This is a genomic window from Geodermatophilus siccatus, assembly GCF_900103785.1.
In the GTDB taxonomy this organism is placed as follows: Bacteria; Actinomycetota; Actinomycetes; order Mycobacteriales; family Geodermatophilaceae; genus Geodermatophilus; species Geodermatophilus siccatus.
The window spans coordinates 112,380-158,952 of the sequence record NZ_FNHE01000013.1; the positions used below are offsets into that span (position 1 = coordinate 112,380).

Consider the following 46,573-nt stretch of genomic DNA (forward strand, 5'->3'; position numbering starts at 1 on the left):
CTCTGGGTACCAGACATCTGTCGGGACGGCGCCGTGTCGTCCCTGCCCCCATCCAGTGATCCGGAGGGCCCCGATGGCTCCGCAGACCCGGAAGGCCGCGATCGTCGGCGGCAACCGCATCCCCTTCGCCCGCGCGAACTCCGCGTACGCGCAGGCGTCCAACCAGGACATGCTCACCGCGACGCTGGACGGGCTGGTCGCCCGCTTCGGGCTGCAGGGTCGGCAGCTGGGCGAGGTCGTCGCCGGGGCGGTCCTCAAGCACTCCCGTGACTTCAACCTGACCCGCGAGGCGGTGCTCGGCTCGCGGCTCTCGGCCGCCACCCCCGCCTACGACGTGCAGCAGGCCTGCGGCACCGGGCTCGAGGCCGCGATCCTCGTCGCCAACAAGATCGCGCTGGGGCAGATCGAGTCCGGCATCGCCGGCGGCGTCGACACCACGTCCGACGCCCCCTTGGCCATCCACGACGAGATGCGCCGCGTCCTGATCGCGCTCAGCAGCGCCAGGACGCTCCGGCAGCGGCTCGAGGCCCTCGCCGGCGTGCGACCCGGGATGTTCGTGCCCGAGGCCCCGCGCAACGCCGAGCCGCGCACCGGCCTGTCGATGGGGGAGCACCAGGCGATCACCGCCAGGCAGTGGGGGATCAGCCGCGAGGACCAGGACGAGCTGGCCGTCCGCTCGCACCGGAACCTCGCCGCCGCCTACGACCGCGGCTTCTTCGACGACCTGGTCACCCCCTACCTGGGCCTGGCCCGTGACGAGAACCTGCGGCCGGACACCTCGGTGGAGAAGCTCGCGGAGCTCGAGCCGGTCTTCGGCACGGGCGACCCCGACGCCACCATGACCGCGGGCAACTCGACGCCGCTGTCCGACGGCGCCTCCGCGGTCCTGCTGGCCTCCGACGAGTGGGCCGCGTCCCGCGGGCTCCCCGTGCTCGCCCACCTGGTCGACGCCCAGACCGCCGCCGTCGACCACGTGCACGGCGGCGAGGGCCTGCTGATGGCCCCGGCGTACGCCGTCCCGGTGCTGCTGGCCCGCAACGGCCTGACGCTGCAGGACTTCGACTACTACGAGGTCCACGAGGCGTTCGCCTCGACGGTGCTCGCCACGCTGGCGGCCTGGGAGGACCCGGCGTTCTGCAAGGAGCGGCTCGGCCTGGACGCCCCGCTGGGCGCCATCGACCGGTCGAGGCTCAACGTCAACGGCTCGTCGCTGGCGGCCGGCCACCCGTTCGCCGCGACCGGCGGGCGGATCGTCGCCTCGCTGGCCAAGCAGCTGCACGAGGCGGGTCCCGGAAAGCGCGGCCTGATCTCCGTCTGCGCGGCCGGCGGCCAGGGCGTCGTCGCCGTCCTCGAGTCCTGAAGGAGTACCCGTGGGTGACTGGTACCGCGACTTCGCCAACTCCGGCGTCGGGTCGACCCTGGTCGAGCAGCTCGGCCTGCCCCGCCCGGCCGTGCTGCGCCGCCACGAGCCGGGCGCACCGCTGCTGACCGGCCCGGCCGTCGTCGGCACCGCCGGCGAGGGCCGGCTGCACGAGACCGTGATCCGCGTGCTCGAGGACGCCGGCGTCCCCGTGCAGCCGCCGGCGGCCACCGACGGCGAGCGGCTGGGCGCCGTGCTGCTCGACGCCACCGGCGTGACCTCCCCGGCCGACCTGGCCGCGGTCCACGAGTTCCTCGCCCCGGCGCTCAGGCGGCTCGGCCCCTCCGGCCGGGTGCTGGTGCTGGCCGGACCGCCGTCGGACGCCGGCTCGCCGGCGCAGGCCGCCGCCCGGCAGGCACTGGAGGGCCTGGTCCGCTCGGTCGCCAAGGAGCTGCGCAACGGCGCGACGGCGAACCTGCTGGTCGTGCCGGCCGGCGCGGAGGCCGCCGTGCCCGGCCCGGTCCGCTTCTTCCTCTCCGGCCGCTCGGCCTACGTCGACGGCCAGGTGGTCCCCCTGACGGCCACCGACGTCCCGGCGGGCGAGGACGCGGAGCGCCCGCTGGCCGGGAAGGTCGCCGTCGTCACCGGGGCCGCGCGCGGCATCGGCGCGTCCATCGCTCGAGTGATGGCCCGCGACGGCGCCTCCGTGGTCGGCGTCGACGTCCCCGCCGCCGGCCAGTCGCTGGCCGAGGTGGCCAACGAGATCGGCGGGACGGCGTTCCAGCTCGACATCACCGCGCCCGACGCCGCGCAGCGGCTGATCGCCCACCTGCGGGAGCGGCACGGCGGGGTGGACATCGTCGTCCACAACGCCGGCATCACCCGCGACAAGCTGCTGGTGAACATGGACGCCGCCCGCTGGAACCCGGTGATGGCGGTCAACCTGCAGGCGCAGCTCGACACCACCCAGGCGCTGCTCGACGCCGACGGTCTGCTGCGGACCGGCGCCCGGGTGGTCTGCGTGAGCTCGCAGTCGGGCATCGCCGGCAACCGCGGCCAGACGAACTACGCGGCGTCCAAGGCCGGCGTCATCGGCATGGTGCGGGCGTGGGCGCCGGCGTTCGCCGAGCGCGGCGCGACGATCAACGCGGTCGCGCCGGGGTTCATCGTCACCGAGATGACGGCGACGATGCCGTTCGGCACCCGCGAGGTCGGCTCCCGGATCAACTCGCTGCAGCAGGGCGGCCTGCCGGTGGACGTCGCGGAGACGATCGCCTGGCTGTCCCAGCCCAGCGCCGCCGGCGTCAACGGCCAGGTCGTGCGGGTGTGCGGCCAGTCCTTCCTGGGGGCGTGATGGCCCGCACCGTGTTGGAGGCCGCGCCGTCGATGCCGGCGCTGTTCGCGCGGGCCGTGGCCACCGCACGCGGCCGCGGCGGCGACCTGCCCGACACCCGGCTGGCCCGCACCGGCGTCCGCGTGGAGGCCGCCGACCTGGCCGCCTACGACCGGGTCTGCGGTTTCCCGCTGGCCGATCCGCTCCCCGCCACGTACCCGCACGTGCTGACGTTCCCGCTGCAGCTGGCGCTCATGAGCGACCGGGCGTTCCCGCTCGCCCTGCCGGGCCTGGTGCACGTGCGCAACCGGGTCGACGTGCTGCGGCCGGTCCGGGTCGACGAGGCGCTCGACCTCGAGGTGTGGGCCGAGCGGTTCGCCCGGCACCCACGCGGGGTGACGGTCGACCTGTGCGCGTCGGTCTCGACCGGCGGCGCCGAGGTGTGGCGCTCGCGGTCGACGTACCTGGCCCGCGGCGCGGAGGCGCCGGAGGGCGCGCCGCGGTCCGACCTCTCGCTGTCGGTCGGGGACCTGCCGCGTCCCGTCGCCACCTGGCGGGTACCCGACGACGCCGGACGCCGCTACGCGCGGGTCTCCGGCGACGTGAACCCGATCCACCTCTCCGGGCTGACCGCCAAGGCCTTCGGCTTCAAGCGGGCGATCGCGCACGGCATGTGGGTGGAGGCGCGGGCGCTCGCCGCACTGACGGGGCGGCTGCCCGACGCGATGGCGGTCGACGTGGTGTTCCGGAAGCCGCTGTACCTGCCCTCGACGGTCACCCTCGCGACCGCTCCGGTGGACGGAGGCGGCTGGGACCTCGCCGTCCGCAACGCGAGCACCGGCGCCGACCACCTGCTGGGGACCGTTCGGCCGCTCTGATCCCGCCACTCCCGCGCGATCATGGCGCCGGGACCACGCCCGGAGCTGCCCCGGTGGTCGCGGCGCCATGATCGTTCCGGGGACGGCGGCGCGGCCCGTCCACGCGTCGATGCCAGTGTGACGGCTGGTGCGACTGCGCCTGACGACCGCGTCACCTCCCGCGACAGGCGGACGAGATCGGCCGTGACCCGCGCGGAAGGTGATCTTGTCGGGGTGCGCCCGGGAAGCCGGGCGACGTGCCCGGCGCCCCGGGTCCTCCGATGGGAGTGCGACGTGCGTACCGCGTCACCCGCCCGTCGCGCCGTCGGCCTGCTGGCCGTCGGAGCGATCGGCATGTCCACAGTGGTCCTGGGCGCAGGTGCGGCCCAGGCCACCCCCACACTCGAGCCGTTCGCGGGCACGGTCAGCGGCGATCCCGGCGGCCAGGACACCCGCATCACCGTCCCCGCCGGCTACTGCGCCATCGACTGGGACCTCCGCGGCGCCCAGGGCGGGGCGTCCGACGGCACGCCGGGCGGCCTCGCCGGTCGCCTGCAGGGGACCACCTGGGTCCGCGAGGGCGACCAGTACCTGCTCCAGCCCGGCGAGGTGGGCGGTTCCGCCGACCAGCCGACCGGCGGACGCAGTGGGTCGACGACCAGCGAGTCGATCACCTTCGGGCCCGTGACGACCGGTGAGCCCGGCGACTCCGGCGAGCTCGTGCGGACGAGTGGTGGGGGTGGTGCCTCCGCTGTCCGCCACGGCGGCACCGCGGAGGGTCTGGTGCTGATGCTGGCGTACGGCGGCGACGGCGCCTCCAGCCAGGGCTGGGGACCGCTCCCCGAGGGCGGTGGACGCGGCTACAACGTCTTCGGCGGGGGGACGCACGCCGCCGCGGGGGAGGCCCTCGAGTCCGAGTGGACCGCCGGGGGAGCGGGCAGCATCGGCTACGAGGGCGTCCCCTGCGAGTACAGCCCCGAGCCGCCCGTCATCCAGCACGCGCTGCCCACCGGCGCGGACGCCATCACCGTCCGGTTCTGGGCGCCGAACGACGAGCGGGAACTCGACGCCCGGGCGGACGTGACCGGCTACGAGATCACCCTGGACGGCGGCACGACGTGGCGCCCGATCACCCCCACCCGGACCGACCAGACCCCCGCGCTGACCGTCACCGTGACCGGGCTCGACCAGGGCACGTACCCCGTGGCCGTCCGCGCGACCAGCAGCATCGGCCCGAGCGCGGCGAGCACGGTGTTCCCCGCGCGCGTCGTCCGGCCGCTCGGGACCCCGACCGGCGTGACGGCGAGCGTCGGCACCTCCTCGATCCGGGTCGCCTTCGAGCACCCGGCCGATGACTCCGGGATCCTCGGGTACACGGCCAGCGCCTTCCCGGACGCCGAGTGGGAGGACATCCAGGACACGTGGCCCACCGCCGGTGCCGTCTGGTGCGACGCCCAGGCCGACGAGAACGGCTGCCTGATCGGCGTGCCCGCCGGCTACAGCTACTCGGTCGTCGTCTACGCCCGGGGTGAGGACGGCTACATCGGCGCCGACACCGCGCCGATCGTCACCGAGGTCGTCCCCGGCCCGCAGCAGCCCGCCGCGGCCCCGGCCGGCGACGGCCCGCTGAGCACGGAGGACGGTCGGATCGACCAGGTCACCCCGGGTGAGGAGGTGGTCCTGACCGGGAGCGGCTTCCTGCCGTTCTCCACGGTCGTCCTGACCATGTACTCGACCCCGACGCCGCTGGGGACGGCGGTCGTCGGGGCCGACGGGACCTTCACGGCCACCGTGACGATCCCCTCCGGGGTCGCCGCCGGGACGCACGCGCTGGTCGCCTCCGGGATCGACGACTCGGGCGCCCCCTACGCCCTCCGGATGGACGTCACCCTCACCGGCGCCACCGCCGGCCCGGCCGGGACGTCCGGCTCGACCGGCACCACCGTGCCCACCGAGGCGTCCACCCCCGGCTCGGCCGGCTCCACCGGCTCCGGCGAGGCCGGCGCCCTGGCGTTCACCGGGGCGTCGGTCGTGGTGCCGGGCGTCGCCGGCCTGGTCACGCTCGTGGCCGGCGGTGCCCTGGTCCTGCTGGGACGACGGCGCGCGGCGCGCTGACCAGCCGATGACGACGGGGTCGTCCCGGTGCTCTCGGGAGCACCCGGGCGACCCCGTCGTCCGTACGCGGGGCTGCGGGGCGGTGGGTTCTCCGGTGAGGTGGGTCCGTGGAGCACACGGACCCGACCGAGCACCCCCGGCCGCTGCTGCGCCGTCCCTGGACCTCGCTCGACGGCGAGTGGGAGTTCGCCCCCGATCCCGACCGCGCCGGCACCGTCGGCGGCATCGCGTTCGACCGCACCATCCGGGTGCCCTACGCCCCGGAGACCCCGGCCAGCGGCGTGCACTGGACCGGCCGGCTCGACCGCGCCTGGTACCGCCGCCGGCTGCCCGGGCGAGCCGGCGACCGGCGCACCGTCCTGCACCTCGGCGCCGTCGACCGCCTCTGCGACGTGTGGGTCGGTGGCGCGCACGTCGCCTCCCACGAGGGCGGCTACACGCCGTTCAGCGTCGACGTCACCGACCACCTGGGGGACGACGGCGCCGAGCTGGTGGTCCGCGCCGACGACGACCCGCTGGACCTCGAGGCGCCGCGCGGCAAGCAGGACTGGCGCGACGAGCCGCATGACATCTGGTACCCGCGCACGACCGGCATCTGGCGCACCGTCTGGCTGGAGCAGGTGGCGCCGCGCCACATCGCCGACGTCCAGTGGCGCGGGGACCCGCGCCGGATGCTGGTCGACGTCCGCGTGCAGCTCGCCGCCCCCCTCTCCGGTGCGCGGCTGCACCTGCGGCTGCGCGCCGGCGACCGGCTGCTGGTGGACGACGCGGTGCGGGTGGACGGCGCCGTCGTGGAGCGCACCGTCCAGGTGGGGGACGGCGGCGTCGACGACCGCAACGGGCTCGTGTGGTGGCCCCGCCCCGACCCGGTGCTGCTCGACGCCGAGCTGGCGCTGGTCGCCGACGACGGCGAGGTGCTCGACGAGGTCGAGAGCTACACCGCGCTGCGCTCGGTCGGGGTCGGCGACGGGCGGCTGCTGGTCAACGGCCGGCCGACGCCGATGCGGCTGGTGCTCGACCAGGGCTACTGGCCCGACACCGGCGCCACCCCGCCCGACGTCGCGGCGCTGCGGCGCGACCTCGAGCTCACCAGGGCGCTCGGCTTCACCGGGGCCCGCAAGCACCAGAAGACCGAGGACCCGCGGTACCTCGCCCTCGCCGACCGGATGGGCCTGGTGGTGTGGACGGAGATGCCCTCGGCGTACCGGCCCGGCCCGACGGCCGGCGCCCGGCTGCTGCGGGAGTGGGCCGACGTGGTGGTCGCCCACCGCGGGTACCCGAGCGTGGTGGCCTGGGTGCCGCTCAACGAGTCGTGGGGCGTGCAGGAGGCGGAGGTCGACGAGCGGCAGCGCGGGCTGATCCGGGCGCTGACGGCGACGGCGGACGCGCTCGACGGCACCCGCCCGGTCTCGGCCAACGACGGCTGGGAGACCCTCGGCGGCGACGTCCTGGGCGTCCACGACTACGCGCAGGACCCCGCGGTGCTCGGCGAGCGCTACGCCACGGCCGAGGACCTCGAACGCGTGGCCACCGGGCGCCGTCCCGACGGGTACCTGGCCGACCTCGACCGCGCGGGCGTCGCCGGCCGGGCCGTCGTCCTCTCGGAGTTCGGCGGCGTGGCGCTGCGCTCCCCGGAGGACGAGGGCTGGGGCTACGCCGACGCCACCTCGCCGGAGGACCTGCTGGCCCGCTACCGCGCCCAGTGGGCCGCGGTGCACGGCAGCACCGCGCTCGCCGGCGCCTGCTGGACGCAGCTCAGCGACACGTACCAGGAGCGCAACGGGCTGCTGGGCGCCGACCGGGTGCCCAAGGTCGACGTCGAGGCGCTGCGCCGGGCCACCCTCGGCGAGGACTGAGCAGCGCGACGGTCGTCGTCCGACCGGCGCCTCCTCGAGTCGATCACGGGGTCGTTGCCCGTCGACACCCGGGAGGCGGCGTGTCCCGCGGCAACGACCCCATGATCATCGGGGGAGGAGGGTGGGGCGCGGTCACGTGGAGCGGGCGATCCCGTTCCGTCCGGGTCACGGACAGGCAACGATCACCGCCCCGACCTGCGAGCCGGGACGCTGCGGGCCAGGGTCGGGCACAGACCGCGACAGTCGAGCCGCCGGAGGTCCCCGTGCGCAGCAACCGACTCCTGCCCCTGCTCGCCGCCGGTGCCCTGGTGCTCGGCGCCTGCGGAGGTGGCGGGGAGAGCGTCGACACCGGAGCCGGGGGAGGCGGGAGCGGCGGTGGGGGCAACACGCTCGTCGCGGCGGTGTCCGCCCAGCCCGACCAGTTCGACCCGCACGTCACCACGGCCTACCCGAGCTTCCAGGTCCTGGAGAACGTGTACGACACCCTCGTGGTCCCGAACGCCGAGGACCTCACGATGGAGCCGAGCCTGGCCGAGAGCTGGGAGACCAGCGAGGACCAGCTGACCTGGACGTTCGCGCTGCGGGACGGCGTGACCTTCCACGACGGCAGCACGTTCGACTCGGCCGACGTCGTCTACTCCTACCGGCGGATCATCGACGAGCAGCTGAGCAACTCCACCCGGTTCCAGAACGTCGCCGCGGTCGAGGCGCCCGACCCGCAGACCGTGGTGATCCGGCTCAGCCAGCCCACACCGAACCTGCTGGAGCGGATCGGCGCCTTCAAGGGGATGGCGATCCTGCCGGAGAACGCCGCGGAGGACCTCGACCTCACCACCGAGGCCAACGGCACCGGGCCCTTCCGGTTGGAGAGCTCCGACGCCAGCGGCACCGTGCTGAGCGCCTACGAGGACCACTGGGGCGGGGCGCCGAGCGTCGAGGGGGTCGAGTTCCGCTACATCACCGAGCCGGCGGCGGCGCTGACCGCCCTGCAGAACGGCGAGGTGCAGTGGACCGACAACGTCCCGCCGCAGCAGATCGAGTCGCTGCAGGGCGACGACATCGTCGAGCTCCAGACGACGCCCAGCGTCGACTACTGGTACCTGTCCATGAACTACGCGCGGGCGCCGTTCGACAACCGCGACGTGCGGCGCGCCATCTCCTACGCCGTCGACCGCGAGGCGGTGGCCGAGGCGGCGCGGTTCGGCGCGGCCCAGCCCAACCAGACGGCGATCCCCGAGGACAGCTTCTTCTACTTCGACTACGCCCCGTTCCAGCCCGACCCCGACCAGGCCCGCCAGCTGCTGCAGCAGGCCGGCGTCCAGACGCCGCTGACCATGGGGCTGATGGTCACCGACCAGTTCCCCGAGACGGTCACCGCCGCGCAGGTGATCGCCAGCCAGCTCGAGCCGATCGGGATCACCGTGGAGATCGAGACCCTGGACCTCGCGACCTGGCTGGACCGGCAGGGCGCGGGCGACTTCGACGCCTTCATGCTGGGCTGGCTGGGCAACCTCGACCCGGCGGCCTACTACCAGGAGCAGCACCAGACCGACGGGCCGAACAACTACCAGGGCTACAGCAACCCGCAGGTCGACCAGCTGCTGCAGGCCGGGGCGACGGAGACCGACCAGGACGCCCGCAAGCAGATCTACGACCAGGCCGCGCAGATCATCGTCGACGACGTCTCCTACCTGTACCTCTACAACCCCGACGTGGTGCAGGCGTGGGCGCCCGGCTTGGCGGGCTACCAGATCCGGGCGGACAAGGCGATCAACTTCGAGTCCGTGGAGCTGCCCTGACCGGTTACCTCCTCCGCCGGGTCGGCCAGTCCCTCGTCGTCCTGGTGGGGGTGAGCGTCATCGTGTTCGGCCTGGTCCAGCTGGTGCCGGGCGACCCGATCCGGCTGGCCCTCGGCACGCGGTTCGACCAGGAGACCTACGACGCGCTCCTCGCACGGTCCGGCCTGGACCAGCCGCTGGTCACCCAGTACTTCGGCTGGGCGGGCCGGGCCCTCACCGGGGACCTCGGGGTGAGCTTCCGCAGCGGGGAGACGGTCACCTCGCTGATCGCCGAGCGGCTCCCCGCGACGCTCACCCTGGCGTTCGCCTCGATCCTGGTGGCGCTGCTCATCGCCGTCCCGCTGGGCACCCTGTCGGCGCTGCGGCCCCGGTCGGTCGTCGACCGGGTCGCCACGGTGCTCAGCCAGATCGGCATCTCCGTGCCGGAGTTCTGGATGGCGATCGTGCTCATCCTGGTCTTCGCCGGGACGCTGGGCTGGCTGCCCTCGGGCGGCTACGTCCCGCTCACGGAGGACCCGGGCGGCTGGGCGCAGCGGCTGCTGATGCCGGCGGTGGTCACCGGGGTGGTGTCCGGCTCGGTGATCACCCGGTTCGTGCGCTCCAGCGTCCTCGAGGCCCTCGGCGCCGACCACGTCCGGACGGCGCAGGCCAAGGGGCTGCCGGCGCGGCAGGTCTTCACCTGGCACGTGCTGCGCAACGCGCTGCTGCCCCTGGTCACCGTCACCGGCGTGCAGCTGGCCTACCTGCTGTCGGGAGTGGTGGTGGTGGAGATCGTCTTCTCCTGGCCGGGGCTCGGTCAGCTCGCCCTGCAGGCGGTCCAGGCCCGGGACTACCCGGTCCTCCAGGGGGCGATCCTGCTGTTCGCCGTGGTGTTCCTGCTGATCAACCTGGTGGTGGACCTGCTCTACACCGCCATCGACCCGCGGATCAGGCGATGACACGGACCAGGCGATGACACGGACCAGGCGATGACACACAGCCGAGGCCTGCTGCCATGACCGGCGCACCCCTCCCCGAGCCGGCGGTCTCCCCGACCGCCACCGAGGCCGGCGTCTCCTCGACGGCGCGGCCGCCGCGGCCGCGCTGGCGGCAGACGCTCGGCCTGCTCGCCCGCAACCCCACCGCGGCGGTGGCGGCGACGGTCCTGCTGCTGATCGTCCTCGTGGCCGTGTTCGACGAGGCCATCGCCCCCACCGGCCCCAACGAGATCGCGGTCCAGGACCGGCTGCAGCCGCCGAGCCTGGCGCACCCGTTCGGCACCGACGACCTCGGCCGGGACATCCTCAGCCGGGTGGTCCTGGGGGCGGCCGTGTCGCTGCGGGTGGGGTTCCTGGCGGTCGCCTTCGCACTGGTCGTCGGTGCCCTCATCGGCCTGCTGGCCGGCTACTACGGCCGCTGGGTGGACGACGTCCTGATGCGGTTGATGGACATCCTGTTCGCCTTCCCCGCGGTGCTGCTGGCGATCGCGGTGCTCGCCGTCCGGGGACCGGGGGCCGGCAACACCGCGCTGGCCATCGGCATCGTCTACATCCCCGTCTTCGCCCGGGTGACCCGCGCCAGCGTGCTCGGCGTCCGGGAGGAGGTGTACGTGCGGGCGTCGCGGTCGGTGGGGGCGTCGGACCTCCGGCTGCTCACCCGGCACGTGCTGCCCAACGCGGCGCCGCCGATCATCGTGCAGACCTCGATCAGCCTGGCCTTCGCCGTCCTGGCCGAGGCGGCGCTGTCCTTCCTCGGGCTGGGCACCCAGCCGCCGAACCCGTCGTGGGGGCTCATGCTGGCCGAGGGGCGCGGCTTCATCGACCTGGCCTGGTGGCTGGCCTTCTTCCCGGGGATGGCGATCTTCCTGACCGTGCTCTGCTTCAACCTGCTCGGCGACGGGCTGCGTGACGTCCTCGACCCGCGCCAGCGCACGCTGATGGCCGGGAGCGGCAGGTGAGCGGCTCTGCCGTCCCGCCGGCTCCGCCGGGCGGGAGCGGACCAGTGCAGCAGGTGAGTGCGCCGCTGCTGGAGGTCGAGGACCTCCGGGTGCGGCTGCGCACGCCGCGCGGTCCGGCCGAGGTCGTCAACGGGCTGAGCTACACCGTCGGGCGCGGCGAGACCGTCGCGGTGGTGGGGGAGTCCGGCAGCGGCAAGAGCGTCTCGGTCCTGGCCCTGCTCGGGCTGCTGCCCGCCCGCGTGGCCACGGTGACCGGCTCCGCGCGGCTGGACGGCGAGGACCTGCTCACCATGTCCCCCGAGCGGCTGCGCGAGGTGCGCGGCCCCGGCGTCGGCATGGTCTTCCAGGACCCGATGACCTCGCTCAACCCGGTCCTGACGATCGGCCGGCAACTGGTCGAGGGGATCCGCGCCCACGGCGAGGTGTCCAAGGCCGCGGCGCGGGAGCGGGCGGCCGGGCTGCTGGCCGAGGTGGGCCTGCCCGACCCGCAGCGCGCGCTGGACCGCTACCCGCACGAACTCTCCGGTGGCATGCGCCAGCGGGTGGTCATCGCGATCGCCCTCGCCAACAACCCCTCGCTGCTCATCGCCGACGAGGCGACCACGGCTCTCGACGTGACCGTGCAGGCGCAGATCCTCGACCTGGTGGCCGGGCTGCAGAGCGAGCACGGCACCGGGGTCATCTGGATCACCCACGACCTCGGCGTCGTCGCCGGGATCGCCGACCGCGTGCTGGTCATGTACGGCGGGCGCTGCGTGGAGGACGGCACGGTGGACGACGTCCTCGAGCGGCCGGCGCACCCGTACACGCGCGGCCTGCTCGGCGCGCTGCCCGACCTCGCCTCGGCGGACGACGGTGAGCTGGCGACCGTGCCCGGGGTGCCGCCCGCGCCCACCGACCTGCCGCCGGGCTGCGTGTTCTGGCCGCGCTGCCCGGTGCGGTCGGACCCGCGCTGCGCGACCGAGCAGCCGCCGCTGGCGGTGGTGGGCGCGTCCGGCGGGGGCCTGCCGCACCGGGCGGCGACGTGGTGCGAGGAGGGGTGATGGCCGACCGGAGGGTGACGGGCGAGCGAGCATCGCGGGGAGCGCCAGCGACCGAGGAGCGGAACGAGGCCGGAACCCGACCCATGGGTGACGTCCTGGTCTCCGCGCGCGGGCTGGAGGTGCACTTCCCGGTCCGCTCCGGCGGCGCGCTGCGGCGGACGACCGGCGTGCTGCGCGCGGTCGACGGCGTGGACCTCGACATCCGGCGCGGCGAGACGCTCGGGCTGGTCGGCGAGTCCGGCTGCGGGAAGTCGACGCTGGGCAACGCGCTGCTGCGGCTGGTGGAGCCGACCGGCGGGACGGTCACCTTCGACGGCACCGACGTCACCGGCCTGGACCGCCGGGCCATGCGGGCGCTGCGCCGGCGCGCCGGGATGGTCTTCCAGGACCCGTTCGCCTCGCTCGACCCGCGCCGGACCGTGCGGCAGACGGTGTCCGAGCCGCTGGAGGTGCACGGCCTGCGGTCGGGCCGGCGGGAGCGCGCCGCGCGGGTCGCCGAGCTGCTGGAGCTGGTCGGCCTGGACCCGGCGGTGGCCGACCGCTACCCGCACGAGTTCTCCGGCGGGCAGCGGCAGCGGGTCGGCATCGCCCGGGCGCTGGCCGGCGAGCCGGACTTCCTGGTCTGCGACGAGGCCATCGCCTCGCTGGACGTCAGCGTCCAGGCCCAGGTGCTCAACCTGCTGCGCCGGCTGCAGCGGCGGCTCGGGCTCACGCTGCTGTTCATCTCGCACGACCTGTCCGCCGTCCGGCACGTCTCCGACCGGATCGCGGTGATGTACCTGGGGCGGGTCGTCGAGGTGGGGCCGGCGGCGGCGGTCGGCTCGGACCCGAAGATGCCCTACACGCAGGCCCTGCTGTCGGCGGTGCCCGTGCCGCACCCGTCGCTGGAGCGGACCCGGCAGCGGATCGTGCTGCGCGGCGACGTCCCCTCGCCGGCGAACGTGCCCAGCGGCTGCCGGTTCCGCACCCGCTGCCCGTACGCCTTCGAGCCGTGTCCCGACGTCGACCCGGCGCTGCAGCCGGTCGGCGCGCCGGGGCAGCTCGCCGCCTGCCACCTGCACGGCGTCGTCGGCCGCCCGGTCGAGCGCGAGGAGGCCGTTCCCGCGCCCGCCGACTGACCGACGTCGTCCACCCCGCCCGGCCGCCACCGTCCCGCCCGGCTCCTCGGTCACGCGCCGCCGGGGACCCCTCTGCGAGTTGATCATGGGGTTGTTGCTCGACCGCACGCCGCGTCGAGCGTGTCCCGCAGCAACAACCCCATGATCACCGCGGAGGGGCCACGAGCGGAGGGGCCACGAGCGGAGGGCCGGGGGAGCGAAGGGGTGGGGACGTCGGCACGAGCTCGCCGCCGGCGGCGCCACGATCGCGCGGTGAGCACGGTGACGCCGGGGATGCTGCTGTTCACCGCCCCCCGGGACGACGGGACGCCGGTCGGCCGGCCTGTGGCTCGGGCTCAGCAGATGCGCGAGGACCTCGGCGGCTGACCCCCTGACCGGCTCGGACGAGGACCCGTTGTGCCAGGCTGGCCCGATGGTGGGGGTTGAGCAGAGGAGCGGCCGGCGCACCCAGGCGGTGCAGACCTACGCCGGCCACTCGGTGCACGCCGCGCCGGGTGTGCACGAGTACGCCGTCGAGCTGGCGCGGGCGGCGCTGCCGGACGGCGGCCGGGTGCTCGAGGTGGGCGCCGGGTGCGGTGCGCTCGCGGTGCGGCTGCGCGAGGCCGGCTTCGACGTCGTCCCCACCGACCTGGACCCGCCGCACGACTGGATCCACCGGCTCGACCTGGACGACCCGCAGTGGACCGACCAGACCCGCGGCCCGTTCGACATGGTGGTGTGCGTCGAGACGCTCGAGCACGTGGAGAACCCGCGGCAGGTGCTGCGCTCGATCCGCTCGCTGCTGCGGCCCGGCGACAAGCTGCTGGTCAGCACGCCGAACGTCACGCACCCGCACTCGCGGCTGAAGATGTTCCTCCGCGGCGCGCCGTTCATCTTCGGCCCCCGGCACTACCACGAGCCCGGGCACATCACGATCCTCCCGGACTGGATGCTGACCGAGCACGTCCGGCTGGCCGGCTTCGGCGACATCCAGGTCACGCGCGGTGGCGACACCTTCTACACCGGCCTGACCCGCGCGGCCTACCGCGTCGAGATGGCCCTGCTCGCGCTCCTCGGGCTGCGGCGGCGCGCGCAGCACGGCGAGGGCATCTGCACGTTCGTCACGGCCGTCGCCGTCTGACACGCCGACGGGGCGCGCCGCCGTCCGGGGGTCACCGACCGCCCCGGGACCGCCGCCACGCTGCGGCCGGTCGACATGTGGGTGCGTGGTGGAGCGGGTCACCGTGGTCGCTGGGGCGATTGGCAACGATTCGGCGTCGCAGGCGTCGGGGCACGTCGCGCGCGTCCCGGGGAAACGCGCTGCGAGACCTATGGTTTCCGCACCGCCGTCCGCATCGTCGACGGCGCACGGGAACCGTCGCCCTTCCCCGGTGGCGGCCCGTTGTCGGGGGAGGGTGGTGACCGGTGGGCATCGTGGGCACCCGGTTCAGCGAGGTGGTCCTGGGCGGCGTCGTCCGCCAGGGCTGGTGGCTGGTCGTCGAGGAGGAGGACGGCCCCGGGTTCGTCGTCGCCGGTCCGTTCGGGGACCGCGACGAGGCCGTGTGGGCCCTCGACGACCTCGAGGACGTCCCGGCCGACGCCCACCCCGTGTACGGCGTCCGCCGGGCCGACGGCCTGCTGCGCCGCCGCTCCTCCCCGCAGGACCGGGCCTGGTGGTCGTTCCTCGGCGAACAGGTCGACCGGCTGCCGGCGGGCTGGGACGCCGACATGGACGACGAGCACCCGCTGCCCGGCCTCGTCGTCGGGGTGGTCGCGGTGCTGGCCGAGGCGGGGCTGTTCCTCTACGACCCCACCGGTGCCGACGGCGAGCTCGGTGGCGTGTGCCTGACCCCCGAGGCGGCCCTCGACGGCGTCGTCGTGAGCTGGCGGCAGCACGACCGGATGAGCCTGGACCAGCTGCACGGCGCCGCTGCCGACGCGCTGGTGCAGCAGGTGATGAACCGGGCGCTGGCCGAGGTGCTCTCGGTGCGCGGCTTCGCGGTGGAGCCGCTCGGCGGAGCGTGCGTCGTCCGTGCGGGGGAACCCGCCGGGTAGCCGCTCCCGGGACCACCACGGACGGTAGGGGAGGCGGACCGGTCCGTACCGCCTGTCATCAATCGATCACGAACCATGGACACATGTGACGCCAGTCACCTAACGTCAGCGCGGGTTGTCCCAGAGTGACCCCGGTGGTTCCCCACCGGTGGTCGGCGACCCGGGTCCGACAACGGGAGACGGTCCTTGAAGAAGAGAGCTCTTCCCCTCGTCGTGGGTGCCGCGCTGGTCGTGGCGCTCCCGTCGACCGCGAACGCGGCACCACCACCGCAGGATCCCGACGCGGGTCCTGCCCGAGCGCACGACCTGCCCCACCCGCTCGGCGACAAGCAGCGCGAGCTGCGGGAGCAGGCCCTCGAGGAGGTCCTCCGGGGCGATGCCACGCCGCGCGGGGACAACGAGGTCGTCGAGGTCGCCAGGGGCCAGTTCGTGGAGCTGGCCCAGGAGGACAGCGACGCCATCTGGACCGTCCTCGGCGAGTTCAGCGACCTGCCGCACAACCGCATCCCGCAGCCGGACCGGACGGTGGACAACACCACGATCTGGACGTCGGACTTCTCGCAGCCCTACTTCGACCAGCTGCTCTACAGCTCCGAGGCCGGGGTCAACTCGGTCGCGAACTTCTACGAGGAGCTGTCCTCCGGCCGCTACACGGTGACCGGCGAGGTCGAGGACTGGGTGCGGGTCCCCGGGAACGGCGCCCAGTACGGCGGAGGTGAGGACGGCCGCAAGCCCTGGGCCTTCGTCAACGACTCCGTCAACGCCTGGTACCAGACGCAGCTCGACGCCGGGAGGTCGGCCGCGGAGATCGACGGGTACCTGTCGCAGTTCGACGTCTGGGACCGCTACGACCACGACGGCGACGGGAACTTCGACGAGGCCGACGGCTACATCGACCACTTCCAGGCCGTGCACGCAGGTGAGGGCGAGGAGGTCGGCGGCGGCGCGCTCGGGGCGGACGCCATCTGGTCGCACCGCTGGTACAACCAGACCACCCGCGTCGGTGACGGCGGCCCGACCCTCGCCGACGGCACCGAGAACAAGCTCGGCGGCACGCGGGTCGGCGGGTCGAGGTACTGGATCGGTGACTACACCGTCGAGCCGGAGAACGGCGGCGTCGGTGTGTTCGCGCACGAATTCGGCCACGACCTCGGCCTGCCCGACCTGTACGACACGTCCGGCAACAGCGGTGGTGCCGAGAACAGCACCGGCTTCTGGACGCTGATGTCCTCCGGCTCCTACGGCAACAGCGGCGAACCCGCCGACGGGATCGGCACCAGGCCCATCCACATGGGCGCGTGGGAGAAGCTGCAGCTGGGCTGGCTGGAGTACGAGGTCGTCGCGCCGGGCGCCCGGGCCAACACCAAGCTCGGCCCGTCGGCCGCGACCACCAGGCAGACGCAGGCGCTGGTCGTCGTCCTGCCCGACCGCGAGGTCACCACGGACATCGGCGACCCCTTCGAGGGCGAGGACTTCTGGTACTCGGGCTCGGGGAACGACCTGGACAACACGATGCTGACCCCCCTGGCCGCCGGCGCGACGACGCTGACCGCCCAGGTCAGGTACCAGATCGAGCAGGACTGGGACTACGCCTACGCCGTCTACTCGACCGACGGCGGCGCCACCTTCACCTCGCTGCCGACGAACCTGTCGACGACCACCGACCCCAACGGCCAGAACTCGGGCTTCGGCATCACCGGCAGCTCCGGCGGGGAGTGGGTCGGTCTCAGCGCCGACCTGACCGGCGTCCCGGCCGGGGCGCTCGTCGGCTTCCGGTACTGGACCGACGGCGCCACCGTCGAGCCGGGTCTGCAGGTGGACGCCGTCGCCATCGACGGCACCCCGGTGACGGACTGGACCCTCGACGGGTTCACCACCACCACGGGGACGACGACCGAGTCGTTCTTCAACGCCTACATCGCCGAGAACCGGACCTACACCGGGTACGACGCCGGCCTGCGCACCGGCCCGTACAACTTCGGCGACCCGACGCGTCCGGACTGGGCCGAGCGGCTGCCCTACCAGGACGGCCTGCTGATCAGCTACTGGAACACCCAGTACGCCGACAACAACGTCGGTGCCCACCCGGGCGCCGGGCTGGTCCTGCCGGTCGACGCGCACACCCGGCTGCTGTACGAGCCGACGGACGACGAGGGCACCGACCGGACCGACGGCGAGAGCTGGCGGCCGCGGATCCAGTCCCACGACTCGACCTTCGGGCGGCAACCGACGGACCGGATCACGCTGCACGACCCGGACACCGGGGTGGCCGGCAGCTACGGCGGGCTGCCCGCCGTGCCGACCTTCGACGACACGCAGGACTGGTACGTGGCACCGGGTGAGCAGCCCGACGCCGACGGCTGGACCGGCGTGGACGTCCCGAGGACGGGCACCCGGATCACCGTGGTGAGCACGAGCGCGCAGGACGGCTTCATGCAGGTGCGGGTGAACTGACCCGCAGCACCGCAGGCGGCCCCCCGGCGCTCGCCGGGGGGCCGCCCTGCGTCGGTGCGTCCGCCTGCCGCCTGCCGCCTGCCGCCGTTGACCATGGGGCTGGTGCAGGCGGACACGCCGCGACCGGGCGCGGCACGTGGCAACGACCCCATGGTCGACACGGAGCGGTCGCCGTCCCGACCGCGCACGTCCGGCTAGCGTGGCGCCGTGGCTGCCACCCCGTTCCGCCCGCCCTGGTTCGGCAACCGCGGCGTGCAGGTGCTGGCCGCCGGCGCGCTCGCCTACAGCCTGGTGCAGGTGGTGGTGCAGCTCGTCGACGCCGCCTGGGGTGAGGCGTTCCTCTACGCCGCCTGGAGCGTCCTGTTCGGCTACGTCCTGGTCGAGTCGCTCCGCTTCCGCCGCGAGCAGGACGCCGCCCGGGACGAGCCGGCGGATCAGGGCGACTGACCGCGGTCCGGCGTGGACGGGGCTCGGGCGCTGCCAGCGAGGGGATAGCCTCGACCCGCCAGGAGGGCTCGCCTAGTGGCCGATGGCGGCGGTCTTGAAAACCGCTATGGGGTGACACCCATCGTGGGTTCGAATCCCACGCCCTCCGCTCCGGGTCAGCTGCGGATGAGCAGCTCGCCGCCGTCCACGCGGAACGCGCGGTGCAGCTCGCGGAGGACCGCCCGACCGTCGACGTCGACTGCGCCCACGCCGCGGAGGTCGAGCACCACGCGGGCGTGGCCGGCGTCGCGGAGCCGGTCGGCCGTGCCCCGCACCAGGTCCGCGCCGCTCGAGGTCAGGTGGCCGCTCACCGTGATCAGTCCTGCCCGCCGGTCGACGACCTCGCTCAGCACCCCGATCACGCGACCGCCAGTGCGGGTCCGGCGGCCAGGACCCGCCACAGGCCGGTGCGGCGCAGCAGCTCCTCGGTGCGGGGGTCGGCGCCGCGCAGCACCACCGCGCCACCGCGGGCCCGGCAGATGCGGTGCGCCGACACCAGGACGGCGACGACGGCGTCCGGCAGGTGCTGCACCCGGGAGAGGTCGACCACCAGCGAGCGGGCCCCGGCGTGCAGCGTTCCGAGCAGCGCCCAGCGGACGTCGGCCAGGCCGCCGGCGAGCAGCCGGTCGTCGAGGTGGACCGTGCCGGTGTCGACCCGGCTCGGTGCGGGTGCCGTCGTCATCGCCGTCCTCCTCGTGGTGACTGATGGCTATCCTGCGCGCACGGTCTGACAGTTCCCTGGGCCTGACGTGGGAGTCCGCTGCCGCTCGCGTCACCCGCGCGGGGGAGGCCCGCTGGAGCCGCACCGCCGGGACGACGATGGAGGGGGCATGGGTTTCGCCGACTCGCTGCGTGCGCGGGAGCCACGCGCCTCGGCGCACTCGATCGTCCTGATCATGGGCGTCTCCACCGTCGTCCTGGCGCTGCTCACGACGTTCGGGCCCAACTCGGTCAGCAGCGCGACGCGGGCCGCCTCCTGGGCGGGGGTCGCCGCGCTCGCCGCGACGATCGTGCTGTGCGTCCTCGTCCCGGCCGAGCGGCTGGACCGCAGGGGCGCCTTCCCCCTCATCGGCGTGGGCGGCGTGCTGTTGACCTGCGTGCTCAACGTGCTGACCGTCGACCCCTCCGCCGGCGGTCAGGCGTTCCTCGCCTTCCCGGTGCTCTGGGCGGCGTCGCACCTGCGCTGGGCCGCTGTCGCCCTGGTGACGGGGGCGGCCGTGGTGGGCAACGGCGTCACCCAGCTGCTGCTCCAGCCCGTCGAGCCGGCGATGCACGACCAGCTCGTCATCGGGACCGTGCTCGTCGTGGCGTCCGTGATCCTGGTCCGGACCGCCTCGACGCAGGACCGCCTGGTCGCGGCGCTGCAGCAGCAGGCCGACGTCGACCCGCTCACCGGACTGGTCACCCGGCGGGTGCTGGACGACGCCCTGAGCGGAGCCCTCGAGCGGGACCCGACGGGCACCGGGACGGCGCTGGTGCTGCTGGACGTCGACTCGTTCAAGCTGATCAACGACGCGCACGGCCACCCCGTGGGGGACGACGCGCTGGTCCACCTCTCCGGCCTGGTCCGGCGTCAGGTGCGCGCCGGGGACGCCGTGGTCGGCCGCCTCGGGGGTGATGAGCTGGCGCTGCTGCTGCCCGGCTGCACCGCCGGGACCGCGGCCCGGCGCGCCCGGGAGCTGGTCGAGACGGTGCGGGCCTCGCCGTTGCCGCGCGCCGACGGCGACGCGCTGCCGCTGTCGATCAGCGTGGGGGTCGCCCACGCGCCGCTGCACGCCGCCTCCGTGCGAGAGCTCTACGCCGCCGCCGACGCGGCGCTGTACCAGGCCAAGCGGGCCGGCCGCGACCGCGTCGAGGTCGCCGTCAGTCCCGTCCCCGGACCAGCCGACGGGCTGCCGCGCCAACGGTCCGCCCCGTGAGCCGCCCCTCGGACAGGCCGAGGGCCACCACGTCGTCGAAGACCCGCTGGTCGGCGCCGGCCGCGCGGACCGCGGCGTCCACCAGCCGCGGCCAGCGGGAGAGCTCGGAGGCGAGCCGGGTGGCGCGCAGGTGCGCGCCGAGCCGCCGCCGCAGCGCCTCCCGGTACCGGGCGCCCGCGCCGGCCCCCGCGGACCACGCCGCACCCGCCAGCGCGCCGGAGAGGACGGCGTAGAAGATGCCCTCCCCGGTCAGCGGGTTGACCAGCGACGCGGCGTCGCCGGCCAGCAGCACCCGGCCGTCGGGCAGCCGCGGCCGGCCGGTGGACAGCGGCAGCCGGTGCGCGCGCAGTCCCTCCGGTGCCACGCCCGGCAGCAGCCGGTGCAGCCCCTCGACCAGCGCCGCGCGGGTGGCGCCACCGGACACCAGCTCGCCGTAGCCGACGTTGGCCCGCCCGTCGCCGAGCGGGAAGGACCAGGCGTAGGCCGGCCACCGCTGCTCGGTGGTCACCAGCACCTGGGTGGCGCCCTGGCCGGGCAGCGCGGGCGCGTAGCCGCGGATGGCCACGGCCAGCCGGTCCGGGCGGTGGGACCCCAGCCCGAGCGCCCGGCGGACGACGGACTCCGCGCCGTCCGCCCCGACGAGCACGCCCGCCCGCACGGTGCCGTCGACCGTGACGCCGTCCGCGTCGGCCGCCAGGGTGCGCACGGCGGACCGGCGGAACTCCGCCCCGGCTGCCCGTGCCGCCGCCAGCAGCCGGGCGTCGAACACCTCCCGGGGGACGACGGACGACGGCCGGTGCGTGTCGCGCTCGACGACCGCCCCGCCCGGCGAGCGCAGCGAGAGCCGGGGGACCGGCGGGTACCCGGCGGTCACCGCGGCCGGGTCGACGCCCAGGCCGGCCAGGACGTCGAGCGCCTCGGGGGCCACGCCGTCGCCGCACACCTTGTCGCGGGGGAAGTCGGCGCGGTCGAGCACCAGCACCGAGGCACCGCTGCGCCGGGCGGCCAGCGCCGCGGCCGACCCGGCCGGGCCGCCGCCCACGACGACGACGTCCCAGCGCTCCACCGGCCCGACGCTACGGCCCCCCGCGGGGGCCGACCCGGTCACGGCGGGGTCGGTGCCCACTTGCGGGCCGGGTGCTCGTAGCGCTCGACGAAGGCCAGCAGCTCCGCCACGCCGGTGACCACGCCCAGCGCGTCCAGCCGGCGGCCGTCGAGGTAGCCGTCGTCCACCATGCGGCGCAGCTGGGCCAGCAGCGGCTGCCAGAACCCGTCGACGTCCACCAGGACGGCCGGCTTGGCGTGCAGGCCGAGCATCCCCCAGGTCCAGGCCTCGAACAGCTCCTCGAGGGTGCCGGCCGCGCCGGGCAGCGCGACGAAGGCGTCGGCGAGCCCGGCCATCCGCGCCTTGCGCTCGTGCATGGAGGCGACCACCTCCAGCTGCGGCAGCCCGGGGTGCGCCAGCTCGTCGTCCACCAGGTGCTGGGGGATGACGCCGACGACGTCGCCGCCGGCGGCCAGGGCGGCGTCGGCGACCACACCCATCAGCCCAGCGCGCCCGCCGCCGTAGACGATGCCGACGCCCGCGCGGGCGAGCCCGGCGGCGAACTCGGCGACGGCGGACCGGTGGGACGGCGGCCCGCTCTGGGACCCGGTGAAGACGGCGACGCGCACGACGCCGAGCCTGTCACGGCGGCGCCGGCACCCCGGACGGGGTTCACTGGGAGCGTGTTCTCTCCGACCGACGGCTGGGTGACCTGCGCGCTCGACCACCGGCACTGGGGCCGGGTCGGTGCGGCGGGGCTGCTCGTGCACCGCGCCGGCGTCGACGGCCCGGAGCTGCTCCTGCAGCACCGGGCCCTCTGGTCGCACCACGGCGGCACGTGGGGGACGCCCGGCGGCGCGCTGCACGCCGGGGAGTCCCCGGAGCACGGCGCCCTCCGGGAGGTGCAGGAGGAGCTGGGGCTGCTGCCGGCGGACCTGGAGCTCGGTCCGTCCTCGGTCGACGACCACGGCGGCTGGTCGTACACGACCGTGCTGGCCCGCCCGCTGCGCGACATCGAGCCGCGCGACCTGGCGCTGGACGGCGAGAGCGACGGCGTGGCCTGGATCGCGCTCGGCGACCTGGCGTCGGTGCCGCTGCACCCGGGCTTCGAGGCGTCGCTGCACCGCCTGCACGACCTGCTCTCGGCCTGAGCCCCGGCGGTCTCCGGTCAGGCCGGGGTCACCGTCGCGGTGAGCGCGCGGTGGTCGCCGACCGGCAGCACGGTGGTCGCGCCGTCGCTCCCGCGCAGCCCGTCCCCGACGGCCAGCAGGTGGTCCAGCTGGGCCCGGGGAGCGGACGCCGGGTAGCTCGGCGCGCGCACGAGCGGGGCCGCCCGCAGCAGCCGGGCCGGCAGCGCGCCGGGCAGGTTGAGGTCGCCGGCCAGCACCACCGGGCCGGGCAGCCCGGCGATCCACCGGCGCAGCCGCAGCAGCTGGCGCACGGCGGTGTGCGGGGCGAACGACAGGTGCGTGGCGACGACGGTCAGCGAGCCCAGCCGGGCGGCCACGGCGGCCCGCGGCTCGTCGGGGAACCACCACCAGCGCACCCGACCGGTGCGCGGGTCGGGGCCCTGCACGGGCAGCCGAGCCCGGCCGGAGCCCAGGTCCAGCACCGACCACTCGAGCACCGGCAGCCGGCTGAGCAGCGCGATCCCGTAGAGCGGGCCGTCCGCCGGGGTGTGCGGGCCACGCAGCACCGGACCGGCCGGGGCCCAGCTGCGGAAGGGGTCCGGGGTGCCGGCCACCGTGGCCGCGGCCCGCCAGTCCGCCGCGCCGAGCCCGGCGGCCAGGGCGGCGGCCTGGTCGACGCGCTGGGAGCGGGGCTGCCCGGCGTCGACCTCCTGCACGGCGAGCACGTCGACGTCCAGGCCGGCGACCGCCTTCTCCAGGCCCGCGGCGTCGAGGACCGGGCCGCCCGGACTGCGGCCCGAGGCCACGTTCACGGTGCCGACTCGCACGGCGGGCTCCCCGGACACCCCGGCGACGCTACCCGCGGCAGGGGGGCGGAGCCGGTGCCGTTCCCGCCGAGGTGCCGCTGCGTACAGGGCCACTTACCCTGTGCTCGCCCCGTCCTCGACCCTGAGGGAGCCGGCCGGTGTCCTCCCGCCCGCGCCACCTCGCCGCCGGCACCGACCGCCCGCGGCGGACCCGGGCCGGCCTGCTCCCGGACGGGGTGCTCTCCCGGGTGCCCCTGGCGCTGTTCCTCCTCGCCGGCTGCCTCGCCGCCGCGGCCCTGGTGATGATCGCCGTCGCCCCCACCCCGACGAGCGGGGGCAGCGACCGCGACGCCTCCGCCGGCCCGACCCTCCGGCCCGGCGACCCCGACGAGGGCATCGGCTCGCCGACCCGGAGGACGCCGCAGCCCCCGGCCCCCGCCGCGACGCCGAGCCCGGTCGAGGCCGCCCCCGGCGGCGCACCGACGGTGGGCGATCCGGCACCCGGCCTCCCCGGGGCGGCCGACCCGGCGGTGCCGGGCGGGACCGCCCCCGTGGGCGACCGCCCGGCCGCCGTCCCGCCCGGCAGCGGTGCCGCGGCAGCGGGCTCGGGCACCGGCGGGACCCCGTCCGCCGGGGGGACGACGTCCCGGCAGGGGAGCGGCGGCACCGCGGCCGGCCGGCCGGCGGCTGGCGCGAGCGGGGACTCCGGCAGGGGATCGGGCGGGAGCTCGACGGGCGGCAGCTCGACAGGTGGTGGGTCGGCCGGTGGTGCCCCGGCACCTCAGCCGCCGCCGTCCACCCCCGCGCCGCCACCTCGGCCGCCCTCCCCGTGCGAGACGGTCGAGGGAGTGGAGGGCGGCCTCGGTGGCGTCGTCGGTGGGGTGACCGAGGGCGCGGGACGGGTGGTCGGCGGCCTCCTGCCGTGACCGGCCGGGCCCGGGGCTAGGTTCGGTCCATGACCGCGCGCGACGACGTCTCCGAGATCTTCGACAGCGCGGCGTGGCGGCCGGTCGAGGGCCTCGACCTCGCCGACATCACCTACCACCGGGCCGTGGACGCCGGGGTCGTGCGCATCGCCTTCGACCGGCCCGAGGTCCGCAACGCGTTCCGTCCGCAGACCGTCGACGAGCTGATCGCCGCGCTCGAGCACGCCCGGCTGTCCACCGACGTGGGCTGCGTGCTCCTCACCGGCAACGGGCCGAGCCCCAGGGACGGCGGCTGGGCGTTCTGCTCCGGCGGCGACCAGCGCGTCCGCGGCAGGTACGGCTACGAGCACGACAAGGGCCGCTCGAGCGGCCGGCTGCACGTCCTCGAGGCGCAGCGGCTGATCCGCTTCATGCCCAAGGTCGTCATCTGCGTCGTCCCAGGGTGGGCGGCCGGTGGCGGGCACAGCCTGCACGTCGTCTCGGACCTGACGCTGGCCAGCGCCGAGCACGCCCGGTTCAAGCAGACCGACGCCGACGTCGGCAGCTTCGACGGCGGCTTCGGCTCGGCCTACCTCGCCCGGCAGGTCGGCCAGAAGTACGCCCGCGAGATCTTCTTCCTCGGCGACGAGTACTCCGCCGAGGACGCGCACCGCATGGGCATGGTCAACCGCGTCGTCCCGCACGCCGAGCTGGAGCGGACCGCGCTGGACTGGGGGCGGCGGGTCGTCGCCAAGAGCCCGACCGCGCAGCGGATGCTGAAGTACTCGTTCAACCTCATCGACGACGGGCTGGTCGGCCAGCAGCTGTTCGCCGGCGAGACGACGCGGCTGGCCTACATGGCCGAGGAGGCCGTCGAGGGGCGGGACGCGTTCCTCGAGAAGCGGGACCCGGACTTCAGCCGTTTCCCCTGGCACGTGTAGCGGGAGGACCCCGTCCCCCTCATCCCTCGCACACTCGGGACGAGCCTCTGGACGGGGCCATCCCCAGGAGCCTGACCGTACGAAGGAGGACAGCATGATCGTCGAGGTGGTGGGCGGCGCCGACGAGCGGCCCGAGGTGCGGGTGGTCGACGTCGACGACCTGACCGGGGTGTACCTGGCCCTCGGCGCGGTGACCGACGAGGAGGCCGACCAGGCGCTGCGGGACGCCGGCCTCGGCCGGCTGGAGGACGCGCAGACCGGCGTGCTGGAGGTCGCGGCGCTGCGGGCGACGGCTGAGCCGCAGGCGGGCGGCGGCGACTGGGCGCAGCGGTGGGACGGCGTGGTCACGGAGGCGGCGGACGGAGGTCGCCTGGTGGACGACGGGGCTGGCCTGCAGGTCCGGGTCGAGAGCGCCGCGGGCGCCTGACGCGCAGGGGCGACGGGGTCGGGGACCCGGGTCCTTTCCGGAACGTGCGCCGCCGAAAAAGTCCGGAACTCTCCGGTGTCCTCGTTGTGGCGGTTCCAATTGCGCGCCACCATGACCCCGTGAACCGGATCCCCCTGGTCCCGGCGTGAGCGGCACCCCGGGGCGCCCGCTGAGCGCCGAACTGTCCGAGCAGCTGCTCTCCGTCGCGGTCGACATCCTGGCCGACGAGGGCTGGGGCAAGCTCAACAGCGACCGCGTCGCTGCGCGCGCCCATGCCGGCAAGGCCGGCATCTACCGGCGCTGGCCCACCATGGCCGCCATGGCGCGCTCGGCGGTGGGGCGCTTCACGCTCGTCCGGGTGCCGCCGGACCAGGGCTCGCTCCGCGACGACCTCGCCGCGCTCGTCGACCGGTGGCGTCGGCCCCTGGACCGCGAGGAGAGGGCGGCGGCCAGCCTGGTGGGCGCGGCCCGTCACGAGGAGGACCTGCGCGCCGGTCTGGAGGCCGCGCTGGTCCGCCCGCTCGCCGCGGCCGTGCAGATCATCGGCGCCCGGGAGGCCGAGCGGGGGCAGGAGGTCCCCGCCGCGCGGCTGGCGCTGCTGTCCTCGGTGATCGAGGCGTTCTGGTGGCAGCGCTTCACCTCCGCCCACGGCCCCATGAGCCGCGAGGAGGTGCAGCACGTGCTGGACGACGTGCTGCTGCCGGTGGTGGCCCCCGACGAGGAGCGGGCTCCCGTCTGAGGTCAGCCGGTGGGCCGCAGCCCCTTGCTCGCCGGTGGGGACATCGCCGTGCCCAGCCCGCTGAACACCTGGTCGGCGATCGAGCAGGCCCGGGTGACGCCCTGCTCGGTGTCACCGAGCAGGGCGGCCGCCGGGCCCGTGAGCAGCTGACGGTGCTGGACGATGAGCGTGCGGACGGCGGCCAGCCAGACCGCGGCGGTCACCGAGGCGGCCGTGTGGACGTCCTCCGGGACCGCAGGGGCGCCGCCCTCGGTCGTCCAGACCTCGTAGAGCGCGTCGCCGAGCCGGGCGGTCGCCTCGTGGTGCAGCTCGCGTTCGCGGGCACGCAGTGCGGGTGAGGCCTCCAGCGTGGCGTCGAACAGCCGGCCCTCGGAGGTCGTGAGCTGCCGGACGTGCAGGGCGACCCGGTCGACGAGGTAGGCGTGCAGGGCGTCGAGGGGGGCGGTGCCCACCGGACGGGACCGCACCGCCTCGGCCGCGCCGTCCACCCACGGCGTGTGCCCGTCGAAGAAGAGGTCCTCCTTCGTCGGGAAGTGGTTGAAGACGGTCTGGACGGCGACGTCCGCCGCGGCGGCGATGTCCGCGATGGTGACCGCCTCGAAGCCGCGCTCGGCGAACAGCCGCTGCGCGGTCTCCCGGATCAGTGTCCGGGTCTGCGCCTTCTTCCGGGCGCGCCGGTCCATGACGTCACTCACGGTGCCAGATTAACTCCGCTTCGTACATGCCTCGGTGTGCTCCCCCCCACCGGGCCATTGTGCGCTCGGACCGCTCGGCCAGCACGGCTCCTTCCTCCGCTTCCACCCGGATCGGTGGATCGACCACCTGGAGGGCGGCGGGACGTCGGCCACGGGGGTGTGCCGGCGGACCGACGCGTCGTCGTCCGCGGCCCGGGACCGCGCGGCCGGCGGGCCGGTGCGGACGACACCATGCTCCCACGGTGTCCCGGGTCGGCGCGTCGCACGGGCGCGCACGCCGGTCGCGCGGCCGACCTGCGGTTGCGCGCTCGGCGGGAGGGGCAGGACCCCGCCATGGGCGCACCGAGCACCGGCACCCCCGTCCGCGTCGGACTCGTCGGAGCCGGGGGTGTCGGTGCCCGCCACGCGCGGACGCTGGCCGGCCTCCCCGGCGTGGAGCTGGTCGGCGTGACCGACGCCGTCCCCGGCGCCGCCGGTGCGCTCGCCGGCGCGCTGGGCGTGCCGGTCGTCGAGGACGTCGACCGGCTGCTCGCCCAGCGGCTGGACGGCGTCTGGCTGTGCGTGCCGCCCTTCGCCCACGGCGAGCTGGAGCTGGCCGCCGTCGGTGCGGGCGTCCCCTTCTTCGTGGAGAAGCCGCTGGCCACCGGGGTCGCCGTCGCCGAGGAGGTGGCGCGCGCCGTGGCCGGGGCCGGGCTGCCCACCGCGACCGGCTACCACTGGCGGCACCTGGACACGGTCGCCGCCGCCCGCGCCGTCTGCGCCGCCCACCGGCCCCGGCTGGTCTGCGCGACCTGGTGGGACAAGGTGCCGCCGCCGGCCTGGTGGTCGCGGCGGGAGCACTCCGGCGGGCAGGTGGTCGAGCAGCTCACCCACGTGCTGGACCTGGCCCGCCTCCTGGCCGGTGAGGTGGCCGAGGTCCGCGCCGCGGCCGCGCCGTCCACCGCGGAGGGGCGCGACGTCGACGACGCGACCGCCGCGCTGCTCGCGTTCGAGTCCGGTGCCGTCGGCACGGTGACCGCCGCCTGCTCGCTGCCGGGCAAGCTGGCCGCGGGCCTCGACGTGGTGTGCGACGGCGCGGCCGTCGAGCTCACCGAGACCTCGCTGACCGTCACCACCGCCGACGGCGCGCACCGCAGCGAGCCCCGGGTCGACGGGCGCACCGCGGTCGACCGGGCGTTCGTCGACGTGCTGGCCGGCGGCGCGCCGGCCTCGGGGCTGGTCGACTACGCCGAGGCGCTGCGCACCCACCGGGTCGCGGTGGCGGTCGCCGAGTCGGCCCGCACCGGGGAGGCCGTCCGGCCCTGACTCAGCGCAGCGCACGTTGCCGGCCGCGGGACAGGAGCCGGCCGCGGGACCGGGTGGAGGCCCGCGCGCGGTCCAGCGTCGTGGCGTAGAGCCGCTCGTAGCCGTCGGCCATCACGGCCGGCGCGAAGCGGCGGCGGGCCTCGGCGGCGCAGGTCTCCGGGTCGATCTCGTCGAGCCGCCCCAGCGCTGCGGTGAACCCCGCCTCGTCGGTGGCGAGGAAGCCGGTGCGGCCGTCGTCCACCAGGGAGGGCAGGCAGCCGCGGGCCATGGCGACCACCGGCGTCCCGGCGGCCAGGGCCTCGCAGACGGCGGTGCCGCCGGGCTCCTCCCAGCGGATCGGGAACAGCACCGCGCGGGAGGTGCGCAGCAGGTCCTCCTTGGCCGCACCGCCGACGCTGCCGATCCAGCGCGCCGCTCCGCCGTCGAGGTGCGGGTCGACGTGCCGGAGGAACCACGTCACGTCGGGGTGCGAGCGGGCCGGGTGACCGGGGGTGGCGAGCGCCCTCTCCAGTGCCTCGCGGTCGGGCAGCCCGCCGACCGGGCCGGCGAGCACCAGGGGGACCCCGGCCGCCCGACAGGCGCGCAGTGCGGTGTCGATGCCCTTGGGCTCGCACAGCCGGGCCAGCACCAGGACGGAGTCGGAGCGGTCGGTCCGCGGCACGGGGGGTGGGCCGTCGACCGGTACCGACAGCGGGACGACGCCGACCACCTGCTCGCGCAACGCGGCCGGCGCCTGCGCCACCTGGGTGTCGGAGACGCCGGCGAACCAGACCCGGCCCCCGCCGTCGAAGGAGGCCCAGAAGTCGGCGTTGCGGCCGGTGTCCCAGTGCAGCGTGGCCAGCGTCGGCGGGGCGGCGTCCCCCAGGCCGGCGAGCAGCGCCGGGCCGACCACCTCCACGTGGCTGTGCACGAGGTCGAAGGGCTCACCGGCCAGCGCGTGCTCGGCGAGGGTCGCCAGCACCACCTGCTCGTGCGCGTGCGCGGTGCCGACCACCTGCGGGTACGGCCCGCCGAGCTGCTCGAACCGGCCGCTGGGGAAGGCGCTGACCAGCTCGTCGACCGGCAGCGTCGAGTCGCCGACCGAGGCCAGGACGACGGTGTGCCCCCGGGTGCGCAGCTCGGCGGTCAGCGTGGCGACGACGTTCTCCAGGCCGCCGTAGCCGGGCGGCGGCACCGGCAGCCACGGGCCGGCGTCCATCAGGATCTTCACGTCCGGCCCCACGGTCGGGCGTCGGCGGCGCGGACCGATCGCATCGGCGGGCGCTCCACCACCCCGACGTCCCAGCTGACGCCCTCGAGGCCGTCGGCGGTGCGCAGGAACTGCAGCAGCTCGCGCTCGGGCCGGCCCGTGTCGGGCCGGCGGGCCAGCGCGGTCTGCAGGATCTGCCCGGCCATCCGGCCGAGGGCCGCATCGGCCTGGTGGGTGTGCTGCCGCGTGCCGACGTCGACCTGGGCCAGCGCGTCCAGGCCGGCGAGGGCCACCAGGTCGACGAGCAGGCCGAGCTCGACGCCGTAGCCGGAGACGAACGGCACCTGCTCGAGCAGCTCGCGGCGGCCGGCGTACTCCCCGGACAGCGGCTGGACGAAGCCGGCCAGCTCGGGCCAGAAGGCGTTGAGCAGCGGCCGGGCGACGAGCTCGGTGACCCGGCCGCCGCCCGAGGGGACGATGCCGTCGGTGGTGGTCAACGGCCGGTCGTAGAGGGCCTTGACGTAGCCGACCGTGGGGTCGGTGAGCAGCGGGCCGAGCAGGCCGACGACGAACTGCGGGTCGAAGGCGATGAGGTCGGAGTCGACGAAGACCAGCAGGTCGCCGCTGGTCGCGGCCAGCCCCTTCCACAGTGCCTCGCCCTTGCCCGGCCGGCTGCCGTGCCGGGGGAGCACCGTGTCGACGGAGACGACGCGGGCGCCGGCCGCCGACGCGATCTCCGCCGTCCGGTCGCTGGAGCCGCTGTCGACGACGACCACCTCGTCGACCAGGGGGCAGCGCTCGACGAGCTCCTGGCGGATCGTCGCCACGATGCTGCCGACGGTGCGTTCCTCGTCGAGGGCCGGGAGCACGACGCTCACGGTGGCGCCGCGGGCCCCCTTGGCGGTGACGAGGTCGGCTGCCTGCCACGTGTCGGCGGTGTAGGTGCGGTGATGGAGCCAGCGTCGGACGTCAGGGCGCACGCGTCTCCTCCAGGCCGGGTGCCGACCTCGATGTCGGCACGGGGTCCCCGTCGGGCGACAGGATGCAGCAGAAACGGCAGTTCCGGGACGCCGTCCGCGTCCGGTCTCCGGTCCGCGGGTGCACCTGCTCCGGACGCTCACCCGCTGCTCCGCAGGGTGGCCGGCGGGTGAGCGTCCGGGGGTGGTGGAGCGGGCGTCAGCCGACGACGACGTCGCCCAGCAGCGCCCGGTACTCGGCCACCGTCGCCAGCGGCGGCCGCTCGTCGACCGCCACCGCCGTGCTGTGCGGCACGAACCCGGCGCCGTCGTGCCGGAACTGGGTGAGCAGCCCGCCGGCCTGCCCCCGCCCGGCCCGGGCGAGCACCGTCGACACGACCTGCCCCGCCATCCGGCCCAGCGCCTCCTGCCCCTGCGAGATGTGCCGGCGCACGCCGAGGTCCACCTGCGCCAGCCCGCCCAGCCCGACGAGCTGCAGCAGGTCGATCAGCAGCCCGACCTCCACGCCGTAACCCGACACGAACGGCACCCGCTCCAGCGCCGACCGCCGTCCGGCGTACTCACCGCCCAGCGGCTGCACGAACCCGGCCAGCTCCGGCCACAGCGCGTTGAGCAGCGGCCGCGCGGTCAGCTCGGTGACCCGCCCGCCGCCGGCCGGGACACTGGCGCCGGCCACGTCGAGGGGGCGGGTGTAGCAGCCCTTGACGTACTCGACCTGCGGGTCGGCGAGCAGCGGCCCGAGCAGGCCGGGCACGAAGTGCCGGACGTCGCCGAGCAGGTCGGCGTCGAGGAAGACGACGAGGTCGCCGGTGGTCGCGGCCAGCCCCTTCCACAGCGCCTCGCCCTTGCCCGGGCGGCTGCCGTGCCCCGGCAGCACGTCCGCCGCGGCGACGACGTCGACCCCGGCCGCGCGGGCCACCGCGGCGGTGGCATCGGTCGAGTCGGAGTCGACGACGAGCAGCTCGTCGACCAGCGGCACCCGCTGGACCCACTGCTCGTGCAGGTCGGCGACGAGTCCGCCGACGGTCGCCTCCTCGTCCCGGGCGGGGAGGACGACGCTGACCCGGTGCTGCCCGCGGCGCTTGGCACGCAGCAGCGCGTCGAGGTCGAGCGCGTCGAGGCAGGGGGCCGAGCTGGTGCGGGACTCGAACCAGGCGCGCGCGTCGGGTCGCATCAGCCCACTCTCGGTGAGGTGGTCACCGCGGCGCCACGAGGCGCGACGGAGTTCACGCGGACGTCACCGCCCGTGCGGCGGCCGGTCACACCGGGACGTCGGAGGAGCGCGGCGCCGTCGCGCTGAGTGCTCCGACGGCGCCGTCCCCGGTCGGTTCGGGGTGGCCCAGATCGGTGAGCCAACCGCGCAGGACCCGGTGCAGCGCCTCGGCGCCGACGACCTCACCCGGCGCCCGGAACGAGCGCGGGTGCAGCAGGAAGGCGTGCTGCTGCGGGCCGCCGAGCCCGCCGTGCGAGCCGACGTGCGGCTCAAACGCCGAGGCCTCGTCGGTGGCCGGGTCGTAGCGGCTGTTGACGACGACGTCCGGGCAGTGCGGGAACGTCGAGCCGCGGGCCACCAGGCCGGCGGCGTGCGGGCCGTAGGGGAGCAGCGGGTCCTCGCCGACCACCTCGCCCGTCGCCAGGCGGTGCAGCCCGTCGCGGCCGAGCACCACCGGGCCGTGCTCCTCGGAGTGCACGAGCAGGAACCCGACGCCGTCGTGGTCGACCAGGCCGGGCAGCAGCGCCGGCCAGTGCCGCTCGATCTCCTCCAGCGACACCCGGCCGGGGATGTCGGCGAAGGACACCATCGCGGTGTGGCCGGAGACGGCGACGACCACCCCCGGTGCCACCCGCGGCACCCGGCCCTCGCGGTCGGTGGGCAGCTCGTGCGCGTGCGGCACGCCCTCGGCACGCTCCACCCGCTCGCGCAGCCGGCGGGCGATCGGCCCGCCGCCCTCGGCCAGCGCCGCGCCGACCTGCCAGCCCTCGGTGAGCCGCCGGCTGTCCCGCGGGCCGGTGAGGTGCCCGGCCGGCAGCTCGCCGCGCCCGCCGCAGAGCCGGCCGACCAGCTGCTCGACGGTCTCGCCGAACCGGGTGGCGAAGGACTCACCCTGCGTCTGGCCGTGGTCGGAGAGGCAGACCAGGTGGTACTCGCGCGGCGCGAGCTGGGCGGCGCGGTGCAGCCGGCCGATCTGCTGGTCGATGCTGCGCAGCACGGCCAGGCTGTCGGCCCGCTCCAGTCCGCCGTGGTGGGCGGCCTCATCGTAGCCGAGGAAGTCCGCGTAGGCGACCGGCCGGCCGGCGAGCATGTCCTCCAGCAGCGCGAAGACCACGACGTCGCGGGAGATGACCGTCGTCCCCGGGCGGGCCAGCGGGTAGACGCCGCCGCGCGACACCCGTGGCCGGACGTCGTCCCGGCGCTCGCGGGCGGCGGCGACGAGCTCGCGGTACACGTCGACGAGGGAGCCCGCGAGGGTGCGCAGCGCGTTGCCCGGGTCGGCGAAGTAGGCGTAGTAGCCGGTGCCGGCGCGCTGCCGCCGCTGCCGCGCCCGCCGGCTGGTCGCGGGGACGACGTGCGCCAGCGAGCTCATCGTGAGGCTGACGTGCTCGGCGTCCCCCGTGAACAGGTTGCCGTGGCTGGCCCCGCCGCCGGAGAGCAGCCCGCGGCCGTCGGAGTGCGCCCGCTCGATCTCGGCGGCGTCGGTCGGCGACGAGACCCGGACGATCCGGTCGCGGTCCTTGTCGTACCAGCGGAAACCCGGGATGTCGGCGTTGGAGCCGTGCAGGATGCCGCAGACCGAGGCGCCGGTCTGCGAGCTCCAGTCGGTGTGCCAGGTGGTCAGCACGTGGCTGCCCGAGCGCAGCCAGGCGGCCAGGTTCGGCATCGAGCCGTCGCGGACGGCGCGGCGGGCGGTGTCGTACGAGAGCGCGTCGATCTGCAGGAACAGCACGCCGGGCGGGCACGGTTCGCCCTCCGCCGTCCCCCGGGCCCGGCGGCGCGCGCGGCGGAAGAACAGCTCGTCCTCGTCCAGGGCGAGCACGCTGCTGACCAGCCCCGACACCCCGGCCATGGCGACGCCCACGACGACCGCGGTGCGCAGGTCGGCGATGACGACGCCGGGCACGAGGAAGGACAGGCCGAGCACCGCGGCGCCCAGCAGCAGGAAGCTGCCCAGGCCGAGGGTGAAGAAGACCAGCGGCAGGGCGACCCGCATGACCAGCGGCCACACGACGCCGGTGAGCAGGCCGAGCAGCAGCGCGATCAGCGGCGGCTGCCACCACGACGGCATGGTGAACGCGCCGAGCCAGCGGTCCAGGACGACGAGCGCGGCGGTACTGGCCGCCCAGGTGAGGACGACGCGCGCCGGCGTGCGGCCCCGCTGCAGGACCCGCCCGGAGGGTGCGGTCATGCCGGGCCGCAGGTCGAGGGGTCGGGCTCGGGGTCGGGGGTGCGCCGGCGGTGCGAGCCGACCGCGTTGAGCACCGCACCCACGAGGAGCACCAGCACGGTGGCCAGCAGGACGGCGATCAGCGGCGAGTCGAAGATGCCGCCGCTGACCACGCCGAGGGCGGCGTAGGCGACCGCCCAGAGGAACGCGGCGAGCAGCGACGCCGGCAGCAGCCGCCGCCACGGGTAGGCCAGCGCGCCGGCGGCCAGCAGCACCGGGATGCGGCCTGCGGGCAGCAGCCGGCCGACGACGACGATCTGCCAGCCGTGCCGGCGGAACTGCTCGCGGACCTCCTCGATGCGCTCGGCGTGCTGGCCGCGGGCGACCCAGCGGACCGCCGCGGGCCCGCCGAACCGGCAGATCGCGAAGGTGACCAGGTCGCCGGCCCAGGCACCGAGCGTGGCCACCAGCACGACGAGCACGAGGTTGAGCTCGTGGGCGGTCACGGCGAAGGCCGCGCCCGCGCCGACCACCGCACCGGTGGGGACGACGGGCACCACCGAGCCCAGCAGCACGCCGCCGAAGAGGACGGGGTAGCCGATCGAGCCGTCGGTCCAGCCGGCCGCGAGCGCGCTCACGACGTCGTCCCGACGGGGGCCGGCAGCGGCACCGGGCAGCCCGGCTCGGCGACGACCACGGCGGTGTCCGGGCCGCGGGCGGCGACCGCGGCGGCGAAGTCGCGGGGCGGGTCGGTCAGCAGCCGGCGCATCCTCGGCAGGTGCGTGGTGCCGGACAGCGCGAGGGTGCCCCAGTGCACGGGGACGGCGACCCGCGGCCGCAGCCGCGCCACCGCCTCGGCCGCGCCTGCCGGGTCGAGGTGGCCGGGGCCGAGGGTGAGACCCCACCCCCACACCGGCAGCAGCGCGACGTCGACCCCGCGCTCACCGAGCAGGGTCATCGCATCGGTCAGGTCGGTGTCGCCCGCGACGTACAGGCGGTGTCCACCGCCGTCGACCAGGTGGCCGACCGCGGGGGTGTCCGGACCGTGCGTCAGCCGCGGACCCCAGCGGTGCCCGGCGTGCTCGGCCGGGACGGCGGTGACCCGCAGCGCGCCGTGGGGGATCGTCTCACCGGGCAGCACCTCGACCACGTGCCGGAAGCCCCGCGCCCGCAGCCACGCCCCGGCACCTCGGGGGACGACGACCCGCACGTCCGGGCCGAGCAGCCGCAGCGAGGGCAGGTGCAGGTGGTCGCCGTGCAGGTGGCTGATGAGCACGAGGTCGACGTCGGCGTACGTCTCCGGCGCGGGGGCCGGCACCACGCGGCGCAGCGGCCCGACGCGCCCGGTGAGCAGGGGATCGGTCAGCACCGTGTGCCCGGCCGACTCGACGCGCACCGTCGAGTGGCCGAGGAAGTGCAGCTGCAGGCCGCCCACCGGTCCAGTATCGACCGCCCCTCCGACGATCCGGCACCGGTTGGACCCGTGAGGGGAGTGCCTCCCCTCCCCTCCACGCCTCCGCCTCCCGTCCACCGCCTCCTCTTCCGCCTCCTCCGCCCCCCACCGCGAGCACGTCGTCGTCCCCTCGCGGCGGCAGCTGCCCAGGCGGTCGGGGCTGACCGTCCACGAGCGGCTCCTCAGCGAGGACGACGTCGTCGTGGTCGGCGGGCTGCCGCTGACGTCGGGCCCGCAGACGTTCCTCGACCTCGCCGCCCGGTTGCCGGCCGCGGAGCTGGTGGCGGTCGGTGACGCGTTCGTGCGCTCCGGCGAGATGGACGCCGCGTCGTTGGCCCGGCGCCTCGAGCGGGCCGACCGCGTGCGGGGCGTCGTCCGTGCCCGTGCGTGCGCCCCGCGGCTGGACGGGCGGGCGGCGTCGCGACCGGAGACCTCGTCCGCTACTGGCCGGCGACCAGCGACCTGTCCGACCCGCAGCTGCAGGTGCCGGTGCGCGACCGGTGGGGGGCGCGAGGTGGCGCACGCCGACCTGCGCTACCCGGAGTGGAAGGTCGCGCTGGAGTACGAGGGGCGCCAGCACGCCGACCCCGACCAGTTCGCGCGGGACGTCGACCGCTACTCGCTGATGGCGGCTGACGGGTGGCTGGTCCTGCGCTTCGCCGGCCGGCACCTGGGCAGTCCGGTCGTCGTCGTGGACCGCACGCGGCGGGCGCTGCTCAGCCGCGGCTGGCGCCCCTGACGCGTGGGCGTCACCGTCGATCGCCCCCACCCGCGACGCCTGCTCCGGCGTTGATCACGGGGTTGTTGCCGGGGCGCGCGATGGCACGCCGACGGAGCCTGCGACAACCCCGTGATCACGGCGGAGGGGGAGGCAGCAGGAGGGGGAGGGGGAGACAGCAGAGGAGCGGCAGGGGGACGAGCGGATCACCGCAGGCCGGACGGCGGAACGGCAACGGCCGGTTGTCGTCGACGACCGCGGGTCCCGGAGCGCCGAGTGGGCGCAGGAGTGGCAGAGTTGCGCACGTGAAGACCTGGCTCGACGCGTGGCCGGTGTTCCGGCAGCTGACCGGGCCGGACCCCCTCGGACGCGGGGCGGCCGCACGCAGCAAGGCGACGGAGAACGTGGTGAGCCGCACGGCCACCGCCGACCGCGTCGTGCAGAGCGTGTGCCCGTACTGCGCGGTGGGGTGCGGCCAGCGGATCTACGTCAAGGACGAGCAGATCGTCCAGATCGAGGGCGACCCGGACTCGCCGATCAGCCGCGGCCGGCTGTGCCCCAAGGGCAGCGCCAGCAAGCAGCTGGTCACCAGCCCGACCCGCGTGACGACGGTGAAGTACCGCCGTCCGTTCGGGACGGAGTGGGAGGACCTCGACCTCGACACGGCGATGCACATGATCGCCGACCGCGTCCTCGAGGCCCGCCGCAAGGGCTGGCAGGACGATAACGACGGCAAGCGCGTCAACCGCACCATGGGGATAGCGAGCCTCGGAGGGGCGACCCTCGACAACGAGGAGAACTACCTCATGAAGAAGCTCTACAGCGCCATGGGCGCGATCCAGATCGAGAACCAGGCGCGCATATAGCACTCCGCGACGGTGCCCGGTCTGGGTGCCTCGTTCGGTCGTGGCGGTGCCACGAACTTTCAGGAAGACCTCGCGAACTCCGACTGCATCGTCATCGAGGGTTCGAACATGGCCGAGTGCCACCCGGTGGGTTTCCAGTGGGTGGGCGAGGCCAAGGCGCGCGGCGCGAAGGTCGTGCACATCGACCCGCGGTTCACGCGCACCAGCGCGATCGCCGACCTGCACGTGCCGCTGCGGGTCGGCACGGACATCGCGTTCCTCGGCGGCCTGATCAAGTACGTGCTCGACAACGAGCTGTACTTCAAGGAGTACGTCGTCGCCTACACCAACGCCGCGGCGCTGGTGAGCGAGGACTTCGTCGACTCCGAGGACCTCGACGGCCTGTTCTCCGGCTTCGATCCCGAGCGCAACCAGTACGACGAGGCCAGCTGGCAGTACGAGCCGGAGGAGCCGCCGCACTCGGGCTCGGACCACCCGGCCGAGGCCGCGGAGCAGAAGGCGATCGAGCAGCACTCCGACGTCAAGAAGGCCGACCGCGCGCAGGCGGCCGGCAGCGGCGGGCCGCCGATCGCGTCGAAGCCCAAGCGCGACGAGACGCTGCAGCACCCGCGCTCGGTGTTCCAGGTCCTCAAGCGGCACTTCGCCCGCTACACCCCGGAGATGGTGGCCGAGGTCTGCGGCATCGAGCCGGAGGTGTTCCTGCAGGTCGCCCGCTGGGTGACCGAGAACAGCGGCCGCGACCGGACGACGGCGTGGGTGTACTCGGTGGGCTGGACGCAGCACAGCGTCGGCGCGCAGTACATCCGCACCTGCTCGATCCTGCAGACGCTGCTGGGCAACATCGGCCGTCCCGGCGGCGGGATCCTGGCGCTGCGCGGGCACGCGAGCATCCAGGGCTCGACCGACGTCCCGACGCTGTTCAACATCCTCCCCGGCTACCTGCCGATGCCGCACGCGCTGCAGCACGGGAGCCTGGAGGAGTACTGCGCCGACGCGGCCGGCAAGGCCGGCTTCTGGGGCAACAAGCGCGCCTACATGGTCAGCCTGCTCAAGGCCTGGTGGGGCGACGCCGCGACGCCGGAGAACGACTTCGCGTTCGACTACCTCCCGAAGATCGACGGCGACCACAGCTCCTACCGGACGATCGCCGACATGATCCAGGGCAAGGTCTCCGGCTACTTCCTGGTCGGCGAGAACCCGACGGTCGGGCACCCCAACGGGCGCATGAACCGCTTCGGGCTGGCCAACCTCGACTGGCTGGTCGTCCGCGACCTGCAGATGATCGAGTCGGCGACGTTCTGGAAGGAGTCCCCCGAAATCGAGACGGGGGAGCTGTCCCCGGACACGATCGGCACCGAGGTCTTCTTCATGCCCGCGGCGACGCACGCGGAGAAGGAGGGGACCTTCACCCAGACGCAGCGGCTGCTGCAGTGGCGGCACAAGGCGGTCGAGCCGCCGAACGACGCCCGGAGCGACCTGTGGTTCTACTTCCACCTCGGTCGCATCCTGCGTGAGCGGTTGGCCGACTCCACCGACCCCCGGGACCGCCCGCTGCTCGACCTCACCTGGGACTACCCGACGCACGGTCCCGAGGTGGAACCGAGCGCCGAGGCCGTCCTGCGGGAGATCAACGGCACCGGCCCGGACGGGCGTGCGGTGTCGGGCTACCTGGAGCTCAAGGACGACGGCTCGACGACGTGCGGCTGCTGGATCTACTCCGGCGTCTACGCCGACGAGGTCAACCAGTCCGCCCGCCGCCGGCCCGGCCGCGAGCAGGGGTCGGTGGCCTCCGAGTGGGGCTGGGCCTGGCCGTACAACCGGCGGATCCTCTACAACCGCGCCTCGGCCGACCCCGACGGCAAGCCGTGGAGCGAGCGCAAGGCCTACGTCTGGTGGGACGAGGAGGCCGGTCGCTGGACGGGTGTCGACAACCCGGACTTCGAGGCGACCAAGCGGCCGGACTACGTGCCGCCGGAGGGGGCCAGGGCGCAGGACGCGATCGCCGGGACCGACCCGTTCGTCATGCAGGGCGACGGCAAGGCGTGGTTGTTCGCGCCCGCGGGGCTGGTCGACGGCCCGCTGCCGACGCACTACGAGCCGGCCGAGTCCGTCGTCGAGAACGCCCTGTACAAGCAGCAGGCGAACCCGACGCTGGAGCACATCGAGGGACCGTGGAACCGGGAGAACCCGCCGCGCAGCGAGGTCTTCCCGTTCCAGGTGACCACCTACCGGCTGACCGAGCACCACACCGCCGGTGGGATGAGCCGCACGCTGCCCTACCTGTCCGAGCTGCAGCCGGAGTTCTTCGTCGAGGTCAGCCCGGAGCTCGCCGAGCTGCGCGGCCTGACCAACGGCGAGTACGCCACGCTGGTCAGCTCGCGGACGGCGATCGAGGCGAAGGTGCTGGTCACCGAGCGCATCCGGCCGATCCGGCTGCGGGACGGCCAGGTCGTGCACCAGATCGGGATGCCCTACCACTGGTCCTACAGCGGCATCTCGACCGGCGACGGGGCCAACGACCTGCTCGGGATCGTGCTCGACCCGAACACGCACATCCAGGAGGACAAGGTCAGCACCGCCGACATCCGGCCGGGACGGCGTCCGCGCGGCCCGGAGCTCATCGAGTTCGTGGAGGGCTACCGGCGGCGCGCCGGGGTCGAGTCCGGGCGGGTCGGGGTCAACGGCCGCGACCCGGTCGCGGCGGAGGCCGGCGAGGGATCGAAGCTGTGAGCGCGACCTCGGGGACGTCGATGATCAGGTCAGCTGATCGTCGTGGGTCCTGGCTCACCACCGGTCGTGAGCCAGGACCCACGACGGTGAGCCAGGACGGCGTGAGCAGGTTCGAGACGGAGAGGAGGCCGGCGTGACCTCGATCAGCTCGGCGAGCCCGGCCTTCACCGGGCGCGACCCCGACAACCGGCTGTTCGGGCCGTTGCCCGACGTGCAGGGCGAGGCCGGCTACGACGGCGACCACCCGGCGCGGGTGGGCTTCTTCACCGACACCTCGGTGTGCATCGGCTGCAAGGCCTGCGAGGTGGCGTGCAAGGAGTGGAACACCCTGCCGATGGACGACGCGCACGGCGTGCGCGACGTCATGGGGCTGTCCGGGATGTCCTACGACAACACCGGGCAGCTGGGCGCCAACTCCTGGCGGCACGTGGCGTTCATCGAGCAGACCCGCACCGTGGACCTGCCGATGCCGACGTTCGGCCGGCCCGGCGACGACCGCCAGGACAGCGGCCGCTCGGTCACCGACGGCCCGAACGACGAGAGCCTGGCGACGGCGCAGCAGAGCGTCCTCAACGCCGAGGCCCTGTCGGAGTTCGACCCGCAGACCGGGCAGTCGGGCACGGACAAGCAGATCCGCTGGTTGATGAGCTCGGACGTGTGCAAGCACTGCACACACGCCGGGTGCCTGGACGTCTGCCCGACCGGCGCGCTGTTCCGCACCGAGTTCGGCACCGTCGTCGTCCAGGGCGACATCTGCAACGGCTGCGGCTACTGCGTGCCGTCCTGCCCGTACGGCGTCATCGAGCAGCGCAAGGGCGACGGCCGGGTGTTCAAGTGCACGATGTGCTACGACCGGCTGACCGACGGCCTGCAGCCGGCGTGCGCGACGGCGTGCCCGACGCAGTCCATCCAGTTCGGCAACCTCGACGAGCTGCAGGCCCGCGCCGACGCGCGGCTGGCCACGCTCAAGTCGCAGGGCGTCGAGACGGCCCGGCTCTACGGGCGGGACGAGCACGACGGCGTCGGCGGCGCGGGGGCGTTCTTCCTGCTGCTCGACGAGCCGGAGGTCTACGGCCTGCCGCCGGACCCGGTGGTGACCACGCGCGACCTGCCCGCGATGTGGAAGTCCGCCGGAGCGGCGGCGGCGATGATCGTCGGGGTGGCGCTGTCCGCCGTCCTCGGCTCGCGGAGGAAGTAGACGTGACCGAGCTCGCGAGGTCACGCATGGGCAGAGCGACGTCTGGCACGGCTCCGACGAGCGCCAGCGAGGGGGAGCTGTGACCGAGGGCATCACCACCCCCGGCGCCGGCTGGCGCCGCGCGGACGGGCCGCCGGCGCAGCGGCGGCAGAAGCGGCGCCGCCGCGGCGGGGGCCGTCCCGGCGGCGAGGTGGCGATGGTCGAGGAGGCCGAGTTCACCTCGTACTACGGCCGGCCGATCATCAAGCCGCCGGTGTGGAAGACGCCGGACGTGCCGCTGTACCTCTTCCTCGGTGGCGCGGCCGGCTCGTCGTCGATCATGGCGGCGCTGGCCGACCTCACCGACCGGCCGACGCTGACCCGCAACGCCCGGTACGTCTCCGGGGGCGCGGCGATCGCCTCGGTCGTGTTCCTCATCCACGACCTGGGCCGGCCCGAGCGGTTCCTGCACATGCTGCGGGTGGTCAAGCCGACGTCCCCGCTGTCGATCGGCTCCTACATCCTGGCGCCGTTCAGCGGGGCGGCCGGGGCGACGGCGGCGGTGGAGCTGCTGGGCTGGTTCCCGCGGCTCAAGCGTTTCGGCGGGGTGGTCGCGGCGCTGTTCGGCGGCCCGCTGGCGACCTACACCGGGGTGCTGTTCGCCAACACCGCCGTCCCCTCCTGGCACGCCGCGCACAAGGAGCTGCCGTTCGTCTTCGGCGCCTCCGGCATGGCTGCCGGCGGGGGGTTGTGCATGGCGCTCACCCCGCTGGACGAGGCTGCCCCGGCGCGGAAGATGGGGATCATCGGGGCCGGGATCGAGCTGGCCGCCCTGCGCCGGGTCGAGCACGGCAGCAGCATCGTGTCCGAGCCGTACCGCATCGGTCGCGCGGGCGTGCTGATGCGCGCGGCGAGGGCGTGCACCGCCTCCGGGATGGGACTGGCGATCCTCGGCGGGCGCACCCGGCTGGGCGCCGTCGTCTCGGGCACGCTGCTGGCAGCCGGGTCGCTGCTCACCCGCTTCGGCGTCTTCGAGGCGGGCATGGCCAGCGCCAAGGACCCCAAGTACACCGTCGTCCCGCAGCGCGAGCGGCTCGCCGCCCGCGAGGCCGCTCAGCAGGTCGCCTCGAACGGGCACGCCCCGACGATCACCCGCTGACGCGCCGCCCCGGACGCCCGTCCGCCGCCTCCTGGCCGTGGGCAGCGGGCGGGGGTCGACCGGCCGGAGGAGCCGGTCAGCGGCAGGACGACGGCGGCGGCAGCAGGCCGTCCTCGATGGCGCGCACGTACAGGTCGCGGCGGGTCGGGGCGGGCCGGCCGGCGTCGGCGTACTTGGCGCGGATCCGCCGCAGGTGCGTCTTCAGCGTCTCGGTGTCCATGCCGAGCGAGCGGGCGACCGCCGACTGGACGTCGTTGGTCGACACGTAGGCCAGCAGCACCTCGAGCTGCCGGGGTGCCAGGCGCGGCCGGACCGGCGTCGTCCCCGGCCGGTGGCCGGCGCGAACCCGCCGGAGCGTGCCGACGGGGTCGGTGCCGGGCTCCAGGACGACGACCTGGCAGCCGCGGTCGGCGAGCAGTGCGGTCTGCCCGGCGGTCGGGGCACGGTCGCAGAGGCAGACGTCGGCGCGGGTCCCGAGGACGACCAGCGCCCCGGCGGAATCGGCCCACGCCACCACCTCGAGGCCGGGCACGCCCTCGAGCGCGGCGGTCAGCGCGGCGCGGTCCGGCGGGGCGGCGGCGACGACGGCAACGCGGAGCGTGGTGTCGTCGTCCCTCTGTGGCACCGGGCACCCCCTCCCACCTGCGGGTACGTTCCCATCCACAGCGGGACGCCGCAGGTCCGCCCCGCCGATTGGATGGGGGCGATCGCGTGAGCCAGGCGGGACCGCCGCACCGCACGGTGTCCCTGCACGAGCTGCACGTCGTCGGCCCGCACGGCCTGCCGGTCCGGCACCGCACGGTGCAGGTCGTGCGCGCCCTGCAGCCCGGGCTGGCCTCGTACACCTTCCGCTTGGACCGGCGGGAGGCGTCGGTGCGGGTGTTGCGCGGCGCGACGGCGGGCGAGCCGCGGCCCGACGGCGAGGGGTTCACGGCGGTGGAGCTGTGCTTCCCACGGCCGCTGGGCCTGGGCGAGACCGCGTCGCTGGAGTACGAGACGGTCTTCGACTGGCAGTCGGTACCGCCGCCGCAGCTGCGCCGGGCGGCGCGGCAGCCGGTGGAGCGGCTGGAGATGCGGGTGGCGTTCACGCCCGGGCGGCTGCCGGCCGAGCTGCACTGGGCCCTGTGGGACGGCTACGGCCCCGATGCCGGGCTGCGGGCGGCCGAGCGGGTGCCGCTGGACGACGAGTTCTCGGCGCACCGGTTCATGGACGAGATCGAGGGCGTCACGGTGGGCTTCACGTGGACGTGGCCGCCCGGCGAGGAACCGCGCCTCGACGGCTGAGCCGCTGCACCGGGCGGGCCATGGTCTCCTCGTCCTCGCGTTGCCGGTGAAGTGCCCACGGTCTGTGCCGGACGGCGGCGCGCGGAAGCGGGCGCGGCGGGCATGGCCGGCGGCGAGGACGCGGGGCGCACCGCAATTCCGCGGCATGAGCCCCTTCCGGGTCCCCGTCGGCGTGGTCCGGAGGCGCCGGCCGTGCGCCAAGGCCGAGGACCGGGTGACGGGCACCCGGTCCTCCCGCACCGCACACACCTCAGTAGGCCCCTGAACTCCGCAGCACCGCGCGGATCGTGCGCAGCAGGATCGCGAGGTCGAGCCCGAGCGACCAGTTCTCGACGTACCGGATGTCCAGTTCCACGGCCTCGTCCCAGCTCAGGTTCGATCGTCCGCTGACCTGCCAGAGACCCGTGATGCCAGGCTTCACGAGCAGCCTGCGGTGCATGTCCGGCCCGTACCGCGCAACCTCTCGTTCGAGGGCGGGCCGTGGGCCGACGAAGGACATCTGTCCCTTCAGTACGTTGATCAACTGGGGGAGCTCGTCGAGTGAGTAGCGACGCAAGAACCGTCCCACTGGGGTGACCCGCGGGTCCCGGCGCATCTTGAAGAGCACTGCATTGCCCTCGTTCTGCGACAGCAGCTCGTCCAACTGGCGCTCTGCGTCGGTGACCATGCTGCGGAACTTCAGGACGTCGAAACAGACGCCACGCTTGCCGACCCGGCACTGCCGGTAGAGCGCCGGACCAGGACTGGAGAAGCGAACTGCAGCGCCGATCGCCAGGAGCAGGGGCGAGCCCAGAACGAGCAACACAGCTGCGGCGACCCGGTCGAGGACTCCCTTGACCACCCGCCGGTGGCCGCGGAACTCCGGCTCCCGGATCTGGATCAGCGGGGCGCTTGTCGTCGGCCGGATCTGGAGTCGGTGGGGTGCCACCTCCAACAGTCCCGGTGCCGCGAGGACGTCGATGTTCGTTCCTTCCAGCCGCCAGGACAGGTCACGCAGGTACTGTCCGGCCGTCTCGCTGGCCGAGGCCACGACGACGGCGTCCGCCCCGACCTCGTCCACGACGCGCACGACCTGGCTGAGGTCACCGAGCACGGCGACCTGCGACCGCTCGAGGGACTGCGACCCCGGCGGCTGCGGCACGCATGCGCCGACGACCTGCAGACCGCATGCGGGATCCCGGCGGAGTCGCTGGGCCAGATCCAGGACGGTGCTGTCGCGACCCACCAGCACGACCCGCTTCGCCATGAGCCCCCGGCGCCTGGCCGCATGCAGCCGCCAGCGGTTGAGAGCACGGCTGAGGAGGGTGAGCACGGTGGCCACCGGGACGCCGATGAGCAACAACCGTGTGAGCCCGACAAGGGCAGGCACCTGGGCGGCATAGCCGGCGACGGCGACGGCGATGACCCCGCTGATGGCCACCCGACGGTATTCGACGGCCCCGGTGCCGTGCAGGCGCTCGGCGTAGGTGCTCAGCGACATCAGCAACGCCGGCCAGGCCAGCACGCCGATGGCCGCGAGGGCGATGCCCTGTACCGAGATGGGGCCGGTGAACGGCATCAGCGCGCACGCCGCCGCAATCGCGGCGATGACGTCCCCGGTCACCAGCATCGCGGTGTAGGCCACCAGCCACTCGGGGTTCTGCCGACGCCGTGCGGTGAACGGGTCGTAGACCGGGCGGCTGTGCGTCGTGATGACGACCGACGTCGTGAAGACCGGGGAGCGGGTGCTGGGTTCAGCCAAGCGCCGAAGTTCCCGGCTGTCGTCCGCGCCGAATCGGGGCATCACTGCCGCCGGGCCGGTGGCGGGGGACGGATCGGGGGCCAGGACGCTGTCGAGTCGCTCCCTGAATGCGTCGCTCATCGCGCACCTCCCTCGTCGGGACGGACGTGACGAGAACCCTCGGAGCGGGGGTGCGCGTCGAGGACAGGAGTGAGGTCCTCCGCACGGCCGCGGGGCCGGGCACGGTCACTTCGATCGGTGTCGTGTGCACCTCCGGAGCCGCACGAGCCTGGCGCAGTTGCGAGGACGTGGAGGGACGGGGGACAGGTGGATCGGTTCATGGGGCCAGTCCTTGGCCTAATCGGCACCGGCGGCGAGCGCCAGGGTGCTGTGACATGGCGGGGAAGATGGATCCGGGTGCGATCCGGCCGTGGCCGTGCCCGGACGTGGCGCTGATGACCAGGGCGTTCTCAGGGCGCGAGGACGCGACGCCGAGGGTCAGTCCGGGCGGCTGCCGGGATCGGTCGCAGTGCCGAGAACGTGACCGGCCACGCCAGAGGCCACACGGGCCGCCATGAGGGCGACCGACGCGGCGAGATCCTCATCGAGGACGGCGTCGTCGTCACAGGACTGGTGGTTCTGCCCGCCGCCACACGTGGTCCCGCTCATGCCGGTGCTGGCGACGGGACCGACCGGAACAGGAGCGGCCGGGGCAGCGGGTAGGGGCGGCGTGCCGACGGGGGACGTGAGCGGCACGTCGGTGGCTGCAAGAGCTACGACGTGATCGGAAGCCTGGAGACTGCCTCGTCCGCCGGTGAGATCCTCGGCGACGCTCAGGGGCGTGCGCGATCGATCCACTCCGGAGGCCGGAACCTGGCACACCTCATGGCCGGCACCCGTGAGCACGATCAGCAGGGATGGGAGCGCTGGGAGCCGGCTCCCTGTCAAGGCAACGACTGGGTTCCATGACGCCGTGGGAGCCAATACTGCGGGGGAGGGATCCGTACGAGTGATCAGCTCCTCCGATCGAGGTGCGGTGATCAGTTCCCTCGTGAGGTCGGTGTCCTCCTCGGATCCGGGAATTGCCCCCTGGATCGTCGACGTGGCCGAATGGGAAGCGGCCGACGGTGCAGCCGAACGGAGATCTACGACGACGAATCTGTCGCGGGTCTCCGGGGCGGGTGTGCTCTCCGTTGGCGAGACGCCGAGGACGGGACTCCGGCTCTGCTGGCCAGTGATGCTGTTGTCAGCGCCGACTCCCGTGTCCCTCCCGTGCGCCTGCGGCGTGAGGCTCACCTCGGGCGCTCGCGTCAATGACGCACTGGAGGCGGCCTGTCGTGTCGGCTGGGAGTCGCTGGCTCGAGACGATCGGGTAGCGCCGTCATCGGCGGGTGCCTGGGGGATGGCGGGCTTGGCCGGGGTGGCGGGGCGGTCGGCGGCCGGCGTGGCGGGCTTGGCCGGAGTCGCGGGGCGGTCGGCGGCCGGGGTGGCGGGCTTGGCCGGGCGGTCGGCGGCCGGGGTGGCGGGCTTGGCCGGGCGGTCGGCGGCCGGGGTGGCGGGCTTGGCCGGAGTGCCCGGCTGGGCGGGGCGGTCGGCGGCCGGGGTGGTCGGCTT

General features: G+C 74.8%; 41 protein-coding genes, 1 tRNA gene and 1 pseudogene. 28 read left to right on the forward strand and 15 right to left on the reverse strand.

Features of this window, described 5'->3' with window-relative positions:
* Positions 1–73 precede the first annotated feature (73 nt).
* From BLS21_RS21055 to BLS21_RS21125, 15 genes are all read left to right on the forward strand, one after another.
* A complete protein-coding gene (locus BLS21_RS21055) occupies positions 74–1,360 on the forward strand; it encodes an acetyl-CoA C-acetyltransferase (RefSeq protein ID WP_091223144.1) in 1,287 nt (428 codons plus the stop codon).
* A gap of 10 nt (positions 1,361–1,370) precedes the next feature.
* A complete protein-coding gene (locus tag BLS21_RS21060; RefSeq protein WP_091223145.1) occupies positions 1,371–2,714 on the forward strand; it encodes a 3-oxoacyl-ACP reductase in 1,344 nt (447 codons plus the stop codon).
* Positions 2,714–3,571 (forward strand): MaoC family dehydratase, encoded by an 858-nt coding sequence (locus BLS21_RS21065; RefSeq protein WP_091223241.1) that lies wholly within the window; start codon positions 2,714–2,716, stop codon positions 3,569–3,571. The genes BLS21_RS21060 and BLS21_RS21065 overlap by 1 nt, the downstream gene beginning before the upstream one ends.
* Positions 3,572–3,904: 333 nt before the next feature.
* Positions 3,905–5,665: a fibronectin type III domain-containing protein gene (locus BLS21_RS21070; protein WP_139177242.1), complete on the forward strand. Its 1,761-nt coding sequence runs from the start codon at positions 3,905–3,907 to the stop codon at positions 5,663–5,665.
* Positions 5,666–5,772: 107 nt separating this feature from the next.
* Entirely contained in the window at positions 5,773–7,521 is a 1,749-nt protein-coding gene (locus tag BLS21_RS21075) for a glycoside hydrolase family 2 protein (protein ID WP_091223149.1), read from the forward strand.
* A gap of 263 nt (positions 7,522–7,784) precedes the next feature.
* Positions 7,785–9,320, forward strand: coding sequence for an ABC transporter substrate-binding protein (locus tag BLS21_RS21080; RefSeq protein WP_091223151.1), 1,536 nt, complete (start codon positions 7,785–7,787; stop codon positions 9,318–9,320).
* On the forward strand, positions 9,317–10,258 hold the full coding sequence (locus tag BLS21_RS21085) for an ABC transporter permease (RefSeq protein ID WP_091223243.1): 942 nt from the start codon (positions 9,317–9,319) through the stop codon (positions 10,256–10,258). The genes BLS21_RS21080 and BLS21_RS21085 overlap by 4 nt, the downstream gene beginning before the upstream one ends.
* 56 nt (positions 10,259–10,314) lie before the next feature.
* Entirely contained in the window at positions 10,315–11,256 is a 942-nt protein-coding gene (locus BLS21_RS21090; protein WP_091223153.1) for an ABC transporter permease, read from the forward strand.
* A 44-nt stretch (positions 11,257–11,300) separates the two neighbouring features.
* Positions 11,301–12,299, forward strand: a complete 999-nt coding sequence (locus tag BLS21_RS21095; protein WP_245700635.1) for an ABC transporter ATP-binding protein — start codon at positions 11,301–11,303, stop codon at positions 12,297–12,299.
* Positions 12,300–12,382: 83 nt separating this feature from the next.
* Complete coding sequence (locus BLS21_RS21100) at positions 12,383–13,417, forward strand: ABC transporter ATP-binding protein (protein ID WP_091223155.1); 1,035 nt, start codon at positions 12,383–12,385, stop codon at positions 13,415–13,417.
* A 412-nt stretch (positions 13,418–13,829) separates the two neighbouring features.
* A complete protein-coding gene (locus tag BLS21_RS21105) occupies positions 13,830–14,537 on the forward strand; it encodes a class I SAM-dependent methyltransferase (protein WP_091223157.1) in 708 nt (235 codons plus the stop codon).
* A gap of 284 nt (positions 14,538–14,821) precedes the next feature.
* The gene (locus BLS21_RS21110) at positions 14,822–15,451 is read left to right on the forward strand and encodes a hypothetical protein (RefSeq protein ID WP_091223159.1); all 630 of its coding nucleotides are present in this window, start codon (positions 14,822–14,824) and stop codon (positions 15,449–15,451) included.
* A gap of 186 nt (positions 15,452–15,637) precedes the next feature.
* The gene (locus BLS21_RS21115) at positions 15,638–17,905 is read left to right on the forward strand and encodes an immune inhibitor A domain-containing protein (RefSeq protein ID WP_091223161.1); all 2,268 of its coding nucleotides are present in this window, start codon (positions 15,638–15,640) and stop codon (positions 17,903–17,905) included.
* Between the two features lie 207 nt (positions 17,906–18,112).
* Entirely contained in the window at positions 18,113–18,352 is a 240-nt protein-coding gene (locus BLS21_RS21120; RefSeq protein ID WP_091223163.1) for a hypothetical protein, read from the forward strand.
* Positions 18,353–18,413: 61 nt separating this feature from the next.
* Positions 18,414–18,500 (forward strand) — tRNA-Ser (locus BLS21_RS21125).
* Positions 18,501–18,507: 7 nt separating this feature from the next.
* On the opposite strand, the gene BLS21_RS21130 is transcribed toward BLS21_RS21125, so the two are convergent.
* Positions 18,508–18,753, reverse strand: a complete 246-nt coding sequence (locus BLS21_RS21130) for an STAS domain-containing protein (protein ID WP_091223165.1) — start codon at positions 18,751–18,753, stop codon at positions 18,508–18,510.
* On the reverse strand, positions 18,750–19,073 hold the full coding sequence (locus BLS21_RS21135; protein WP_091223167.1) for an STAS domain-containing protein: 324 nt from the start codon (positions 19,071–19,073) through the stop codon (positions 18,750–18,752). Before BLS21_RS21135 ends, BLS21_RS21130 begins: the two co-directional genes overlap by 4 nt.
* 148 nt (positions 19,074–19,221) lie before the next feature.
* Between BLS21_RS21135 and BLS21_RS21140 the strand changes: the two genes are divergently transcribed.
* The gene (locus tag BLS21_RS21140) at positions 19,222–20,310 is read left to right on the forward strand and encodes a GGDEF domain-containing protein (RefSeq protein WP_245700637.1); all 1,089 of its coding nucleotides are present in this window, start codon (positions 19,222–19,224) and stop codon (positions 20,308–20,310) included.
* Here BLS21_RS21140 and BLS21_RS21145 read toward each other — a convergent pair.
* Positions 20,255–21,376, reverse strand: coding sequence for an NAD(P)/FAD-dependent oxidoreductase (locus tag BLS21_RS21145; protein WP_091223249.1), 1,122 nt, complete (start codon positions 21,374–21,376; stop codon positions 20,255–20,257). The genes BLS21_RS21140 and BLS21_RS21145 overlap by 56 nt on opposite strands.
* Positions 21,377–21,414: 38 nt before the next feature.
* Positions 21,415–21,984, reverse strand: a complete 570-nt coding sequence (locus BLS21_RS21150; RefSeq protein ID WP_091223169.1) for an LOG family protein — start codon at positions 21,982–21,984, stop codon at positions 21,415–21,417.
* Between the two features lie 54 nt (positions 21,985–22,038).
* On the opposite strand from BLS21_RS21150, the gene BLS21_RS21155 reads away from it, so the two are divergent.
* Complete coding sequence (locus tag BLS21_RS21155) at positions 22,039–22,506, forward strand: NUDIX domain-containing protein (RefSeq protein WP_091223171.1); 468 nt, start codon at positions 22,039–22,041, stop codon at positions 22,504–22,506.
* 17 nt (positions 22,507–22,523) lie between these two features.
* On the opposite strand, the gene BLS21_RS21160 is transcribed toward BLS21_RS21155, so the two are convergent.
* Entirely contained in the window at positions 22,524–23,312 is a 789-nt protein-coding gene (locus tag BLS21_RS21160; RefSeq protein ID WP_091223173.1) for an endonuclease/exonuclease/phosphatase family protein, read from the reverse strand.
* Between the two features lie 137 nt (positions 23,313–23,449).
* On the opposite strand from BLS21_RS21160, the gene BLS21_RS21165 reads away from it, so the two are divergent.
* From BLS21_RS21165 to BLS21_RS21180, 4 genes are all read left to right on the forward strand, one after another.
* Positions 23,450–24,217, forward strand: coding sequence for a hypothetical protein (locus tag BLS21_RS21165; RefSeq protein WP_091223175.1), 768 nt, complete (start codon positions 23,450–23,452; stop codon positions 24,215–24,217).
* Positions 24,218–24,246: 29 nt separating this feature from the next.
* Entirely contained in the window at positions 24,247–25,137 is an 891-nt protein-coding gene (locus BLS21_RS21170) for a 1,4-dihydroxy-2-naphthoyl-CoA synthase (protein ID WP_091223177.1), read from the forward strand.
* Between the two features lie 94 nt (positions 25,138–25,231).
* Entirely contained in the window at positions 25,232–25,564 is a 333-nt protein-coding gene (locus BLS21_RS21175) for a hypothetical protein (protein ID WP_091223179.1), read from the forward strand.
* A 145-nt stretch (positions 25,565–25,709) separates the two neighbouring features.
* Positions 25,710–26,303: a TetR-like C-terminal domain-containing protein gene (locus BLS21_RS21180; protein ID WP_091223181.1), complete on the forward strand. Its 594-nt coding sequence runs from the start codon at positions 25,710–25,712 to the stop codon at positions 26,301–26,303.
* Between the two features lie 2 nt (positions 26,304–26,305).
* On the opposite strand, the gene BLS21_RS21185 is transcribed toward BLS21_RS21180, so the two are convergent.
* Positions 26,306–26,998 carry a TetR/AcrR family transcriptional regulator gene (locus BLS21_RS21185; RefSeq protein ID WP_139177244.1) on the reverse strand — a complete coding sequence of 231 codons (693 nt, stop codon included), beginning with the start codon at positions 26,996–26,998 and terminating at the stop codon, positions 26,306–26,308.
* Positions 26,999–27,331: 333 nt separating this feature from the next.
* Between BLS21_RS21185 and BLS21_RS21190 the strand changes: the two genes are divergently transcribed.
* Positions 27,332–28,303, forward strand: a complete 972-nt coding sequence (locus tag BLS21_RS21190) for a Gfo/Idh/MocA family protein (RefSeq protein ID WP_091223185.1) — start codon at positions 27,332–27,334, stop codon at positions 28,301–28,303.
* Position 28,304: 1 nt separating this feature from the next.
* Here BLS21_RS21190 and BLS21_RS21195 read toward each other — a convergent pair whose 3' ends face one another.
* The 6 genes from BLS21_RS21195 to BLS21_RS21220 all read right to left on the reverse strand — a co-directional run bounded on the left by BLS21_RS21195 (position 28,305) and on the right by BLS21_RS21220 (position 35,287).
* Positions 28,305–29,513, reverse strand: a complete 1,209-nt coding sequence (locus BLS21_RS21195; protein WP_091223251.1) for a glycosyltransferase — start codon at positions 29,511–29,513, stop codon at positions 28,305–28,307.
* Positions 29,510–30,472, reverse strand: a complete 963-nt coding sequence (locus tag BLS21_RS21200; protein WP_091223187.1) for a glucosyl-3-phosphoglycerate synthase — start codon at positions 30,470–30,472, stop codon at positions 29,510–29,512. The genes BLS21_RS21195 and BLS21_RS21200 overlap by 4 nt, the downstream gene beginning before the upstream one ends.
* 196 nt (positions 30,473–30,668) lie before the next feature.
* Positions 30,669–31,643, reverse strand: coding sequence for a glucosyl-3-phosphoglycerate synthase (locus BLS21_RS21205; protein ID WP_091223189.1), 975 nt, complete (start codon positions 31,641–31,643; stop codon positions 30,669–30,671).
* A gap of 85 nt (positions 31,644–31,728) precedes the next feature.
* The gene (locus tag BLS21_RS21210; protein ID WP_091223191.1) at positions 31,729–33,873 is read right to left on the reverse strand and encodes a phage holin family protein; all 2,145 of its coding nucleotides are present in this window, start codon (positions 33,871–33,873) and stop codon (positions 31,729–31,731) included.
* Positions 33,870–34,490, reverse strand: coding sequence for a DedA family protein (locus BLS21_RS21215; RefSeq protein ID WP_091223193.1), 621 nt, complete (start codon positions 34,488–34,490; stop codon positions 33,870–33,872). The genes BLS21_RS21210 and BLS21_RS21215 overlap by 4 nt, the downstream gene beginning before the upstream one ends.
* Positions 34,487–35,287: an MBL fold metallo-hydrolase gene (locus BLS21_RS21220; protein ID WP_091223195.1), complete on the reverse strand. Its 801-nt coding sequence runs from the start codon at positions 35,285–35,287 to the stop codon at positions 34,487–34,489. Before BLS21_RS21220 ends, BLS21_RS21215 begins: the two co-directional genes overlap by 4 nt.
* Before the next feature lie 220 nt (positions 35,288–35,507).
* On the opposite strand from BLS21_RS21220, the gene BLS21_RS21225 reads away from it, so the two are divergent.
* The 5 genes from BLS21_RS21225 (at position 35,508) to nrfD (ending at position 41,955) form a co-directional block, all read left to right on the forward strand.
* Positions 35,508–36,044 carry a PDDEXK family nuclease gene (locus tag BLS21_RS21225; RefSeq protein ID WP_175479687.1) on the forward strand — a complete coding sequence of 179 codons (537 nt, stop codon included), beginning with the start codon at positions 35,508–35,510 and terminating at the stop codon, positions 36,042–36,044.
* Between the two features lie 284 nt (positions 36,045–36,328).
* Positions 36,329–36,889, forward strand: a complete 561-nt coding sequence (locus BLS21_RS26530; protein ID WP_091223197.1) for a dehydrogenase — start codon at positions 36,329–36,331, stop codon at positions 36,887–36,889.
* A 12-nt stretch (positions 36,890–36,901) separates the two neighbouring features.
* On the forward strand, positions 36,902–39,619 hold the full coding sequence (gene fdh / locus BLS21_RS21235) for a formate dehydrogenase (RefSeq protein WP_091223199.1): 2,718 nt from the start codon (positions 36,902–36,904) through the stop codon (positions 39,617–39,619).
* A gap of 133 nt (positions 39,620–39,752) precedes the next feature.
* The gene (locus tag BLS21_RS21240; protein ID WP_091223201.1) at positions 39,753–40,817 is read left to right on the forward strand and encodes a 4Fe-4S dicluster domain-containing protein; all 1,065 of its coding nucleotides are present in this window, start codon (positions 39,753–39,755) and stop codon (positions 40,815–40,817) included.
* 79 nt (positions 40,818–40,896) lie between these two features.
* The gene (nrfD, locus tag BLS21_RS21245) at positions 40,897–41,955 is read left to right on the forward strand and encodes an NrfD/PsrC family molybdoenzyme membrane anchor subunit (protein WP_091223202.1); all 1,059 of its coding nucleotides are present in this window, start codon (positions 40,897–40,899) and stop codon (positions 41,953–41,955) included.
* A 76-nt stretch (positions 41,956–42,031) separates the two neighbouring features.
* Here nrfD and BLS21_RS21250 read toward each other — a convergent pair whose 3' ends face one another.
* Entirely contained in the window at positions 42,032–42,580 is a 549-nt protein-coding gene (locus tag BLS21_RS21250; RefSeq protein ID WP_091223204.1) for a response regulator transcription factor, read from the reverse strand.
* 86 nt (positions 42,581–42,666) lie between these two features.
* On the opposite strand from BLS21_RS21250, the gene BLS21_RS21255 reads away from it, so the two are divergent.
* Complete coding sequence (locus BLS21_RS21255) at positions 42,667–43,239, forward strand: hypothetical protein (RefSeq protein ID WP_091223206.1); 573 nt, start codon at positions 42,667–42,669, stop codon at positions 43,237–43,239.
* 250 nt (positions 43,240–43,489) lie between these two features.
* On the opposite strand, the gene BLS21_RS21260 is transcribed toward BLS21_RS21255, so the two are convergent.
* Both BLS21_RS21260 and BLS21_RS25655 read right to left on the reverse strand, forming a co-directional pair.
* Positions 43,490–45,100, reverse strand: coding sequence for a sugar transferase (locus BLS21_RS21260; protein WP_091223208.1), 1,611 nt, complete (start codon positions 45,098–45,100; stop codon positions 43,490–43,492).
* A gap of 357 nt (positions 45,101–45,457) precedes the next feature.
* Positions 45,458–46,573: pseudogene (locus BLS21_RS25655) on the reverse strand (hypothetical protein); the annotation flags it as partial.

Coding starts and splice junctions, on each gene's coding strand:
- BLS21_RS21055 (WP_091223144.1), top strand. CDS start 74: ATGGCTCCGCAGACCCGGAAGGCCGCGATCGTCGGCGGCAACCGCATC.
- BLS21_RS21065 (WP_091223241.1), top strand. CDS start 2,714: ATGGCCCGCACCGTGTTGGAGGCCGCGCCGTCGATGCCGGCGCTGTTC.
- BLS21_RS21070 (WP_139177242.1), top strand. CDS start 3,905: ATGTCCACAGTGGTCCTGGGCGCAGGTGCGGCCCAGGCCACCCCCACA.
- BLS21_RS21090 (WP_091223153.1), top strand. CDS start 10,315: ATGACCGGCGCACCCCTCCCCGAGCCGGCGGTCTCCCCGACCGCCACC.
- BLS21_RS21100 (WP_091223155.1), top strand. CDS start 12,383: ATGGGTGACGTCCTGGTCTCCGCGCGCGGGCTGGAGGTGCACTTCCCG.
- BLS21_RS21105 (WP_091223157.1), top strand. CDS start 13,830: ATGGTGGGGGTTGAGCAGAGGAGCGGCCGGCGCACCCAGGCGGTGCAG.
- BLS21_RS21135 (WP_091223167.1), bottom strand. CDS start 19,073: ATGACGACGGCACCCGCACCGAGCCGGGTCGACACCGGCACGGTCCAC.
- BLS21_RS21140 (WP_245700637.1), top strand. CDS start 19,222: ATGGGTTTCGCCGACTCGCTGCGTGCGCGGGAGCCACGCGCCTCGGCG.
- BLS21_RS21170 (WP_091223177.1), top strand. CDS start 24,247: ATGACCGCGCGCGACGACGTCTCCGAGATCTTCGACAGCGCGGCGTGG.
- BLS21_RS21175 (WP_091223179.1), top strand. CDS start 25,232: ATGATCGTCGAGGTGGTGGGCGGCGCCGACGAGCGGCCCGAGGTGCGG.
- BLS21_RS21190 (WP_091223185.1), top strand. CDS start 27,332: ATGGGCGCACCGAGCACCGGCACCCCCGTCCGCGTCGGACTCGTCGGA.
- BLS21_RS21205 (WP_091223189.1), bottom strand. CDS start 31,643: ATGCGACCCGACGCGCGCGCCTGGTTCGAGTCCCGCACCAGCTCGGCC.
- BLS21_RS21210 (WP_091223191.1), bottom strand. CDS start 33,873: ATGACCGCACCCTCCGGGCGGGTCCTGCAGCGGGGCCGCACGCCGGCG.
- BLS21_RS21260 (WP_091223208.1), bottom strand. CDS start 45,100: ATGAGCGACGCATTCAGGGAGCGACTCGACAGCGTCCTGGCCCCCGAT.